60 protein-coding genes and 2 pseudogenes (2 of these 62 running past the window's edge) are annotated in these 54401 nt (G+C 71.8%); 37 read left to right on the top strand and 25 right to left on the bottom strand.

What is annotated here, in order from left to right:
* Positions 1-360 carry the final stretch of a glutamine--fructose-6-phosphate transaminase (isomerizing) gene (glmS, locus tag ACFXAE_RS02475; RefSeq protein ID WP_384706836.1) on the top strand. The gene continues 1488 nt to the left of window position 1, outside the view, so the window shows 360 of its 1848 coding nt (coding positions 1489-1848); the start codon falls outside the window, past its left edge; it ends in the stop codon at positions 358-360.
* Here glmS and ACFXAE_RS02470 read toward each other — a convergent pair.
* Both ACFXAE_RS02470 and ACFXAE_RS02465 read right to left on the bottom strand, forming a co-directional pair.
* Entirely contained in the window at positions 321-530 is a 210-nt protein-coding gene (locus ACFXAE_RS02470; protein WP_384706891.1) for a DUF397 domain-containing protein, read from the bottom strand. The genes glmS and ACFXAE_RS02470 overlap by 40 nt on opposite strands.
* Positions 531-538: 8 nt before the next feature.
* Positions 539-1375: a helix-turn-helix domain-containing protein gene (locus ACFXAE_RS02465; RefSeq protein WP_384706834.1), complete on the bottom strand. Its 837-nt coding sequence runs from the start codon at positions 1373-1375 to the stop codon at positions 539-541.
* A gap of 207 nt (positions 1376-1582) precedes the next feature.
* On the opposite strand from ACFXAE_RS02465, the gene ACFXAE_RS02460 reads away from it, so the two are divergent.
* The 4 genes from ACFXAE_RS02460 to ACFXAE_RS02445 all read left to right on the top strand — a co-directional run bounded on the left by ACFXAE_RS02460 (position 1583) and on the right by ACFXAE_RS02445 (position 3672).
* Positions 1583-1996 carry an ATP-binding protein gene (locus ACFXAE_RS02460; RefSeq protein WP_384706832.1) on the top strand — a complete coding sequence of 138 codons (414 nt, stop codon included), beginning with the start codon at positions 1583-1585 and terminating at the stop codon, positions 1994-1996.
* Positions 1997-2210: 214 nt separating this feature from the next.
* Positions 2211-2582, top strand: a complete 372-nt coding sequence (locus ACFXAE_RS02455; protein WP_384706830.1) for a holo-ACP synthase — start codon at positions 2211-2213, stop codon at positions 2580-2582.
* Positions 2583-2587: 5 nt separating this feature from the next.
* Positions 2588-2728 carry a hypothetical protein gene (locus tag ACFXAE_RS02450; protein ID WP_384706828.1) on the top strand — a complete coding sequence of 47 codons (141 nt, stop codon included), beginning with the start codon at positions 2588-2590 and terminating at the stop codon, positions 2726-2728.
* Between the two features lie 107 nt (positions 2729-2835).
* Positions 2836-3672 carry an RNA polymerase sigma factor SigF gene (locus tag ACFXAE_RS02445; RefSeq protein ID WP_384706889.1) on the top strand — a complete coding sequence of 279 codons (837 nt, stop codon included), beginning with the start codon at positions 2836-2838 and terminating at the stop codon, positions 3670-3672.
* A gap of 56 nt (positions 3673-3728) precedes the next feature.
* Here ACFXAE_RS02445 and ACFXAE_RS02440 read toward each other — a convergent pair whose 3' ends face one another.
* Entirely contained in the window at positions 3729-4913 is a 1185-nt protein-coding gene (locus ACFXAE_RS02440; protein ID WP_384706826.1) for a hypothetical protein, read from the bottom strand.
* Positions 4914-5061: 148 nt separating this feature from the next.
* Here ACFXAE_RS02440 and ACFXAE_RS02435 point away from each other — a divergent pair, with 148 nt between their 5' ends.
* From ACFXAE_RS02435 to tsaE, 4 genes are all read left to right on the top strand, one after another.
* The gene (locus ACFXAE_RS02435) at positions 5062-6495 is read left to right on the top strand and encodes an NAD(P)H-hydrate dehydratase (protein ID WP_384706824.1); all 1434 of its coding nucleotides are present in this window, start codon (positions 5062-5064) and stop codon (positions 6493-6495) included.
* Between the two features lie 160 nt (positions 6496-6655).
* On the top strand, positions 6656-7864 hold the full coding sequence (alr, locus tag ACFXAE_RS02430) for an alanine racemase (protein ID WP_384706822.1): 1209 nt from the start codon (positions 6656-6658) through the stop codon (positions 7862-7864).
* The gene (locus ACFXAE_RS02425; RefSeq protein ID WP_384706820.1) at positions 7861-9078 is read left to right on the top strand and encodes an alpha/beta fold hydrolase; all 1218 of its coding nucleotides are present in this window, start codon (positions 7861-7863) and stop codon (positions 9076-9078) included. The genes alr and ACFXAE_RS02425 overlap by 4 nt, the downstream gene beginning before the upstream one ends.
* A gap of 88 nt (positions 9079-9166) precedes the next feature.
* A complete protein-coding gene (gene tsaE / locus ACFXAE_RS02420) occupies positions 9167-9646 on the top strand; it encodes a tRNA (adenosine(37)-N6)-threonylcarbamoyltransferase complex ATPase subunit type 1 TsaE (RefSeq protein WP_384706818.1) in 480 nt (159 codons plus the stop codon).
* A gap of 18 nt (positions 9647-9664) precedes the next feature.
* On the opposite strand, the gene ACFXAE_RS02415 is transcribed toward tsaE, so the two are convergent.
* Positions 9665-9844 carry a hypothetical protein gene (locus ACFXAE_RS02415; protein ID WP_384706816.1) on the bottom strand — a complete coding sequence of 60 codons (180 nt, stop codon included), beginning with the start codon at positions 9842-9844 and terminating at the stop codon, positions 9665-9667.
* Positions 9845-10008: 164 nt separating this feature from the next.
* Positions 10009-10557, bottom strand: coding sequence for a hypothetical protein (locus ACFXAE_RS02410; RefSeq protein ID WP_384706814.1), 549 nt, complete (start codon positions 10555-10557; stop codon positions 10009-10011).
* Positions 10558-10676: 119 nt separating this feature from the next.
* Between ACFXAE_RS02410 and tsaB the strand changes: the two genes are divergently transcribed.
* Genes tsaB through ACFXAE_RS02390 form a run of 4 tightly spaced genes read left to right on the top strand, consistent with a single transcriptional unit; the run spans position 10677 to position 13246 of the window.
* The gene (tsaB, locus tag ACFXAE_RS02405) at positions 10677-11330 is read left to right on the top strand and encodes a tRNA (adenosine(37)-N6)-threonylcarbamoyltransferase complex dimerization subunit type 1 TsaB (protein WP_384706812.1); all 654 of its coding nucleotides are present in this window, start codon (positions 10677-10679) and stop codon (positions 11328-11330) included.
* Positions 11327-11908 (top strand): ribosomal protein S18-alanine N-acetyltransferase, encoded by a 582-nt coding sequence (rimI, locus tag ACFXAE_RS02400; RefSeq protein ID WP_384706810.1) that lies wholly within the window; start codon positions 11327-11329, stop codon positions 11906-11908. Before tsaB ends, rimI begins: the two co-directional genes overlap by 4 nt.
* Positions 11901-12986, top strand: coding sequence for a tRNA (adenosine(37)-N6)-threonylcarbamoyltransferase complex transferase subunit TsaD (gene tsaD / locus ACFXAE_RS02395; protein ID WP_384706808.1), 1086 nt, complete (start codon positions 11901-11903; stop codon positions 12984-12986). Before rimI ends, tsaD begins: the two co-directional genes overlap by 8 nt.
* Positions 12983-13246 (top strand): hypothetical protein, encoded by a 264-nt coding sequence (locus tag ACFXAE_RS02390; RefSeq protein WP_384706806.1) that lies wholly within the window; start codon positions 12983-12985, stop codon positions 13244-13246. The genes tsaD and ACFXAE_RS02390 overlap by 4 nt, the downstream gene beginning before the upstream one ends.
* A gap of 20 nt (positions 13247-13266) precedes the next feature.
* Here the strand turns inward: ACFXAE_RS02390 and ACFXAE_RS02385 are convergent, their stop codons facing one another.
* Positions 13267-13800 carry a hypothetical protein gene (locus ACFXAE_RS02385; RefSeq protein ID WP_384706804.1) on the bottom strand — a complete coding sequence of 178 codons (534 nt, stop codon included), beginning with the start codon at positions 13798-13800 and terminating at the stop codon, positions 13267-13269.
* Between the two features lie 362 nt (positions 13801-14162).
* On the opposite strand from ACFXAE_RS02385, the gene ACFXAE_RS02380 reads away from it, so the two are divergent.
* From ACFXAE_RS02380 to ACFXAE_RS02365, 4 genes are all read left to right on the top strand, one after another.
* On the top strand, positions 14163-15215 hold the full coding sequence (locus ACFXAE_RS02380; protein WP_384706802.1) for a LacI family DNA-binding transcriptional regulator: 1053 nt from the start codon (positions 14163-14165) through the stop codon (positions 15213-15215).
* 99 nt (positions 15216-15314) lie between these two features.
* Positions 15315-16427 (top strand): LCP family protein, encoded by a 1113-nt coding sequence (locus ACFXAE_RS02375; protein WP_384706800.1) that lies wholly within the window; start codon positions 15315-15317, stop codon positions 16425-16427.
* Between the two features lie 112 nt (positions 16428-16539).
* Positions 16540-16896, top strand: a complete 357-nt coding sequence (locus ACFXAE_RS02370; protein ID WP_384706798.1) for a YciI family protein — start codon at positions 16540-16542, stop codon at positions 16894-16896.
* 65 nt (positions 16897-16961) lie between these two features.
* Entirely contained in the window at positions 16962-18248 is a 1287-nt protein-coding gene (locus ACFXAE_RS02365; RefSeq protein ID WP_384706796.1) for an RNA polymerase sigma factor, read from the top strand.
* On the opposite strand, the gene ACFXAE_RS02360 is transcribed toward ACFXAE_RS02365, so the two are convergent.
* Positions 18249-19544 carry a methyltransferase domain-containing protein gene (locus ACFXAE_RS02360; RefSeq protein ID WP_384706794.1) on the bottom strand — a complete coding sequence of 432 codons (1296 nt, stop codon included), beginning with the start codon at positions 19542-19544 and terminating at the stop codon, positions 18249-18251.
* Between the two features lie 27 nt (positions 19545-19571).
* Between ACFXAE_RS02360 and ACFXAE_RS02355 the strand changes: the two genes are divergently transcribed.
* From ACFXAE_RS02355 to groL, 4 genes are all read left to right on the top strand, one after another.
* The gene (locus ACFXAE_RS02355) at positions 19572-20456 is read left to right on the top strand and encodes a polysaccharide deacetylase family protein (RefSeq protein ID WP_384706792.1); all 885 of its coding nucleotides are present in this window, start codon (positions 19572-19574) and stop codon (positions 20454-20456) included.
* The gene (locus ACFXAE_RS02350) at positions 20453-21283 is read left to right on the top strand and encodes a polysaccharide deacetylase family protein (protein ID WP_384706790.1); all 831 of its coding nucleotides are present in this window, start codon (positions 20453-20455) and stop codon (positions 21281-21283) included. Before ACFXAE_RS02355 ends, ACFXAE_RS02350 begins: the two co-directional genes overlap by 4 nt.
* A gap of 300 nt (positions 21284-21583) precedes the next feature.
* Positions 21584-21892 (top strand): co-chaperone GroES, encoded by a 309-nt coding sequence (gene groES, locus ACFXAE_RS02345; RefSeq protein ID WP_073932713.1) that lies wholly within the window; start codon positions 21584-21586, stop codon positions 21890-21892.
* A 148-nt stretch (positions 21893-22040) separates the two neighbouring features.
* Positions 22041-23666: a chaperonin GroEL gene (groL, locus tag ACFXAE_RS02340; RefSeq protein WP_384706788.1), complete on the top strand. Its 1626-nt coding sequence runs from the start codon at positions 22041-22043 to the stop codon at positions 23664-23666.
* Positions 23667-23738: 72 nt separating this feature from the next.
* On the opposite strand, the gene ACFXAE_RS02335 is transcribed toward groL, so the two are convergent.
* Positions 23739-24467, bottom strand: coding sequence for a pectate lyase (locus ACFXAE_RS02335; RefSeq protein ID WP_384706887.1), 729 nt, complete (start codon positions 24465-24467; stop codon positions 23739-23741).
* A gap of 147 nt (positions 24468-24614) precedes the next feature.
* Positions 24615-24989, bottom strand: a pseudogene (locus ACFXAE_RS02330) (RICIN domain-containing protein); the annotation flags it as partial.
* A 297-nt stretch (positions 24990-25286) separates the two neighbouring features.
* Between ACFXAE_RS02330 and ACFXAE_RS02325 the strand changes: the two are divergent.
* Entirely contained in the window at positions 25287-26327 is a 1041-nt protein-coding gene (locus ACFXAE_RS02325) for a hypothetical protein (protein ID WP_384706786.1), read from the top strand.
* A 20-nt stretch (positions 26328-26347) separates the two neighbouring features.
* Here the strand turns inward: ACFXAE_RS02325 and ACFXAE_RS02320 are convergent, their stop codons facing one another.
* Positions 26348-26764: a DUF1761 domain-containing protein gene (locus tag ACFXAE_RS02320; RefSeq protein ID WP_384706784.1), complete on the bottom strand. Its 417-nt coding sequence runs from the start codon at positions 26762-26764 to the stop codon at positions 26348-26350.
* Between the two features lie 190 nt (positions 26765-26954).
* Between ACFXAE_RS02320 and ACFXAE_RS02315 the strand changes: the two genes are divergently transcribed.
* Both ACFXAE_RS02315 and ACFXAE_RS02310 read left to right on the top strand, forming a co-directional pair.
* The gene (locus ACFXAE_RS02315) at positions 26955-27233 is read left to right on the top strand and encodes a type II toxin-antitoxin system Phd/YefM family antitoxin (protein WP_384706782.1); all 279 of its coding nucleotides are present in this window, start codon (positions 26955-26957) and stop codon (positions 27231-27233) included.
* Positions 27230-27487 carry a Txe/YoeB family addiction module toxin gene (locus ACFXAE_RS02310; RefSeq protein ID WP_384706780.1) on the top strand — a complete coding sequence of 86 codons (258 nt, stop codon included), beginning with the start codon at positions 27230-27232 and terminating at the stop codon, positions 27485-27487. The genes ACFXAE_RS02315 and ACFXAE_RS02310 overlap by 4 nt, the downstream gene beginning before the upstream one ends.
* Here the strand turns inward: ACFXAE_RS02310 and ACFXAE_RS02305 are convergent.
* The 5 genes from ACFXAE_RS02305 to ACFXAE_RS02285 all read right to left on the bottom strand — a co-directional run bounded on the left by ACFXAE_RS02305 (position 27481) and on the right by ACFXAE_RS02285 (position 30091).
* Positions 27481-27951, bottom strand: coding sequence for an ATP-binding protein (locus ACFXAE_RS02305; RefSeq protein WP_384706778.1), 471 nt, complete (start codon positions 27949-27951; stop codon positions 27481-27483). The two genes, ACFXAE_RS02310 and ACFXAE_RS02305, sit on opposite strands and share 7 nt — an antisense overlap.
* 137 nt (positions 27952-28088) lie before the next feature.
* Positions 28089-28370 (bottom strand): type II toxin-antitoxin system RelE/ParE family toxin, encoded by a 282-nt coding sequence (locus ACFXAE_RS02300; RefSeq protein ID WP_384706776.1) that lies wholly within the window; start codon positions 28368-28370, stop codon positions 28089-28091.
* A 5-nt stretch (positions 28371-28375) separates the two neighbouring features.
* Positions 28376-28633, bottom strand: coding sequence for a type II toxin-antitoxin system Phd/YefM family antitoxin (locus ACFXAE_RS02295; protein ID WP_384706774.1), 258 nt, complete (start codon positions 28631-28633; stop codon positions 28376-28378).
* Between the two features lie 84 nt (positions 28634-28717).
* Positions 28718-29185: a hypothetical protein gene (locus ACFXAE_RS02290; protein WP_384706772.1), complete on the bottom strand. Its 468-nt coding sequence runs from the start codon at positions 29183-29185 to the stop codon at positions 28718-28720.
* 180 nt (positions 29186-29365) lie between these two features.
* Positions 29366-30091, bottom strand: coding sequence for a dienelactone hydrolase family protein (locus tag ACFXAE_RS02285; protein ID WP_384706770.1), 726 nt, complete (start codon positions 30089-30091; stop codon positions 29366-29368).
* A 561-nt stretch (positions 30092-30652) separates the two neighbouring features.
* Between ACFXAE_RS02285 and ACFXAE_RS02280 the strand changes: the two genes are divergently transcribed.
* The 4 genes from ACFXAE_RS02280 (at position 30653) to ACFXAE_RS02265 (ending at position 33469) form a co-directional block, all read left to right on the top strand.
* Entirely contained in the window at positions 30653-31720 is a 1068-nt protein-coding gene (locus ACFXAE_RS02280) for a hypothetical protein (protein WP_384706768.1), read from the top strand.
* A gap of 64 nt (positions 31721-31784) precedes the next feature.
* Positions 31785-32861, top strand: coding sequence for a hypothetical protein (locus ACFXAE_RS02275; protein WP_384706766.1), 1077 nt, complete (start codon positions 31785-31787; stop codon positions 32859-32861).
* Positions 32862-32894: 33 nt separating this feature from the next.
* Entirely contained in the window at positions 32895-33056 is a 162-nt protein-coding gene (locus ACFXAE_RS02270; protein ID WP_384706764.1) for a hypothetical protein, read from the top strand.
* A 143-nt stretch (positions 33057-33199) separates the two neighbouring features.
* The gene (locus ACFXAE_RS02265) at positions 33200-33469 is read left to right on the top strand and encodes a DUF397 domain-containing protein (protein ID WP_384706762.1); all 270 of its coding nucleotides are present in this window, start codon (positions 33200-33202) and stop codon (positions 33467-33469) included.
* 267 nt (positions 33470-33736) lie between these two features.
* Here the strand turns inward: ACFXAE_RS02265 and ACFXAE_RS02260 are convergent, their stop codons facing one another.
* From ACFXAE_RS02260 to ACFXAE_RS02245, 4 genes are all read right to left on the bottom strand, one after another.
* Entirely contained in the window at positions 33737-34006 is a 270-nt protein-coding gene (locus ACFXAE_RS02260; RefSeq protein ID WP_384706760.1) for a hypothetical protein, read from the bottom strand.
* Between the two features lie 208 nt (positions 34007-34214).
* Positions 34215-35075: a helix-turn-helix domain-containing protein gene (locus ACFXAE_RS02255; RefSeq protein WP_384706758.1), complete on the bottom strand. Its 861-nt coding sequence runs from the start codon at positions 35073-35075 to the stop codon at positions 34215-34217.
* A gap of 257 nt (positions 35076-35332) precedes the next feature.
* Positions 35333-35767, bottom strand: a complete 435-nt coding sequence (locus tag ACFXAE_RS02250; RefSeq protein WP_384706756.1) for a hypothetical protein — start codon at positions 35765-35767, stop codon at positions 35333-35335.
* 15 nt (positions 35768-35782) lie between these two features.
* The gene (locus tag ACFXAE_RS02245; protein WP_384706754.1) at positions 35783-36133 is read right to left on the bottom strand and encodes a helix-turn-helix transcriptional regulator; all 351 of its coding nucleotides are present in this window, start codon (positions 36131-36133) and stop codon (positions 35783-35785) included.
* 153 nt (positions 36134-36286) lie between these two features.
* Here ACFXAE_RS02245 and ACFXAE_RS02240 point away from each other — a divergent pair, with 153 nt between their 5' ends.
* On the top strand, positions 36287-36508 hold the full coding sequence (locus tag ACFXAE_RS02240; RefSeq protein WP_384706752.1) for a hypothetical protein: 222 nt from the start codon (positions 36287-36289) through the stop codon (positions 36506-36508).
* A 210-nt stretch (positions 36509-36718) separates the two neighbouring features.
* Here ACFXAE_RS02240 and ACFXAE_RS02235 read toward each other — a convergent pair whose 3' ends face one another.
* The 3 genes from ACFXAE_RS02235 to ACFXAE_RS02225 form a co-directional block, all read right to left on the bottom strand.
* Positions 36719-37426, bottom strand: a complete 708-nt coding sequence (locus tag ACFXAE_RS02235; protein ID WP_384706750.1) for an ester cyclase — start codon at positions 37424-37426, stop codon at positions 36719-36721.
* Between the two features lie 172 nt (positions 37427-37598).
* On the bottom strand, positions 37599-38372 hold the full coding sequence (locus tag ACFXAE_RS02230; RefSeq protein WP_384706748.1) for an SDR family NAD(P)-dependent oxidoreductase: 774 nt from the start codon (positions 38370-38372) through the stop codon (positions 37599-37601).
* A 61-nt stretch (positions 38373-38433) separates the two neighbouring features.
* On the bottom strand, positions 38434-39114 hold the full coding sequence (locus ACFXAE_RS02225) for an MOSC domain-containing protein (protein WP_384706746.1): 681 nt from the start codon (positions 39112-39114) through the stop codon (positions 38434-38436).
* An 80-nt stretch (positions 39115-39194) separates the two neighbouring features.
* Here ACFXAE_RS02225 and ACFXAE_RS02220 point away from each other — a divergent pair, with 80 nt between their 5' ends.
* Positions 39195-40091, top strand: coding sequence for a LysR family transcriptional regulator (locus ACFXAE_RS02220; RefSeq protein ID WP_384706744.1), 897 nt, complete (start codon positions 39195-39197; stop codon positions 40089-40091).
* Positions 40092-40195: 104 nt separating this feature from the next.
* Here the strand turns inward: ACFXAE_RS02220 and ACFXAE_RS02215 are convergent, their stop codons facing one another.
* The gene (locus tag ACFXAE_RS02215; RefSeq protein WP_384706742.1) at positions 40196-40525 is read right to left on the bottom strand and encodes a WhiB family transcriptional regulator; all 330 of its coding nucleotides are present in this window, start codon (positions 40523-40525) and stop codon (positions 40196-40198) included.
* Between the two features lie 380 nt (positions 40526-40905).
* On the opposite strand from ACFXAE_RS02215, the gene ACFXAE_RS02210 reads away from it, so the two are divergent.
* The 4 genes from ACFXAE_RS02210 (at position 40906) to ACFXAE_RS02195 (ending at position 45908) form a co-directional block, all read left to right on the top strand.
* Positions 40906-41517, top strand: coding sequence for a response regulator transcription factor (locus ACFXAE_RS02210; RefSeq protein WP_003948568.1), 612 nt, complete (start codon positions 40906-40908; stop codon positions 41515-41517).
* Between the two features lie 907 nt (positions 41518-42424).
* On the top strand, positions 42425-43012 hold the full coding sequence (locus tag ACFXAE_RS02205; protein ID WP_006130726.1) for a sigma-70 family RNA polymerase sigma factor: 588 nt from the start codon (positions 42425-42427) through the stop codon (positions 43010-43012).
* A gap of 160 nt (positions 43013-43172) precedes the next feature.
* Positions 43173-44678 carry an IMP dehydrogenase gene (gene guaB / locus ACFXAE_RS02200; RefSeq protein WP_384706740.1) on the top strand — a complete coding sequence of 502 codons (1506 nt, stop codon included), beginning with the start codon at positions 43173-43175 and terminating at the stop codon, positions 44676-44678.
* A 105-nt stretch (positions 44679-44783) separates the two neighbouring features.
* Positions 44784-45908 (top strand): GuaB3 family IMP dehydrogenase-related protein, encoded by a 1125-nt coding sequence (locus tag ACFXAE_RS02195; RefSeq protein WP_384706738.1) that lies wholly within the window; start codon positions 44784-44786, stop codon positions 45906-45908.
* Between the two features lie 558 nt (positions 45909-46466).
* On the opposite strand, the gene ACFXAE_RS02190 is transcribed toward ACFXAE_RS02195, so the two are convergent.
* Positions 46467-47675: a nucleotide sugar dehydrogenase gene (locus tag ACFXAE_RS02190; protein ID WP_384706736.1), complete on the bottom strand. Its 1209-nt coding sequence runs from the start codon at positions 47673-47675 to the stop codon at positions 46467-46469.
* Positions 47676-47948: 273 nt separating this feature from the next.
* On the opposite strand from ACFXAE_RS02190, the gene ACFXAE_RS02185 reads away from it, so the two are divergent.
* A complete protein-coding gene (locus ACFXAE_RS02185; RefSeq protein WP_384706734.1) occupies positions 47949-49655 on the top strand; it encodes a glycerol-3-phosphate dehydrogenase/oxidase in 1707 nt (568 codons plus the stop codon).
* A 79-nt stretch (positions 49656-49734) separates the two neighbouring features.
* Here the strand turns inward: ACFXAE_RS02185 and ACFXAE_RS02180 are convergent.
* Positions 49735-50778, bottom strand: a pseudogene (locus ACFXAE_RS02180) (serine hydrolase domain-containing protein).
* Between the two features lie 172 nt (positions 50779-50950).
* Here ACFXAE_RS02180 and ACFXAE_RS02175 point away from each other — a divergent pair.
* Positions 50951-53008: a serine/threonine-protein kinase gene (locus tag ACFXAE_RS02175; RefSeq protein WP_384706885.1), complete on the top strand. Its 2058-nt coding sequence runs from the start codon at positions 50951-50953 to the stop codon at positions 53006-53008.
* 153 nt (positions 53009-53161) lie between these two features.
* On the top strand, positions 53162-54401 hold the 5' end (the start) of the coding sequence (locus tag ACFXAE_RS02170) for a protein kinase (RefSeq protein ID WP_384706732.1). 1310 nt of this gene lie beyond the right edge of the window; 1240 of the gene's 2550 nt are visible here — the first part of the coding sequence; the start codon lies at positions 53162-53164; its stop codon lies beyond the right edge, outside the window.

Genomic DNA, 54401 nt, shown 5'->3' with positions numbered 1-54401 from the left:
GCGGAGGGCTTCGCGGCGGGCGAGCTGAAGCACGGGCCGATCGCGCTGATCGAGGACGACGTGCCGGTGGTCGTGGTCGTCCCCTCGCCGCGCGGTCGCTCCGTCCTCCACGACAAGATCGTCTCCAACATCCAGGAGATCCGGGCGCGGGGTGCGCGGACGATCGTCATCGCGGAGGAGGGGGACGAGGCGGTCGCGCCGTACGCCGACCACCTGATCCGGATTCCGGCCACGCCGACGCTGCTCCAGCCGCTGGTGGCGACGGTGCCGTTGCAGGTCTTCGCCTGCGAGCTGGCGACGGCGCGGGGGAACGAGGTGGATCAGCCTCGGAACCTGGCGAAGTCGGTGACGGTGGAGTAGGTCTTCAGACCGTCCAGGAAGGTGGCGAAGGCTTCGGTGGGGAAGGTGAGGGTTGCCCTGGTGGGGGCTTTTGAGTCGCGGACGCCCACGTGGGTGGGAGTGTTCGCGATCTCGACGCAGTCGTTGCCGTCATCGGGGCCTGAGTAGGAAGACTTGCGCCAGTTGTCCATCGAGTGCCTCACAGCTCTTTGATCAGACGGTTGATGAAGTCACGCGAGCGTTCCGGTTCCAGTGACGCGGCTTCAATTTTACGGAAACGCATTCGATAGGCACCGAGCTGTGCCTCGGCGTCGACAAAGGCCGAGCCGTGGGGTGCGTCGCGTACGACTGTGTCCAGTCTGGCAACGGGACCGCCCACGTAGGTCATGGTGCCTGCGGCCAGGCCAAAGTCATCCAAGTCGAAGGGGATGATGCGCACGGTGATGTCGTCCGCTTCGGACGAGTTCAGGAGCGTGGTGAGCTGAGCACGGGACGTCGCGCGGTTGCCGACCCTGATGCGTAGGGCCGCTTCGTGGATCACCAGTTTGTACGGGAAGTCGGTCCGCTTGCGTGCCATCCGGTGTCGTACGCGCATTTCCAGCTCGTCAGCGGTCAGTTCGGGCACTCTGGCGGAGAAGACGGCTCGAGCGTAGTCCTCGGTCTGCAGTGGGCCCGGCACGTACAGGATCGCGACCTCGTGGCGGAACGTGGCGTGGTGGTCCAGTTCGGCGAGGTCGAGGAACGAGGTGGGCAGCCGCCACCGGTACTCTTCCCACCAGCCGCGCGTCCGGTCGGTGGCCATCGCCACCAGCGCGTCGATGAACTCCCGGTCCGTGCAGGCGTAATGGGATGCGAGTCGGCGCAGGCGCTCCTCGCTCACTCCTGCGATGCCCGACTCGATCTGGCTGATCTGCACGGAGTTCACGCTGAGCAGTGCCGCTGCCTCGCGTGCGCTGAATCCCGCCGCCTCGCGGAGTCTGCGCAGTTCGGCCCCCAGTCGCCTTTGTCGTGCCGTTGGCTCGCGCCTGGTTCCCATCGGTTGCCCCTCGGTTCAACGCGCCTGTTGCAGCGACTCTTTCAGGTTCAGATTACGGGAACGGCTTGCTAGGTCTTAAAATCAAGGTCTACCGTAAGTGACGTGATGTAAGCGCAGCGGAAGCGCACCGCCTCGTCCTGCCATGACGGCTGCGGCACTGCCACCGCCCGCGGACCGACTCCCCCTCCCGCTGAACGGAGTTCACGCATGCCCGAGAACGAGTTCTGGGAGTACTCCCTCTCCATCCCCAACGACCCCCGTGCGGTCACGGTGAGCCGCCGCACCCTCCGTCTCATCCTCACGGTGCACGGGCTGATCGGGCTGGTCGACGTCGCCGAGTTGCTCGCGGCGGAGCTGGTCGCCAACGCCGTACGGCACACCAAGGGGCCCGCGGCCCTGCGGGTGCGCTGGGGGGCCGGCGTGCTGCGGATCGGGGCCTGGGACACCGACCCCGCGCCCCCTGATGCGCCGCTGCCCTTCGAACGGTCCGCCGACCTCGGTCTGGAGGACGGGCGCGGACTGGCGCTGGTACGGGCGTGTTCCGACCTGTGGGGGTGGCAGCCGCTGTCCCGGGACGGCAGTCGGGGGAAGCTGGTGTGGTGCGAGCTGGGCGCGGCCTGACGGGGTTTACCAGTGGCCCGACGGCCACGTGGAAGTGGACGTCCACCGTACCTACCCCCGCGTGTCCCCGACCGGCGGCAGTCCGTGAGCTTGCCCGGTTCGTTTCCCCGGGGCGCGGAAGCACGACACCGGCGAGGAAGCGGGCGGCCCGACGGTCGCCTCTCGACCGGCGCTCACGACACCCACCCCCGCCCCACCGCAATAAAGTTCCCGCATGAGCATCATCGGAGTCGGGATCGACGTGGCCGAGATCGAGAGGTTCGCGGAGTCGTTGGAGCGTACGCCCTCGCTGGGCCGGCGGCTCTTCCTGGAGAGCGAGCTGCTGCTGCCCAGCGGTGAGCGGCGCGGTGTCGCCTCGCTCGCCGCGCGGTTCGCCGCCAAGGAGGCCCTCGCCAAGGCGCTCGGCGCGCCCGCGGGGCTGTACTGGACCGACGCCGAGGTGTGGTGCGAGGACAACGGGCAGCCCCGGCTGCGGGTGAAGGGGACGGTGGCGGCGCGCGCCGCCGAGCTGGGCGTGCGGTCCTGGCACGTGTCGCTCAGCCATGACGCCGGGGTGGCCTCGGCGGTCGTGATCGCGGAAGGGTGAGGGCGGTGCCTGTGCTCGCCCTTCCCCTCGCCTTCCCCGGGGCCGGGGTCGACCTGCCGGTCTGGGGCGACGTGTTCCTCGTCGTCGCCGCCGTGCTCACCGTCGTCTTCGCCCTCGTGCGGCTGCTGCGCCGCCGCCGTCGATGAATGTGTGAAAAGAGAGTGCGTGTATCGCGTGGACCGGGGTAGACGCGGTTGAGCCGGTGCCGGAAGTGGGGCCGATCGAACAGGGAGGGCGAACAGTGACGTCGACGATGGCGCGGACCGACCGAGCTCAGACAGTGACCGAACTGCCGGAGGTCGCCGATCCCGGTCAGGTCGCGCCGAAGGACGCCCGGGAGCTGTCCAAGCAGTTCTTCCGCCGGCTGACGGAGCTGGAGGAGGGCACGCACGAGTACCAGTACGCGCGCAACACCCTCATCGAGATGAACATGTCCCTGGTCCGCTTCGCGGCCGGCCGGTTCCGCAGTCGCGGGCCGGAGGAGATGGAGGACATCGTCCAGGTCGGCATGATCGGGCTGATCAAGGCGATCGACCGGTTCGAGCTGTCCCGCGAGGTGGAGTTCACCTCCTTCGCGATCCCCTACATCGTCGGCGAGATCAAGCGGTTCTTCCGGGACACGTCGTGGTCCGTGCACGTGCCGCGCCGCCTCCAGGAGGCCCGGGTGCAGCTCGCCCGCGCCACCGAGGAACTGCGCAGCCGGCTCGGCCGTACGCCCACGACCGCCGAACTCGCGCAGCTGATGAGCCTGACCGAGGACGAGGTCAACGAGGCCCGGATCGCCTCCAACGGCTACAACTCCGCCTCCCTGGACGCCGCCATCGGCAGCGAGCCGGACGGCGAGAGCGTGCTCGCGGACTTCATCGGGGCCGAGGACGCCGCGCTGGAACTGGTCGAGGACTTCCACGCGCTCGCCCCGATGATCGCCGAGCTCGACGAGCGCGAGCGCAAGATCGTGCACTGGCGGTTCGTGGAGGAGTTGACGCAGGCGGAGATCGGTGAGCGGCTCGGCTGCTCCCAGATGCATGTCTCCCGGCTGCTGTCCCGCACGCTGAAGCGGCTGCGGGCGGGGATGCTCACCACGGACTGAGGCGGAGGACGGACGTACGGGGTGCGGCTCACCACGCCGCACCCCGCACGCGTGCGTCAGCAGATCGACTGGCTGCTGTTCACCAGCCGGTTGTTGCGGAACGTCGTGTTCTCGCCGCAGGGGCTCTCGCGGATCGACGAGTTGGTCACCGTGAGGTTCTGGACGGTGATGTCCCGGTTGTTCGCGAACTCCGAGCGCGCCGCCAGCCGGATCTCGCCGCCGCCGGTGACCGTGCCGCTCTGGGCGGCGAGGTTCACGTTGTAGCAGTTCTCGATGAGGATCGCGTTGTTGCCCGTGTTCGAGAGCGTGATCCTGTCGATGGTCGCGCCGCCGCTCTCCGAGACGCAGAACACGCCCCGTCCGCCGCCGCGGGCGACCACCTCGCCGACGCGGATGTTGGTGGAGTAGGAGCTGCCGATGCGGCCGTTGCGGTTGGCCATGCGGAAGGCCGCGTACCCGGTGCCGGTGCCCGCGTTCTCCGCGTCCACCTTGGAGACCGTGGCGTTGACGGTCTGGTTCAGCAGCAGCCCCGACTCGCCGACGTTGCGGGCGGTCACCGTGCCGACGGTGAGGCCGTCGACGCCGTAGGTCTCCACGGCGTGGCTGGACGCGCCGGAGACGTACACGTTGTCGATGCGCACGTTGCGGGTCCACTGGCTGGTGTCGCCGCGGTTGTCGATGCGGACGCCGAGGCCGCGGGAGAGGCGCATGTCGATCTGGCCGAGGACGACGTTCTGCACGTTGCGCAGGAAGATGCCGTACAGCGGGGCGCCGGTGACGTTGAGGTGCTGCACCTCGATGTCGCGGGTGCCGCGGGAGTAGACCGGGGCCTGGTCGCCGGAGCCGCTGCCGGTGACGTCGATGGTGCCGCAGACGTCGAGGGTCGTGTAGCTCGGCAGGGAGATGCGGGAACCGGCGGAGAGGGAGCCCGAGCCGCGGACCACGACCCGTTCCTTGCTGGTGCGGCCGGAGGACAGGCTGCTGATCGCCGCCTGCACGGCCGCGCGCATGTCGGTGCCGGTGTAGACGGTGCTGCTGCCGCGCCGGGCGGTCCAGGTGCTGCCGCTCAGCACGGCCTCGGCCTGGTAGGAGCCGTCGCCGCAGGCGGCGGCGCGGGCGGGGGCCGGGGCCGCGGTGGTCGTGGGGGAGGTGGCGGCGGTGGCCGGGGCCGTCATGGTGCCGGCGGCGGTGAGGAGTGCGGTGGCGCCGGCTGCTGCGAGAAGTGCGGCTCTGCGTCCCATGGGTCCTCTGCTTCTGTCGTCGAACCGATTCGACTGAATCGATTCATCCTGTGGGGGGCGGAGAGTTTGGCAAGGGCATGGCAAGGAGTCAAGCGGTCCGCTTCCCCGTTACGGGAGTTGACGGACCGTCTGGGGGAGACTCGGACGCATGCGTACTGCGTACAGCGTGGAGACGGTCAGGACGGCGGAACGGGAACTGATGGCACGGCTGCCGGACGGGGCACTGATGCAGCGCGCCGCCGCCGGGCTCGCCGCGGCCTGCGCGGATGTGCTGGGGCGGGTGTACGGCAGCAGGGTCGTGCTGCTGGTCGGCAGCGGGGACAACGGTGGTGACGCCCTGTACGCCGGCGCCCGGCTCGCCCGGCGCGGCGCGGGCGTGAGCGCGGTGCTGCTCGCGCCGGAGCGCGCCCACGGCGGAGGACTCGCGGCGTTGCGCCGCGCGGGCGGGCGAACCACGGGCACGGACGGTGCCGAAGGGCTGATCGCACGGGCCGATCTCGTCGTCGACGGCATCGTCGGGATCGGCGGCAAGGGCGGGCTGCGCCCGGAAGCGGTGCCGCTCGCCGACGCGGCCGGGCGGGCGCGGGCGGCCGTGGTCGCCGTCGATCTGCCGAGCGGGGTCGACGCCGACACCGGGGAGGTGCGGGGCGTGGCGGTCCGCGCCGACCTCACGGTGACCTTCGGGACGCACAAACCGGGGCTGCTGATCGATCCGGCGCGGGAGTACGCGGGGTCGGTGCGGCTGGTCGACATCGGGTTGTCGCTCCCGGCCGAGGCGGAACTTGAGGCGTTGCAGCACGCGGACGTGGCCCGGCTGCTGCCGGTGCCGGCCGCGGAGAGCGACAAGTACCGGCGGGGCGTCGTCGGGATCGCGGCCGGCTCCGCCCGCTATCCCGGGGCCGCGGTGCTCGCGGTGGCGGGGGCGCTGCGGGGCGGCGCGGGGGCCGTACGGTACGTCGGTCCCGCCGGGCAGGCCGTGATCGCCCGCTTCCCCGAGACGCTGGTGTCGGACGGGGGGCCGAAGCACGCGGGGCGGGTGCAGGCGTGGGTGGTCGGACCGGGGGCCGGGGACGACGCGGCGACGGTCGCGGAGGTGCTGGCGGCGGACGTACCGGTGCTGATCGACGCGGACGGGCTGCGGCTCGCGGAGGCGTCGGCGGTACGGGCCCGGCGCGCGCCGACCCTGATGACCCCGCACGCCGGGGAGGCCGCCGCGCTGCTCGGTGTCGAGCGGGGGGAGGTCGAGAACGGACGGCTGGCGGCGGTGCGGGAGCTGGCGGGGCGGTACGCGGCGACGGTGCTGTTGAAGGGGTCCACGACCCTGATCGCGTCCTCGGGCGGGGATGTGGTGCGGGTGAATCCGACGGGGACGTCGTGGCTGGCCACGGCCGGTAGCGGTGATGTGCTGTCGGGGCTGGCGGGGTCGCTTCTGGCGGCGGGTCTGTCGGCGGTGGACGCGGCGAGTGCGGGGGCGTATCTGCACGGGCTGGCGGGCCGCTTCGCGGCGGACGGGGCGCCGATGGGGGCGCACGACGTGGCGGAGGGGATCGCGGGGGCGTGGCGGAGTGTGGTGCGGGGGTGAGGGGCGGTGCGGGTGGGTTCCGGAGGGTGTTTCGCCCCCGCCGCCCCTTCCCGTCCCGACCCGGGGCTCCGCCCCGGACCCCGCTCCTCAAACGCCGGAGGGGCTGATTCGGCCGACGGGACGGGAAGGGGCAACGGAGGGCTCTGAGAGACTGGGCGGGATGAACGAGACAGTTGCCCCGGGGGGTGCGGAGCTGCGGGCCCGTGCCGAGATCGACCTCGCCGCCGTGCGGGCCAATGTGCGGTCCCTGCGCGAGCGCGCGCCCGGTGCTGCCTTCATGGCCGTGGTCAAGGCCGACGGGTACGGGCACGGCGCCGTCGCGTGCGCGCGGGCGGCTGTCGAGGCCGGGGCGACCTGGCTGGGCACCGCCACCCCGCAGGAGGCGCTCGCGCTGCGTGCGCCCGGTGCCGGGGTGCCGGACGGCGTACGGATCATGTGCTGGCTGTGGACGCCCGGCGGGCCCTGGCGGGAGGCGGTCGAGGCCGGCCTCGACGTGTCCCTGAGCGGCATGTGGGCGTTGGACGAGGTCACCCGGGCGGCCCGGCTCGCGGGGCGGCCCGCGCGGGTGCAGCTCAAGGCCGACACCGGGCTCGGCCGGGGCGGCTGTCAGCCCGGTGACGACTGGGCGGAGCTGGTCGCGGGGGCGTTGCGCGCCGAGGCCGAGGGGCTGCTGCGGGTCACCGGCCTGTGGTCGCACTTCGCCTGCGCCGACGAGCCGGGCCATCCCTCCATCGCCGCCCAGCTCACCCGGTTCCGGGAGATGGTCGCGTACGCCGAGGGCCAGGGCATCGACCCCGAGGTGCGGCACATCGCCAACTCGCCCGCCACCCTCACCCTCCCCGAGAGCCACTTCGACCTCGTGCGCCCCGGCATCGCGATGTACGGCGTCTCGCCGAGCCCCGAGGTCGGCACCCCCGCCGACCTCGGACTGCGCCCGGCGATGACCCTGTCCGCCTCGATGGCCCTGGTGAAGCACGTCCCCGGCGGCCACGGCGTCAGCTACGGCCACCACTACGTCACCCCGGGCGCCACCACCCTCGGCCTCGTCCCGCTCGGCTACGCGGACGGCATCCCGCGCCACGCCTCCTCCACCGGTCCGGTGCTGGTCGAGGGCAAGTGGCGCACGGTCGCGGGCCGGGTCGCGATGGACCAGTTCGTCGTCGACCTGGGCGGGGACGAGCCGGGGCCGGGCGCCGAGGCCGTCCTCTTCGGGCCGGGTGACCGCGGTGAGCCCACCGCCGAGGACTGGGCGCAGGCCGCCGGGACCATCGCGTACGAGATCGTCACCCGGATCGGAACCCGCGTCCCGCGCGTCTACGTCAACGACGGAAACGACGGAAACGACGGAAACAACGGGAGCGGTACGTGAGCGAGGGCATCGCGGAGGCCGCCGCCTCCGCAGCCGGCGCGTCCGGCGGGGGCTGGCGCCGGGTCACCGGTGTCGCGGGTGTCGCGATAGGCGTGCTCGCCACCGGGGCCGCCGCGGGCGTCGCGATAGAGCGGATGACGGTCGGCCGGGGCATGCGGCAGAAGGCCCGGCTCGCCCTCGACTCCGCGGGGCCGTACGGCGCGCTGCGCGGCACGCCCGGCAGGGCGTACGCCGACGACGGCACCGAGCTGTACTACGAGACCGACGACGTCGACCCCGATCCGGCGGCGGCCCCGGGCCGCAGGCGCCGGCTGTTCGGCCGCAAGGCCCCCGCCCCGGTCACCGTGGTCTTCAGCCACGGCTACTGCCTCAGCCAGGACTCCTGGCACTTCCAGCGGGCCGCGCTGCGGGGCGTCGTACGGACCGTGCACTGGGACCAGCGCAGCCACGGCCGCTCGGCGCGGGGCGCGGCGCAGGTGGAGCGGGGCGAGCCGGTCACCATCGAGCAGCTGGGACGGGACCTGAAGGCCGTCATCGACGCGGCGGCGCCCGAGGGGCCGCTGGTGCTGGTCGGTCACTCCATGGGCGGGATGACGGTGATGGCCCTCGCCGACCAGTACCCGGAGCTGGTCCGGGAGCGGGTGGTGGGCGTCGCCCTGGTCGGTACGTCGTCGGGGCGGCTGGGCGAGGTCAACTTCGGGCTGCCGGTGGCCGGCGTCAACGCGGTGCGGCGGGTGCTGCCGGGGGTGCTGAAGGCGCTGGGGCAGCGGGCGGAGCTGGTGGAGCGGGGGCGCCGGGCCACCGCGGACCTGTTCGCCGGGGTGATCAAGCGGTACTCGTTCGCGTCCCGTGACGTGGACCCTGCGGTCGCCCGGTTCGCCGAGCGGATGATCGAGGCCACGCCGATCGACGTGGTCGCCGAGTACTACCCGGCGTTCAGCGACCACGACAAGACCGAGGCCCTCGCCCACTTCGCCGGCCTGCCGGTGCTGGTGCTGGCCGGGGTGGGGGACCTGGTGACGCCGAGCGAGCACAGCGAGGCGATCGCCGGCCTCCTGCCGGGCGCCGAATTGGTACTCGTGCCGGACGCCGGGCACCTGGTGATGCTGGAGCACCCGGCAGCGGTCACCGATCGCCTCGCCGATCTGCTCGCCCGTACAGGGGCGGTGCCCGTCACGACTACCGTTGAGGGCTGTGACTCCGCCTCCTCCTGACGGGGGTGGCTTCCAGCCTTCGGCTGTGGTCCAGCCCGGACCAACCCCTCGCGGGGCGTGACAACCGTACTACTGCAAGTGAGCGGCGATGGAAGAGATCACCATCAACTCCCCTGAACAGATGCGGGAGCTCGGCCGGCGTGTCGCCAAGCTGCTGCGCGCCGGCGACCTGGTCCTGCTCTCGGGCGAGCTCGGCGCGGGCAAGACGACGCTGACCCGGGGGCTCGGCGAAGGGCTCGGCGTGCGGGGCGCGGTCACCTCGCCGACGTTCGTGATCGCCCGGGTGCACCCGTCGCTGGGGGACGGTCCGCCGCTGGTCCACGTCGACGCGTACCGGCTCTCCGGCGGTCTGGACGAGATGGAGGACCTCGATCTGGACGTCTCGCTGCCGGAGTCGGTGATCGTCGTGGAGTGGGGCGAGGGCAAGGTGGAGGAGCTGACCGAAGACCGTCTCCAGGTCGTCATCCACCGGGCGGTCGGCGACACCACCGACGAGGTGCGCCGGGTGACCGTGACCGGCCTGGGCGGGCGCTGGGCGGCGGCCGACCTGACCGTGCTGTCGGCCTGAGCGGTTCCGTACGTACGTCTACGCGGCCTCGCGGTGGTCCTTCGCCGGTTCGCAGGGCCGGGGTTCCGGCGCGCGGGGCGGGGTGGAGACCGCGGCGGCCGCGGCGCAGGCCGCCAGCAGGTCGCGCATCGGTATTCCGGAGGCGGGCTGGGGCCGCGACTGCGCCGCGGTCCGGCGGGCGCTCTGGTGGGCCGGCATGGACGCCTCCTGAAGGGCGGGGGCGGGCGTGGTTAGGTAGACCTAACCACGGGCTGGATACCATGTGACCACGCCCGGGAGGCCGAACGCAACATCTTGCCGACGTCTTGTCGGAACGCACGGGCCCGCTTCACATGATCCCGCCGGAACGCGCACACCGGGACTCACCGAACGACGACGACCTTCCGTCCGATCGTCGCGAACCCCCACATCGCCGCGCCGTCCGCGCGGGTCTCGCGGATGCCGCCCGTCCGCTCCTGCGGGTCGAGTCGCGGCGCCGAGCCGTCGACCGCTGCGCTGAACCCGATCGCCGTGCCGTCGACGGAGGCGAACCGCACCACGTGCTCGATCGGAACGCCGTCCGACCCGGTGACCGCGGCGGACCGGGAGGTGACCCGGTAGGTGCCCGGCTCCGGGTCCACCGTGCTGGGGCTGACCCCGAAGGTGCGCCGTACTTCGCCGCCCTCCCCGACCAGCCACACCCGGTCGCCGCCCAGCGCGTACACGACCCGCTCGCCCGTCCCCGACCGTGCGGGCAGGGCGGCGGGGTGGTTCCTGTCCCGGAGGGCCTCGTGGACGGCGGCCGCGGTGCCGGGCGCCGGAGGGCGCAGCCCGTCCGGGACGGTCACCGCCGCCCGGTGGCCGAGGTAGCCGATCGTCGCGAGGGCCGCCGCGGTCAGCCCCGCCACGATCGCCGAGCTGGTACCTGCCACCGTCGTCACCTCTGTCACACTCTGACCCATTATGTACGTACGTCGACGCGACCGTAGCAGTACGTGACCGGCCGCCCCGTGCGGCCGTGGCGGGGGCGCGGGAGCCGTAGGCTGTTTGCGTGCTCTTGCTCGCTCTGGATACCGCCACCCCCGCCGTCACCGTCGCGCTGCACGACGGCCGCGACGTCATCGCCTCGTCGAGCCAGGTGGACGCCCGCCGCCACGGCGAGCTGCTGCTCCCGGCGATCGACCGGGTGCTCGCCGAGGCAGGTCTGCGGCTGGACGCCGTCACCGGGATCGTCGTCGGCATCGGCCCCGGCCCGTACACCGGGCTGCGCGTCGGCCTGATGACCGCGGACACCTTCGGGCTCGCGCTGGGCGTTCCCGTGCACGGTGTGTGCACGCTGGACGGCCTGGCCTTCGCCGCCGACCTTCAGGGCCCCTTCGTCGTGGCGACCGACGCCCGGCGCAAGGAGGTCTACTGGGCGCGCTACGCCGACTCCCGCACCCGCCTCACCGAGCCCGCCGTGGACCGGCCCGCCGACATCGCCGAGGAGGTCGCGGGCCTGCCCGCGGTCGGGGCCGGCGCGCTGCTGTACCCGGACACCTTCCCCAAGGCGCACGAGCCCGAGCACGTGTCGGCCGCCGCCCTGGCCCGGCTGGCCGCCGAGCGGCTCGCGGCGGGCGGGGAGCTGCCCGCGCCCCGGCCGCTGTACCTGCGCCGGCCCGATGCCCAGGTCCCCAAGAACTACAAGGTGGTCACCCCCAAGTGACCGGATCCGAGACTGCCGTGCTGCGCGAGATGCGCTGGTGGGACATCGACTCCGTACTGGAGCTGGAGCGGGACCTGTTCCCCGAGGACGCCTGGTCGCGCGGGATGTTCTGGTCCGAGCTGGCCCATGCGCGCGGGCCCGGGGCGACCCGGCGCTACGTCGTCGCCGAGGAGGGCGGCCGGATCGTCGGCTACGCGGGCCTCACCACCTCCGGTGCGGAGTCCGACGGCGACGGCGGCCAGGGCGGCGACAGCGTCCCGGCGGCCGACGTGCAGACCATCGCCGTCACCCGGGACCACTGGGGCACCGGCCTCGGCTCGCGGCTGCTGACCGAGCTGCTGCGGGCGGCGACCGCCTTCGAGTGTGCCGAGGTGCTGCTGGAATGCCGGGTGGACAACGTCCGGGCCCAGAAGCTCTACGAGCGCTTCGGCTTCGAGACCATCGGCGTGAGGCGCGGCTACTACCAGCCGGGGAACGTGGACGCCCTGGTGATGCGACTGACCGATCCGTCCACCTCTGTGAACCCGGCGAGCCCCGTCGACGGGAACGGCGTACAAGGAACCGAGATCAATGGCTGACGAACCGCTGGTACTGGGGATCGAGACCTCCTGCGACGAGACCGGCGTCGGCGTCGTGCGCGGGACCACCCTGCTGGCGGACGCCGTCGCCTCCAGCGTCGACGAGCACGCCCGCTTCGGCGGTGTCGTCCCGGAGGTGGCGAGCCGCGCCCACCTGGAGGCGATGGTCCCCACCATCGAGCGCGCGCTGAAGGAGGCGGGCGTCGGCGCCCGTGACCTCGACGGCATCGCCGTCACCGCCGGGCCCGGACTCGCGGGCGCGCTGCTGGTCGGCGTCTCGGCGGCCAAGGCGTACGCCTACGCCCTCGGCAAGCCGCTCTACGGCGTCAACCACCTGGCCTCGCACATCTGCGTCGACCAGCTGGAGCACGGGCCGCTGCCCGAGCCGACGATGGCGCTGCTGGTCTCCGGCGGCCACTCCTCCCTCCTGCTCTCCACGGACATCACCTCCGACGTCCGCCCCCTCGGCGCGACCATCGACGACGCGGCCGGCGAGGCCTTCGACAAGATCGCCCGCGTACTGAACCTGGGCTTCCCCGGCGGCCCGGTCATCGACCGTTACGCGCGCGAGGGCGACCCGGGGGCGATCGCGTTCCCGCGCGGGCTGACCGGTCCGCGCGACCCGGCGTACGACTTCTCCTTCTCCGGGCTGAAGACGGCCGTGGCCCGCTGGATCGAGGCGAAGCGGGCGGCGGGCGAGGAGGTGCCGGTGCGCGACGTGTCGGCGTCCTTCCAGGAGGCGGTCGTGGACGTCCTCACCCGCAAGGCCGTACGGGCCTGCAAGGACGAGGGCGTCGACCACCTGATGATCGGCGGCGGGGTGGCCGCCAACTCCCGGCTGCGGGCGCTGGCCCGGGAGCGCTGCGAGGCGGCCGGCATCCGGCTGCGCGTGCCGCGCCCCAAGCTGTGCACGGACAACGGCGCGATGGTGGCGGCGCTGGGCGCGGAGATGGTCGCCCGGAACCGTCCGGTCTCCGGCTGGGACCTGTCGGCCGACTCCTCGCTGCCGGTGACGGACCCGCACGTGCCCGGACACGACCACGTTCATGAGGTCGGCGGGGAGAACCTGTACGCATGACCGTCGCGCTGATGTGGGAGGCCCGCGCGGTCCCCGGCCGGGGCGCCGAACTGCTGGCCTGGGCGCAGGAGCGGGCGCGTGAGCTGCCCGGGCGGCCCCTGCGCCGGGAGACCCTCCGCGCCCCGCAGGACCGCGTCCTGGTCATCACCTGGTGGGACGCCCCGTACGACGCGGAGCTCCCCGAACTCCCGGAGCCGGACGGCGAACTGGTCACCCGCGCGGTGCACCGGTGGCGGTTCGAGTCGCTGGGGGGCGTCTGATCCCCGGCCGCCGGCCGGGGTCAGGCGGGCAGTTCCCCGGTGCCGGCGGGAGCCGGTGAGCGGCGGCTGACCGAGAGCTCCCACGGCCGGGCTGTGGCGTGGCCCCGCCACAGCACCAGCCCGTGCCGGCGCTCCCAGCGGATGATCAGCGCGGCCTTGCCCAGCCAGCTCATGGCCGACCACAGCGGGATGAAGAGCACTACCCCCTCCCAGAACAGCGCGATGGGCAGGATGGGCATGAGGTAGGCGACGAAGAACCCGGGGCTGAACCAGTCGCCGCGCAGGGAGCGGCCGGCGGGCGGCACCACGCAGATGTCCTCGACGGGGACCGCCCGGTCGAAGTCCCGTACCTCGCTCACCCACTTGAACCTGGTCGCGCCGAGGAGGGTCGACGCCGCGGCGCCCGCGAGCAGGGCGAGGGACAGCAGCATCGGGTCCCCGGCGTCCGACGGCGCCGCGAACCCGTGGACCAGGCCCAGCGCCGCCCCGCAGACGACGGTCACGGCGAGCGCCGCGAAGACGGCCCGCAGCTCGTGGTACAGCAATCTGTCCATCGCGTCCCCCGTCGTCCCGTGCGGAGGACACCCCCTGAGGCGCCTCCGCCGCACACCCCGGGGGCCGGGACCGGGCTCCCACGGCGGACCGGTGGGGGCGAGCCGGACGGTGTGCCGGGCATCCGCGCCGGATGCCGCCCACCGTAGTTCCGGCACGCCCGGCTCGACCACCCGCCGACCTGAACGGCCGGTGAACGGGGACCGCCGATTCCTCGGCCGGGCGGGGGTGGAGCCGGTCCCGCCCGGTACGCGTCTGCCGGACCGGCGCGGCGAAGGTTTCGCTCAGTTTTCCGAATGTTGTGATGGTGTCGTCGGGCTCAGGGGGGTCCCGTCGGCGGTGACGCGGGGATACGATCGCCGACATGACTTCCGCCGAAACCGCAAAGAACTCGACGGCAGGGCGGACCGCGCAGACCGCCACGCTTGCCGAGATCGCCCGTGAGGCCGGCGTGTCCGCGCCGACTGTTTCGAAGGTGCTGAACGGCCGTGCCGATGTCGCTCCCGCCACCCGGAGCCGGGTCGAGGGGCTGCTGCGCGCCCACGGCTACCGGCGCCGGCGCGCCGAGTCCACCCGCTCGCCCCTGATCGACCTGGTCTTCCACGAACTGGAGAGCGCCTGGGCGATGGAGGTCATCCGGGGTGTGGAGAACGTGGCCCGGGACGCGGGTCTGAGCGTCGTCCTCTCCGAGAGCGCGGGCCGGCTCACGCCCGGACGCACCTGGGCCGACCAGGTCGCCGCGCGCCGCCCGCACGGTGTCATCCTCGTGCTGTCCGGCCTCGACGAGTCCGGGCGGGCCCTGCTGACCAGCCGTTCCATCCCGTTCGTGGTGATGGACCCGGCCGGCGACCCGGGCACCGACGTGCCCTCCATCGGCGCGACCAACTGGCAGGGCGGGCTCGCCGCCACCCGGCACCTGGTCGAACTGGGCCACACCCGGATCGGCGCGATCAGCGGACCGACCCGGATGATGTGCAGCCGCGCCCGCGTCGACGGCTACCGGGCCGCGCTGGAGACCGCCGGGCTGCCGGTCGACCCCGGGCTGATCATGACCGGGGACTTCCACCACGAGGCCGGCTACCGGCAGGGCCTCGCCCTGCTGCGCCGCGAGGACCGGCCCACCGCGGTCTTCGCCGGCAACGACCTCCAGGCCCTCGGACTGTACGAGGCCGCGCGCGAGCTGGGGCTGCGGATCCCGGAGGACCTGAGCGTGGTCGGGTTCGACGACCTGCCGGTGGCCCGCTGGGTGGGGCCGCCGCTGACGACCGTACGGCAGCCGCTGACGGAGATGGCGGAGGCGGCGGCCAAGCTGGTCCTCGATCTGGGCAGGGACGAGGACTCGGCGGCGGCGACCCGGGTGGAGCTGGCGACGAGCCTGGTGGTGCGGAGCAGTACGGCGGCGCCGGCGGGGGAGTGAGTCGCCCCGAAAGTTTCGAAGCGGTGGGCGTGGTGCCGGAAGTCTGAGAATTTCACGAGAAAACTGTCCGGGGGTCGCCGCTTGTCATAATTCGGACTTATGTTCCTGCTCGTGAGGGGACATGAGAAGAGCGGCGGAACCGGGGGCAGCGGGACCGGGGACGACGGGGACGAGGCCGGGGGCGCGGGCATACGGACGGGCCGGCGGGCGAAGGCGCTGAAGATCACGGGGCTGACGCTGGCGGGCCTGCTGGTCCTGGGCGCCGGAGCCGCCGGCTGGGTGTACTGGCAGCTCAACGACAACATCAACAGCGTCGACATCGACAACGCCCTGGGCGACGACCGCCCCGCCAAGGCCGCGGTCACCCCGTCCCCGGGCGCGTCCGCCACGGCCCCGCCCCTGCCGACCGGGTCCCTGAACATCCTGGTGCTCGGCTCCGACTCGCGCAGCGGCGAGGAGAACCAGGCGCTCGGCGGCGGCGACAGCGGCGGCGCCCGCTCCGACACCGCCATGGTCGTCCACCTCGACGCAGGCCGGACCGCCGCGACGGTGGTCAGCATCCCGCGCGACACCCTCGTCGACCGGCCCTCCTGCCCCCTGGAGGACGGGGAGTCGACCCGTCCGGCCTCCGGTGTGATGTTCAACAGCGCGTACGAGGTGGGCGGGCCGGTGTGCGCCGTGAAGACCGTCGAGTCGCTCACGGACGTCCGCATGGACCACTACATCGAGATCGACTTCTCCGGCTTCGCCCGCCTGGTCGACGCGCTCGGCGGGGTCACCGTCACCACCGAGGAGGACATCGACGACGACCGCAGCCACCTCACCCTGGAGGCCGGCACCCACCACCTCGACGGCACGGACGCCCTCGCCCTGGCCCGCACCCGGTACGGCATCGGCGACGGCGGCGACCTCGGCCGCATAGGGCTCCAGCACCGGTTGGTGAAGGCGCTGCTGGAGCAGATCGCGGACGAGGACCTGCTGGCTAGCCCCACCCGGCTGTACCGGGTCGCCGACACCGTCACCGGCAGCCTCACCACCGACACCGGCCTGGACTCACTGGGCGAACTGACGCGCCTCGCCCAGAGCCTGCGGGACCTCCCGTCCGACAGCGTCACGACCCTCACCATGCCGGTCGTCCCGGCCCCCTGGGACCGCAACCGCGTGGTGGCGGACGAGCCGGAGGCGGGGGAGTTGTGGTCCTCTCTGAAGTGAGGCGGAGGCGAGGCGAAAAAACTCCGGCGCCGGTGTCGAATCCGGTGTCCCCCGTTCGACGCAGGGGTGAGAGGCCGGGAAGGACCCGGTCCGCACGACCCGAGGAGTCACCGTGCCGCGCTTTCTCTCCCTGATCCGGATCGACGAGAACAACGCCCCCGAAGGCGGACCCAGCCCCGAGCTGATGCAGCGGATGGGTGAGCTGATCGAGGAGATGACGAAGGCCGGGGTCCTGCTGGACACCGCCGGGCTGGTCCCGACCGCCCAGGGCGCCCGGGTGCACTACGAGGGCGGCCGGCTGTCCGTGACGGACGGGCCGTTCACCGAGACCAAGGAGGTCATCGGTGGCTACGCGATGCTGCAGGCCAAGGACAGGGCCGAGGCGATCGAGTGGACCAAGCGGTTCCTGAAGGTGCACGAGCCGCACTGGACGGTGACCTGCGAGGTGCGGGAGGTCGTGGAGGGCTGACGGCTCCCGCGCATCCGGGGATCCTTCCTTGGCTCCGCCACCGTACGGGTGTCTGATGGTGGGCCGTGACACCACAACCCACCACAGACCCCCGTGACGCGGACGCGGACACGGCACGGACCGTCGAGACCGTGTTCCGCATGGAGTCGCCCAGGGTGATCGCCGGCGTGACCCGTGTCGTCCGGGACGTCGGCATCGCCGAGGAACTCGCGCAGGACGCCCTCGTCGCCGCACTGGAACAGTGGCCGCGGGACGGGGTGCCCGACAATCCGGGCGCCTGGCTCATGGCCACCGCCCGCAACCGTGCCGTCGACCTGATCCGCCGGCGGGAGACCTACGCCCGCAAGCTGGCCGAGATCGGCCGGGACCGGTCGGCCGCGGTGGCCCCGCCGGAGGATCCCGCCGACCCGGACGGCATCGACGACGACCTGCTCCGTCTCGTCTTCACCGCCTGCCACCCGGTGCTGTCCGCCGAGGCCAGGACCGCCCTCACCCTGCGGCTGCTCGGCGGCCTGACCACGGCCGAGATCGCCCGCGCCTTCCTCGTGCCGGAACCGACGGTGGCCCAGCGGATCGTCCGCGCGAAACGCACCCTGGCGACGAGGAACGTCGCCTTCGAGGTGCCCCGCGGCCCCGACCGCGAGGCCCGCCTCGGCTCGGTCCTCGACGTCATCTACCTGATCTTCAACGAGGGGTACGCCGCCACGGCCGGCGACGACTGGCTGCGCCCGGCGCTGTGCGAGGACGCGCTGCGGCTGGCCCGCGTGCTGTCCGGGCTGATGCCCAAGGAGCCCGAGGTGCACGGGCTCACCGCGCTGCTGGAGTTCCAGTCCTCGCGCGTCGCCGCCCGTACCGGCCCGGACGGCGCACCGGTCCTCCTCGAGGACCAGAACCGCGCCCGCTGGAACCGCATGCTCATCGCCCGCGGTGTCACCGCCCTCACCCGCGCCGACGCCGTCGCCGCCGGCGCCCCGGGCCCGTACGTCCTCCAGGCGGCCATCGCCGCCTGCCACGCGTCCGCGTACCGCTACGAGGAGACCGACTGGTCCCGCATCGCCACCCTGTACACCCTGCTCGCCGCCCGCGCACCCTCCCCGGTCGTCGAACTCAACCGCGCGGTGGCCGTCTCCAGGGCCGAGGGTCCCGCCGCCGCGCTGCCCCTGGTCGACGCCCTGACCGACGTACCGGTGCTCCGGGACTACCACCTGCTGCCCAGCGTCCGCGGCGACCTGCTGGCCCGCCTGGGCCGTACGGAGGAGGCCCGGACGGAGTTCCGGCGCGCGGCGTCGCTGACCCGCAACGCGCGCGAACGGGCGCTGCTGCTGCGCCGTGCGGCGGAGACCGGCGCGTGATCACCGCACCGGGTGCCCCAGCAGCATCGTCGGGGCGCCGGCGACGCGGGTCAGGAAGACCGTGACGGACTCGGTGCCGTGCGGCTTGGGCAGGACCTTGCGGCGCAGCTCCTCCGGCTCGACGGCCGAGCCGCGCTTCTTCACGGTCAGCGTGCCGACCCGGCGCTCGCGCAGCAGCGCCTTCAGCTTCTTGACGTTGAAGGGGAGCCGGTCGGTGATCTCGTAGGCGGTGGCGTACGGCGTCGGGCGGTGCTCGTCGGCGGTGACGTAGGCGATGGTCGCGTCGATCAGTCCCCCCTGCACTTCCTCGGCCGCCTCGGCGACCAGGTGCGCGCGGATGACGGCGCCGTCCGGCTCGTACAGGTACCGCCCCACCGGCCGGACCTCGGGGTCCGGAAGCATGGTCCCGGGTGTCACGCGGATGCCGGCTCCGGCGGGCAGCAGCATCGCCCGCCGTGCCCCCGGCGTCACGTCCGGGCCGAACCACAGCATGGCCTCCTTGACGTCCCCGCCGTCCGAGACCCACTCGGCCGTCGCTTCCGCGGGGATCGTCTCGTGCGGGATGCCGGGCGCGATCTTCAGCAGGCCGAGCGGCGCTTCGAGCGCGGCGGACACGGCCCAGGACAGGGGAGGGGAGTAGGCCTCCGGGTCGAAGATCCGGCCGCGCTTGGAGGAACGCCGGGCGGGGTCGACGAACACGGCGTCGTATCCGGCCGCGTCCACCTCCGTCACGTCGGCCTCGCGGACCTCGATCAGGTCGGCGAGACCGAGCGCGTCGGCGTTGGCGCGGGCCACCTCACAGGTCAGCGGGTCCCGGTCGACGGCCAGCACCCGGATCCCGGCGCGGGCGAACGCGATCGCGTCCCCGCCGATCCCGCAGCACAGGTCGGCCACGGAGGTCACGCCGAGTTCCTTGAACCGCCCCGCCCGGTACGCCGCCACACTCGCCCGCGTCGACTGCTCCACCCCGTGGGGTGTGAAGAACATCCGCGCGGCGTCCCGCTCCCCGAACTTGGCCGCCGCCCGCTGCCGCAGCCGCGCCTGGCCGAGCGCCGCCGACACCAGTTCGGCGGGGTGCTCGCGGCGCAGCCGGGTCGCGACGGCGAGTTCGTGCGCCGGATCGGTGTCGCGGACCTCGTCGAGGAGGGCGCGGCCTTCGGGGGTGAGGAGGGGGGCGAGGTCGTTCACCGGGTCATTGTGGGCCAGTCGGTGGACGGTGCGCCTCCGGCCGCGGTGTCGGGCCGGGCCCGGACCTTCCGGCTGCGAGGATCCGGCCCCATGCGAGCAGTAGGACAAAACGATAAAAGGTGGCCGATCGGTGGTGTGCGGATCGGCCTCGCGGTACTCGCTCTCGCCTCCATCGCCTCGGGCTGCGGACCTGGCGGCGGCGGTGGCGCCCAGGTCGAACCGGCGGGCGGCCAGCAGCCCCTGAAGGCGCCCCCGGCCCGCGCGCTCGACGCCTACGCCACCAGACTGCGCGCGGCGCACACGGCGAGGGTCGCCGCCGCGAAACGCTGGGGGCTGAAGCGGGTGCCCCTGACCGCCCCGCCGCCCCCGGCGAAGAAGCCGAGGATCACCACCCGGGACGGCTTCGAGGTCGACGGCCACCACCGCCTGGAACTCCCCCCGGTCTTCACCACCGTCCCCACCGACGAGAAGATCCTCTTCCTCACCATCGACGACGGCGCCGAGAAGGACCCGGCGTTCCTGCGGATGATGAGCGAGCTGAAGATCCCGTACAGCGCCTTCCTCAGCGACTACCTGGTCAAGGAGGACTACGGCTACTTCAAGGAGATGCAGGACCGGGGCGTCGCCCTGCACAACCACACCCTCCGCCACCCCTACCTGCCGGACCTGTCCTACGCCCGCCAGAAGCGCGAGATCTGCGGCATGCAGCGCGTCATCGAGGAGCGCTACGGCGAGCGCCCCGTCCTCTTCCGCCCGCCCTTCGGCAACTACGACCGGGCCACCCTGCGCGCCGCGAAGGCATGCGGGATCACCCACGTCCCCCTCTGGAACGAGGAGGTCTTCGCCGACCACTGGGAGTACCGCGAGTGGGACCGCGACCTGCACCCCGGCGACATCGTCCTCAGCCACTTCCGGGGCCGCGAGGACTGGAAGGGCACGATGCCGGACATGATCCGCCGCTTCCTGGACAAGGCCACGGCGGAGGGGTACGCGGTGGCCCGTCTGGAGGACTACCTGTGAGGGCCGCTCTCCTGGCGGGTGCCGTCGCCCTGCTGGCCGTGATCGCCGGATGCGGTCCGCCGGGCGGTCCGTCGGGCGGTCCGTCGGGCGGTCCGCCGGGCGGGACGGGGGACGGTGCGGGCCGGTCGCCCGGCGCCGGTCCGGTGCCGGAGACCGGCGCCCTCCCGCCCGTCGTCGACCACGTCCCGACCCGGGACAAGGTCGTCTTCCTCACCTACGACGACGGCGCCGAACGCGACCCCCGTTTCATCGACCTGGTGCGCGAGCACCGGCTCCCCGTCAGCCTGTTCCTCACGGACACGGTGGCCGGCCCCGGATACGCGCACTTCGCCCGCCTGCGCTCGGTCGGCGCGAGCCTGCAGAACCACACCCTCGACCATCCCGCCCTGCGCGGCCTGCCGTACGCCGGCCAGCGTGCCGAGATCTGCGGCCAGCAGCGCAAGCTCACGTCCCGCTTCGGCGTCCGCCCCCGCCTCTTCCGCCCGCCCTACGGCACGTACGACACCACCACCCTGCGGGCCGCCGCCGACTGCGGCATCGCGGCGGTGGTGCTGTGGCGGGTGGCCCTGGAGCCCGACGGCCACCTCACCTACAGCCACGGCCCCCACCACCTGGAACCCGGCGACATCATCTCCGTACCGTCGGGCGAGGCGCCGACGCTGTCACTGGCGGAACGGACGACACGGGTGCTGGGGAAGTTGGGGGAGCGGGGACTGAAGGTGGGAAAGCTGGAGGACTACGTCGGCCGAATCAGCCCGTCGGCGGTCCCTGGCGAGCACCGCTCACCTGTCAGCCCGTCCGGGGGTATCCCCTCTGGGGGAGTTTGAGGACGAGGCCGTTCAGGCCGAAGCGGGGGCCTGGGGGCGGCAGCCCCCAGTGGACGGTCACTGCAACACCGCCGGCTGCACGCAAGGGTGATTGCAACGCTCCCGCCCCGCGACGCGCCGCAGGCAATTGGCACTCCGCTTGACCGAGTGCTAATCGCAGTCATAGTCTCAGGTCTGGCACTCCCCCCTGGAGAGTGCCAAACACGCGACGGGCAGGTCCGGCACCCGCGACGACGGATCCACCTGGTCGCCACCTCAGACAGTTAACCCCGTGAGATCTCCGAAGGGGGAGGTCGGATCGTGACGACCGCCAGCTCCAAGGTTGCCATCAAGCCGCTCGAGGACCGCATCGTGGTCCAGCCGCTCGACGCCGAGCAGACCACGGCTTCGGGCCTGGTCATTCCGGACACTGCCAAGGAGAAGCCCCAGGAGGGCGTCGTCCTGGCCATCGGTCCGGGCCGCATCGAGGACGGCAAGCGCGTCGAACTCGACGTGAAGGTCGGCGACGTCGTTCTGTACAGCAAGTACGGCGGCACCGAGGTCAAGTACAACGGCGAGGAGTACCTCGTCCTCTCGGCCCGCGACGTCCTCGCGATCGTCGAGAAGTAAGGGACATCCGGGGGTCACCCCGGACAACCCGACCTCGTAGCAAGCACTTTTGCTCGAACCACTGCGCCCCTGGCCCCAGCATCCGACAAGGACCGGGCGCCCGGGGCGCAGTGATTTCACCCAGAATTCCGAGAGGGCTCCCGCTGCCATGGCGAAGATCCTGAAGTTCGACGAGGACGCCCGTCGCGCCCTCGAGCGCGGCGTCAACAAGCTTGCCGACACGGTGAAGGTGACGATCGGCCCCAAGGGCCGCAACGTCGTCATCGACAAGAAGTTCGGCGCCCCCACCATCACCAACGACGGTGTCACGATCGCCCGTGAGGTCGAGATCGAGGACCCGTACGAGAACCTCGGCGCGCAGCTGGTGAAGGAGGTGGCGACCAAGACCAACGACATCGCTGGTGACGGCACCACCACCGCCACCGTGCTGGCCCAGGCGCTGGTCCGCGAGGGCCTGAAGAACGTCGCAGCCGGCGCCTCCCCGGCGCTGCTGAAGAAGGGCATCGACGCGGCCGTCGCCGCGGTCTCCGAGGACCTGCTCGCCTCGGCCCGCCCGATCGACGAGAAGTCCGACATCGCCGCCGTCGCCGCGCTGTCCGCCCAGGACCAGCAGGTCGGCGAGCTCATCGCCGAGGCGATGGACAAGGTCGGCAAGGACGGTGTCATCACCGTCGAGGAGTCCAACACCTTCGGCCTGGAGCTGGACTTCACCGAGGGCATGGCCTTCGACAAGGGCTACCTGTCGCCGTACTTCGTGACGGACCAGGAGCGCATGGAGGCCGTCCTCGACGACCCCTACATCCTCATCACCCAGGGCAAGATCGCCTCCATCGCGGAGCTGCTGCCGCTGCTGGAGAAGGTCATCCAGGCCAACGCCTCCAAGCCGCTGCTGATCATCGCCGAGGACGTCGAGGGCGAGGCCCTGTCGACCCTGGTCGTCAACAAGATCCGCGGCACCTTCAACGCGGTCGCCGTCAAGGCCCCCGGCTTCGGTGACCGCCGCAAGGCGATGCTGCAGGACATGGCCGTCCTCACCGGCGCCACGGTCGTCTCCGAGGAGGTCGGCCTCAAGCTCGACCAGGTCGGCCTGGACGTGCTCGGCTCCGCCCGCCGCGTCACCGTCACCAAGGACGACACCACGATCGTCGACGGCGGCGGCAACAAGGAGGACGTGACCGGTCGCGTCGGCCAGATCAAGGCCGAGATCGAGACGACCGACTCCGACTGGGACCGCGAGAAGCTCCAGGAGCGCCTCGCGAAGCTGGCCGGCGGCGTGTGCGTCATCAAGGTCGGCGCCGCCACCGAGGTGGAGCTGAAGGAGAAGAAGCACCGCCTGGAGGACGCCATCTCCGCGACCCGCGCCGCGGTCGAGGAGGGCATCGTCTCCGGTGGTGGCTCCGCGCTGGTCCACGCCGTCAAGGTCCTCGAGGGCAACCTCGGCAAGACCGGCGACGAGGCCACCGGTGTCGCGGTCGTCCGCAAGGCCGCCGTCGAGCCGCTGCGCTGGATCGCCGAGAACGCCGGCCTCGAGGGTTACGTCATCACCTCCAAGGTCGCCGAGCTCGACAAGGGCCAGGGCTTCAACGCCGCGACCGGCGAGTACGGCGACCTGGTCAAGGCCGGCGTCATCGACCCGGTCAAGGTGACCCGCTCCGCCCTGGAGAACGCCGCCTCCATCGCCTCCCTGCTCCTCACGACCGAGACCCTGGTCGTCGAGAAGAAGGAAGAGGAGGAGCCGGCCGCCGGTGGACACGGCCACGGCCACTCCCACTGAGCGACCCGCTCACAGCGTCACGAGGGCCCGGTACCGCCGCTGTTCGGCGGTACCGGGCCCTCGCCCTGTGCCCTACTCGTACGTGACCTCGGAGGTCTCGTAGACGCAGGCCTTGCCGTCGGGACCGCTGCCGAGTGCGGTCGGCTCGTCGCCGCTGTCGTTGCCCTCGAAGCGCTCGCAGACGATGATCTTCTTCTTGCTGTCACCGACGATCGTCACGTCCGAGAGGGTCGCGGTGTCACCGTAGTTGGCGTTCACCCCGGTGATGACCTTGCCGGGGCTCGCGACCAGGACGTTGTCGATCACGACGTGGCGCTGGTACTGGGTCCCGCAGTTGCCGCACGAACGGTAGAGCTTGCCGAAGTCGGACACCTGGAAGTTCTTGACGGTCAGGGTGCCGGCGCCGTTGTGCTGGAAGACCTTGTCGTCGGCCTTGCGGGCACCGCCGCCGTCGACGACGTAGGCCGCCGAGGCGGACTTGCCCTTGAAGCTGGCGGCGTCCTCGCCGACGTCCTCCCACCACACGTTGACCAGGGTGCAGCTGCCCGAGCAGTGCACTCCGTCGGCGGCGGGCGAACCCAGGATCACGTTCTTCAGCGTCGCGCCGTCGGCGAGCTTGAACATCGGGTCCTGGCCCTCGTCCTGGCCGCTGCCGCCGAGGTCGCCCGAGCCGTGGAAGCGCTTCAGGGAACCGTCGTACACGCCCTTCACCTCGATGGTCGAGGAGACGGGCTGCTCGTCGGTGGCGGTGGGCCAGGAGGCGAACGCGGTGTCACCGGCCGGCTCGTCGTCCGCGGGCACGGTGGCACTGGCGGACGGGGCGGGAGAGGCGGGGGCGCTCGCCGTGGGGGTTGCGGTGGGGGCTGTGGTGGGGGTCGTCGCCGGGGGCGTCGAGCCGTTCACCTCCTGCAAGGTCCAGGTCTTGCCGGCGGCCTTGTCGCAGGAGTTCTGCTGGAGCAGACCGTCCTTGGGGTTCAGGCACTTCTCGCTGTGCGCGTTGACCAGGTGGTAGGCGTCACCGACGGCACTCACCTTCCAGACCTGGGAGGAGCCCTCGTCGCAGGTCTGCTGCTGCACGGCCTTCCCGGCGGAGACCGAGTCGCCCTTGACGCCCGCGCACAGGCCGGTGGCGGACGACGTCACGGTGAAACCGTCGCCGGAGCCGGCCAGTTCCCAGCTCTGGGCCGCGCCCCCGTCGCAGTCCGCCAGGGCCAGCCGCACCCCGTCGCCCGCGCTTCCCGACGGAACCTCCAGACAGGTGTCGCCCGCCGCGTTCACCAGACGGTAGGTACCCGCGCCCGGTTCCGCGGCGGACGCCGACATCAGCACGCCGCCGACCACGGCGCCACCCACGAGCGACGTGGTGAGAGCGCCGATCAGGACGGTGCGGCGGCGGCCGTTCCTTCTCCGGTGCCCCGCGCTCGGGGCGGTGTTACCAGTACTGCGCATGTCACGGCTTTCGTTCGATGTGCGATGGCCCTCGTTGTCCACCGCCCTGAAGTCGCCGCCGCGCGGCGATGGGTTGCCGCGAGGACGCGACGTTTTTCGACGAGGGCCTGGTGTGTGAGGCTGGGGACCGCAGTGCCGGCCGGGAAGCCGGGAAGCAGGAGGGGGGATGTGATGAGCCAGGTGCTCTACGGGGAACGGTCCCGGAACCCGTTGGCGCGGACCGTGGAACTCACCGAGGGCGGGCTGCGCAGGGGCGGCAGGAGGACCCCGGTGGCCGAGCTGAACCTCGGCGCCATGGCCGAGGCGTACCTGCGGGGGTACTGGCTCGGCGGCGCCGGCGCGGAACGCTCCCTGGCCTCGCTGCCGCAGGGCACCGGCACCGTCCCGGTCACCCGCGTGACCGGCACGACCACACCCCTGAAGGTGCGCCGGGCCGCCGACTTCGCCCGCGCCCTGGGCGAGTCGGCGGTCCGCGGGTGCGGCGGGGCGGACCAGGTGGCCGCGCTCGCCGCGCGGGCGCACGCGGAGGGCGTACCGCTGTGGATCGCGCGGCGGTACGCGCCCGGCCCCGCCGGACCGGTCGCCGTCACCGTGGACCGGCGCCTGGTCCGCGTGGACGTCTGGGGCCCGCACGCCCCCGCCGTACGGCTCAGGGCACCGTACGGCTTCCGCGGCGACTCCACCGCCCCGGACCGCGGCCTGCACCTGACCGTCGGAGACGTCACCGCGCACCTCGAACTCCACCGGAGGTTCCGCAGGTCCAGGAGCAGCGTGGAGATACGACTGCCCGACCGGCACTGGACGCTGCGGCGCGAGGACGCGGAGAGCTCGTGGCTGCTGCGCGACGACCGGCGCGTCGCGCTGCTGACCCGTCCGTCGCGTTGGCCGGGCCCTCCGCCCGGCACCGTGCTGCTGCCGCTGGCCACCGTGCACCACGAGAGCCCCGACCCCCTGGACGCCGTGATGGCCCACGCGGTCGCCGTCTCCTTCGGCCTCGGGGACACGACGGGCCTGGCCAGGTTCCGCTCCCGTGCGGAGGCGGGAGGCGACACCTGGGACCTCCACTGGTTCAGCAACCTCGGCACCGGCCGCGACGACAACGAACGCGGCGGCGGCGACGGCTGGGGCAGCGACGGCGGGGAGGGCGGCGACGGGGGCGGCAGCGGCGACGGCGGCGGTGACGGGGGAGGCGGCGGCGGAGGCGGCGACTGACCGGCCGGCCGGTCGGTCGGCTAGCGCATCGCGACCAGGACGACGCTGCTGAGCACACTCGTGAGCACGAAGAACGGCGCGTTGAGGACGCCGTAGTACAGCGGGCGCGGGAAGTTGGGGTTGACGGCGATCTGGAAGGTCATCGCGCCGAGATAGCCGACGCCGACGAGGAGCCCGAAGACCACGGCGTCCCCCATGCCCGTGATGTCGAGCGCCTCGACGAGTACGGCGCTGGTCAGGACGGTGACGAGGAGACACACCGGTGGACCCGCCAGGGTGACCGCCGTCTGCGCGGGTGCCGGCGCGCCCTCACGGCCGAGGGCCACGGCGTACGGTTTGGCGATCACGGCCGCGAACCACACACCGGCGAGCAGGACCGAGGCGACGGCCGCGATCGCGACGGCCGGCCAGTTGATGTCGGCGAGAACGGAGAACACGCGCAGACTCCTTGCGGAACGAGCGGTCCTTGCGACCGCCGAGGGCAAGAGTCTCGGGGACGTAGGGGACAGGGTGTGTCCGCTTCCCCTCGGGAGTCGTTCCTGCCGACCGAGCCATGCGACTCGTACCGTATCCCTGTACCATTTGATAGGTACGGCTTTCCTGTACCAGTTCCGTGGAGGAGGGGTTGTGTCCATCACCGCCAGCGAGGCCCGAGCCCGGCTTTTCCCGCTGATCCAGCAGGTCAACGACGACCATGAGCCCGTGGAGATCACCTCCAGGGGCGGCAACGCCATACTGATGTCGGCCGACGACTTCCGTTCCTGGCAGGAGACCGTCTACCTGCTGCGTTCGCCGGTCAACGCCGCCCACCTCATGGCGGCCGTCGCCGCGGACAAGGCCGCCGACACCCCGGTGATCACCAGGAGCATGGCGGAGCTGGAGGCCCTGGCGGAGGACGGCGAGTGAGGGACGTGCGGTTCCGTCCCACCGGGTGGGAGGACCTCCTGTACTGGCAGGCCGCCGACAAGACGCTGTTCCGCAAGCTCGTCCGCCTGATCGGTGAGATCCAGCGCAACCCCTTCACCGGCATCGGCAAACCGGAACCGCTGAAGGGCGAGCTGTCGGGCTACTGGTCACGCCGCATCGACGACGAGCACCGCCTCGTCTACCGGGCCACCGAGAAGGAAGTGGTGATCATCAAGGCCCGGTACCACTACTGACGGACCGACGCGGTGGCCACCACGGCCCAGACGGTCTTGCCGGGGGCGCCGGGCCCCGGGGCGGTCCCCCACTCCTTGGCCAGGGCGGCGACGAGGAGGAGTCCCCGCCCGCCGTCCTCCCCGCTTCCGGCGTCCCGCGCCTCGGGCAGCCGCTCGCCGCTCGCGTCGCTCATCTCGATGCGTACGTGCCCGCCGCCCTCCCTGCTGAGCCGCAGCTCGGCGTCCCGTCCGGGCACCCGGCCGTGGGTGACGGCGTTGGCGGCCAGTTCGCCCACGATCAGCTCGACGGAGTCGTGCGCCGGGGTGCCGTAGCGCCAGCCCCAGGCGTCCATCTGGCAGGAGGCGAGCCGACGGGCGAGCCGGGCACCGCGCGGGGACGGGGTGAAGCGGAACAGGAACACCGTCTGATCAGCGAGCGGGAGTGGCAGCGCGGACCGTCGCTTCTGGTGGGGGGAAGTGGTCATGCCCCGAAGATCCCGCGCCCGTACCCCCGCCCACCAGGTACGACGCCCCCACGGCGGTGGTTTGTCGGGGCGGTGGGCGACAGTGTCGGGGGTGACCTTCGTGCAGCCCGGTGCGGACCGTGCGAATCGCTGACGCCTCAGGGAACCTGACGGTAGATCTCGCGGCGGTTGCCCATGGTCAGGACCCATACGACGAGCCGGCCGTCCTCGACGGTGTGGACGACCCGGTAGTCGCCGACCCTGAGCCGCCACCGGGCGTTGTGCCCTCGGAGGGCCTTCACGTCGAACGCCGCGGTGTCTCCCGCGTCCATCGCCTTTTGGAGTTCGGTCAGGCGGTACAGGATGCGCAGGGCGTCGGGGCGCGGGATCTCGAGCATGTCCCGCTGGGCGTGCGGGGTGAAGCGCGTGACGTACCCCATGCGCGTCAGTGCTGCTGGTCGCGGAGCGTGGCGGCCATCTCTTCGAGGGAGACCGACCCGTCAGTGCCTTCGGACTCGGCCTCGTCGGCCAGCCGGTTGAGCCATGCTTCTTCGGCATCCTCGGCGAGTTGGCGCAGCCGCTGGTACTCCTGGATGTCGATCACGACGGCTTCCTGCTTGCCGCGCCGGGTGATGATCGTCGGTGTCTCCTCGCGGCGGGCGCGGTCGATGACATCGGCGAGGTGGCTACGTACCTCGGCCATGGATTCCACTACCGGCTCACCCATGTAATGAATGCAGCAGATGTACATCAAGAGGGTGGTGGTTGTTGGGGGCTGACTGTTTCCTCACGCGCCGGCGGACCAGAACCGGATGAGGTAGCGCTCCACCCCGTGACCGGTGCCCTCGCCCTCCGACAGGGCGGCGGCCTCGGCCCGGCCCGCGCAACTGACCCGCACGCGCCACGCCCCGCCGGAGTCCCCCAGCACGATGACGTCGTCCTCCCGGCCCGTGTGCCCGGACCACACGGCGACCTGACCACTCGTCGACTCGAAGCCGGCCTCGGCCTGCTCGTCCCGGTCCGCCGGGTCCTCCTGCGGCGGCGGCCCGTCCCACACCTCGACGGTGACCGTGGCGGTGTGGGTGTGCCCGCCGCTGGTGATGTCCAGACGGCCGGGGTGGGTGCTGAGGAAGGCGCTGTGGTCGAAGTCGTCGGGGAACGGGACCGGCAGGTCCGCGTCGTCCGACTCCTGCAAACCGAATGCGTGGTACCCCACGTACGCGTCCACGCGCTGCTGCCGGACAAGTTGTGCCACGAGCACCCCTTCGGGATTCCGATGCCGGTTTCCTTGCCGGAAGGGTAGGCCGGTGCGGCGGGTACCTTGGGCGGCACTACTCGTTTGCCTGGCTGTCGCCGTGGCCGTCGGCCCGAGCCGGCTCCAGCTGGTCGCCCGCCGCGACCACCACGAGCGCGTCACCGGCCCGCGGCTCCTTCGTCACTCCGTCACGGGCAGGCACTCGGCGAGCAGGCCGACGACGTCGCGCCAGGCTCGCTGAGCGTGCCGCGGGTGGTGGCCGACGCCGGGAAGCACACGCTGGTCGACCGGAGGGTGGTGGAAGGCGTGCAGGGCGCCGCCGTAGACGACGAGGCGCCAGTCGACGCCCGCGGCCTGCATCTCGGCGGTGAACGCCTCCCGTTGTGCGGGCGGCATGATCGGGTCCTCCGACCCGACGCCGGCCCACACCGGGCAGCGAATGCGCGCCGCCTCGCCCGGCCGGCCCGTGATCAGCCCGTTGACTGTGCCGATCGCGCGCAGGTCGACGCCGTCGCGCCCGAGTTCCAGCCCGACGGCGCCCCCGGTGCCGTAACCCACGGCGGCGATCCGGTCGGGGTCGGTGCGCGGTTCGGCGCGTAACACGTCGAGCGCCGCGTGGCCGATGTCCCGCATCCGGTCGGGGTCGGCGAGCAGTGGCATGCAGCGGGCCAGCATCTCCTCGGGGTCGCTCAGATAGCGCCCGCCGTGGAGGTCGAAGGCCAGCGCCACGTATCCCAGCCCGGCGAGCGCGTCGGCCCGGCGGCGCTCGACGTCGCCGAGTCCCGGGCCCTCCGGCCCGAGCAGCACCGCGGGCCGTCGGCCGGTACCGGCCGGGAGGGCGAGGTGACCGGTCATCGTCAGGCCGTCGGCCGGGTACTCGACCGTGCGTGTGGTGATCGTCTCCATGGAACCGGACCGTAGCGCTCGTCGGGCCCGGCCGGGCCGGTGTTCTGCCGTCGGCAGAGCAGCGTGGGTGTGCCTCCGGAACGCGGCGGTGGCTCACATGCCCGTCACGATCCCCGCCGGGACGGACCCTGCGCCGACGTGATCGCGGGGGCGGGGCCACCGTCGAGGCCGGAGGTCACCACGTCGTGCCCGCCGGAGACCGCGGCAGCGTGCGGGAAGCCGCTCGGGGAGGACGACCGGGAAGAAGCGCCGCGGATCGGGTCGCCCCGACGGCGTGGTGACGTCATCCTGACACGGCGGCCTCGGGGAGGACCGCAGCGGACGGCAGGCTGTCGTCCCCGGAAACGACCGGACCCGGCGGTCGTCGATGTCGCGCGGTCATGGCTGACGGAACACGACCGTGACCCGTCACGGCTGTCCGGGGCTGTCCGGGACAGCCCCGGACAGCGTGAAGTGCTTGCCGTGGCGGTGCGGATCCGAGCAGTGTTCCTGTCGCACGAGCGGTGGGAACGGACTTCCCGCCCGTGCCGCACATGACCATCGAAGAGGAGGGGAACATCCATGCACAAGCACCTGCGCATCGGTCTGCCGTGTCTGGCGGCGGCCATGGTGATCGTGGTTCCGAGCGGGCCGGGAGCGCTGGCCGCTCCGGCCGCCGGGGGCGAGGACGTCACCGTCTACGTGGGCTCCGGCGGAACGTCGTTCGCCGGACTCTCGGGGAAGTCGCTCCTGCGGGCGGCGGGGAAGGCCGGCCTCACCGCGCAGAGTCCGGTCGGGTCCCTGCGTGACGCCCAGGCCGTGCTCGAGGCCAGGAACACCAGGAACGCGACGATCATGCTCCGCGGCGGCACCTACACCGATGCCGGGGTGGAGTGGGGGCCGGGCCTCGCCGGCGGTACGGTCACGGTCAAGGCCCAGCCGGGGACGGGCCCCGTCACGTTCGACGGGCGGGCGGCCAAGGCCGGTTACTGGACGAAAGTGGGCCCGAAGTCACCCAAGCTGAACTTCCAGGGGCCGTACACCGTGAAGCGCTACGGCGACGGCGGGATCAAGGCCACAGGGACCAAGAAGGACGGCCCGGTCAAGGGGCTCGTGGTCAACCGGATCACCTTCAAGCAGATCGGCAATGCCTGGGTCAAGGGCGGCAAGGGCTACGCGGGCGTGCACCTGAACTACGTCTCGAAGGCCAAGATCACCAACAACTCGTTCGTCAACCTCGAGAACAAGACGGCCCGGGGGAACACCCACGGCGTCTACCTCGCCTTCAACCAGACGCAGAAGACCCCTGGGAGCAACGGGAACCTGGTGAAGGGGAACACCTTCCAGGTCATCTCCGGCGACGCGGTCCGCGCCAGCGACGGCAGCAGCGGCAACAAGGTCCAGAAGAACGTCTTCAAGAAGGGCCGCGACCACAAGGGGAAGACCCGGGGGAACGGCAACTACGGGATGTTCACCTACTGGGCGTTCCCGAGGGCCGACACCTGCGGAAAGGGCGGCAACACGTTCTCGGGCAACACCTACACCGTGAACTACTACAACACGAAGGCGCCGGCCGTTCGGTCGGATTCCGACACCGGCCGCACCTGCAGGTCCGTCAAGGACACGGGCGGCAACACCTACAAGCGCTAGGCGGGCGCCGCCGGCGGCGCGAAGGGCGATCCGCGGTGTCAGTGGGGCCCGTTACCGTCAGGCCATGTCGATCACCGCACAACTGCGCGACTCGGTGAGACTGCCGGGTGGAGGCGCACTGGTCAACGGCTTCGCACTGGAGAACCGTGGGGACGGTTCGTGCCGCGCCCTCCTCCGCAACGGGCACGAACTGGAGGTCTACGACCTCCGGGAGTTGTTCGCGGGGGAGCGCGCGCCGACGGCCGCCTTCCCTCTTCCCTGGCCCAGGTGGGACCACGGCGTTCACTCGGTGAGCCCGGACGGCACGTTCGCGGTGTTCTCGGGGCAGCGCGCGGTACGGGCCATGGGCAGGGACGGAAAGACGCTGTGGGAGTACCGGCACAACTGCTGGGGCCCCGAGCTCGGTCACCCGCACACGGGGGACGAGCAGGAGGTGTGCCGGGGCCTGGAACATGGCTCCTGCCGGATCTCGGACGACGGCCGGCTCGTGTGGGCGCACGTCGTGGCAGAACCGGAGCCGGGCGGCTGGGAGGAGCGCTGGGTGGTCCTGGACGCGCGCAACGGAAGGGAGTTGGCGTGGCTGCCGCTGGAGAGCGCGGCGGCCGGTTCGAACCACCTCTCCCACCCGGACGGTGTCCACATGGGGCTGAGCATCGGCATGGGCCAGGACGGCATCCTGCTGCACTGGGCGCGCTGGGACGGCGAGAAGCTGTCCGGCTGGGATCTGAACGAGGGCCTGGACCGCATCCTCATGGACGTCCACCCGGGATGCCCCGGCTTCCTCACGGTCGAGCACTACGGGGCGGACCTGCGACTGCATGCCCTGGACGGTGCGGTGACCGCCGAGCGGGAGCCCGAGCCGGCCGGCGGCGAGGACGATTCCTGTTGGGACTACGGCTGCGGCTTCGTCGACGCCGACACCGTCATCGCCTCGACGGTCGACTCCGACGAGGACCCGGAGGAGGCCCGCCACTGGCTGCTCGACGCGACCACCCTGCGGATACGCGGGGTGGTCGCGTACCCGACGGGTCCCGTCGACAGCTACGTACGCCCGCTCGGCGACGGGACCTGGCTCACGTACGACGACAAGAGCGAGACGCTCCACCGCTGGGCGCAGGCGGTGACGCCCGGGGCGAGGTGACCGGCCCGGCGGCCACAAGACGCACGTCCACCGGTGAGGGGCGTCATCGTGGTCGCCGTCGTCACCCTGGCCGCCTCGGCCCACCGGAACGCCCGGGGACGCGCAGGCACCCCACCACCGTCGGCCGCCGCGCCGGCCGTCGGCGACGGCATCGTGGGTCCGGAGACACGGTCGGCGCTCATCGGCCTCGCGTGAGCACCGGCGTACTCCGAATGGGCCGGTTCTCGTATGGCACCCGAGGTGAGCCGGCCCTAACCTGAATTCCAGGTAGCTCTTCGTGGCCGGCCGGGTACCAATGGCGAAGGTGAAGCCAGGGATTTCGGTACTTGCCTGCGGTTGTGGCCAGTCGGCCACTACGCTTGACGGGCACCATTTCGGGCAGCTTGGGGGATCGGGGGGAGACCGCGGTGGTTCATGAGGGGCGACCCTTATGGCGTAGAAGCAGTGCCTGCGGCAACGAGTCGGAGTGTGTGGAAGTGGCCGTGCTCGCGAGGCATGTCCTTACGCGTGACTCGAAGCGACCTGCCGCGACCGTGCTGCGCTTCACCGCCCTCGCCTGGACGGGCTTCCTCAGTGCTGTCGCACGCGGAGAACCAAGGGACGCATGACATCCTTTCGGGCGGACGGCAGAAAGTGTGGGGCTGTTATGGACATCGGGAAGTCTGCAACGCGGAGGCTCGGGGGCGAAGGCCGATCCCGCTCCGTCGGCGTCGCGCCCCCCGCGCTCTTCCTGCTCGCCGTCGGGGCGGTCGCCACGAGTACCGCGGCCGCCGCGTCCCTCATGGTGGAGAGCCTGCCGGCGAAGCGAGTGCTGTGGGTGGCCGTGCTGCTCGCCGTCTCGGTGAGTGCGGGCCTGTGGTGCGGACGTTACTCCGTCACGGCTTCCCCACCGAGTTCTGATCGTCTTCCGTACGTTCCGCGGGCGGGTTCGCCCCGATAGGGCCCTTTCTCCGGCGCTGCCAGGCCTTCCCGACCCGCCAGGCGAGCGCAGCGGCGAGTATGGCGATCGCCAGGCTGACCACGAGCCAGGCGACGGTCTTCCGCGAGGCGTCCCAAGAGCCGTTGACCATGGTGAGCGCGACGATCGTCGCGCTCGATACGAAGAGCACGGCGAGCGCGGCGAAGCAACCGACGATCCGCTCCACGGACCCCGACGGAACGGGGGCGGGGTGCGCGGGGCCGGGTTCCCCCGTCAGGCCGGGTGTCCCTTCGGCTTCTTCCGCGGACTCGTCGGCCGAGCCCGTACGGTCTTGCCCTCTTCCGGAAACGAGCAGCTCCCGCAGGCGCCGCCATGCTGCTCTCGTCACCTCGATCCTCCCCCTGCTCATGTCGGTTCCGCGGAGCCGGGCCCGGCTAGGCTCTGTCCAGGTCCTGCTTGACGCGGCCGATCAGACCGAGTGACTCCGACGCATCGAGGGCCAGGTGCGAGATCTGCTCCAGGCACTCCTGGTAGCGCTCCAGCAGCTCGGGGTTCTCACCCCCGGTCATGCTGCCGGTGGCGTACTCCAGGTACAGCAGGTCCTCGTCGTCGGTGAAGCCGAGCAGGACGAAGCTGCCGAGGGTGCTGTAGTGGGCGCCCGCCTCGAAGGGCAGGACGCGCAGGGTGACGTCGGGCCGGTCCGCGAAGTCCAGCAGCTGCTGGAGCTGCTCGGCCATCACCGCGTCGCCGCCGACCCGGCGCCGGACGGCGGCCTCGTCGAGGAAGAACAGCGTCTCCCGGGGGCCGTCGCCCCCGAACATCCGCTCCTGGCGCTTCATCCTGAGGCTCACCACGCGCTCGAGCCGTTCGGGGGCGAGGGCGCGAGGGCGCAGCAGCGCCTCCGCGTAGCCGCGGGTCTGCAGATGGCCCGGCACCACGATCGGGTGGTACGTGGTCAGGCTGACGGCTGCGGTCTCGTAGCCCAGGTACTGGGCGAACTGCGGATTGACGACATCATGGAAGCTGGACCACCAGCTGGGCCCCTTGCTTCCGCGGGCCGCGGTCTCCAGTTCCTCGACCAGCGCGGGGTCGGTGATGCCGTAGACCTGGGCCAGGGCGCGCAGGTCGGTCACGGAGATGCTCACCGCGCCGTTCTCCACCCGGACCAATTTGGACAGGGACCACTCCACGTGCTCCGCGGCCTCGCGCTGGGTGAGGCCGGCGTCCTCCCGGGCCCTGCGCAGCGCGATACGCAGCTTTCGCCTGTTGAGGCTGGGATCAACAAGGGGTGTCATCGCCGCTCCTTCCGTCGTGCGCGTACCCGGTACCTTCTCCGCTATGCACGGAACGCCTATGCCGATCTGCTTTTGCCATTATGCCCATGTCCATCAGCCAATAGCTGAATGACATGGACATGATGCTCCGAATCCGTGCTGTTCCGGGTCCGTGCTGTTCCGGGTCCGTGCTGTTCCGAGTCCGTGCGGCAACGCGAAGGGCCCCCACGACCGTGGGGGCCCGGTGGGCCGCTCTCTCCTCGCGCTGCCGTCCGGTCTCAGTCGACCTGTCGCTTGGGGTCCGCCCATGCTTCCCAGCGCATCATGCACGCTCCCGCGAAACTGATCAGGTAGTAGAACCGGGGCAGGCGTCCGCCTTGCTTCCGTAGCTCGTTGCGGTGATTCATCGTCTCCTCGAGCCGCCATTTCTCGCTGGCGGGGAGGAGAGCGCCGATGAAGCGCAGCCTGACGCCCACCCGGGTGTCCCTGGGGACGGCCGCGGTCCGCCCCTCGTGCTGCCTTCCTTCGGGGCTCGTCCGCCACAGGGACACGAGTCGCCTGCCCACCCGGCCCAGGAACGCGTCAAGCGGTTCGGGCAGCAGTTTGATCGCTTGTGCTGTCGACTTCCTGCCGCGCACTGCTATCAGCAGGGCGAGGGCCAGGAGCAGGGCCGCCGAGACGAACAGGACGGCGGTGGCGAGAGCGGTGACCATCGATGTGCAGTCCGATCAGTCCGTGGCGGGAGTGGGGGCGGCCGTGCCGGGCTTCACCGGCCTGCTTCTGCTGGTGCGGGCCAGGGCCAGGGCCAGGGCCACGCGCGCCTGCTCCGCGCCGTCCGTGGTGAACCGGTAGTAACGGCGTCGGGGCCGGGGTGGAGTGCTTGCGACGTGCTCGTCGGGGTCCTCCCAGAAGCTCTCCAGTATCCCCGCTCGTTCGAGCCTGGCCAGGATGGGCTGGATGGTCCCGCTCTGCAGTTCCACCGCCTGACCGATTGCCAGCCCGTACTGGGCCCGCGTCGGGTTCCGGAGCAGCTCCCTGAGGACCAGCTCGGTCTGCTTGGTCATTCGGAATCCACTCATATCTCTAACTCTACCTACCTTGTCCATGACTTATGTTGCCTCCGGCGAAATGGTCGAGCGCCTCATGTCCTCCTGCAACTCTACCTAGCTTGTGTATGACCTAGGTAGAGTTATAGGGTCCGGGTGGGACACGATGAGAGGACGGTGTGGGACATGGCCACGAAGAAGCGGGACGCAGACGGCACCGACGGGTGCGCGACCTGCGACGGCCCTGTGCGGGAGACGCCCGCCTGGGACTTCCGGCTCGACCGATCGGGGCTGAACGTCAAGGCGGGCCGCTACCTGGAGCTCCGGATCTCCCTGGTGCTGCTGCTGTGGCTGATCGCCGCCGTGAGCGGCTGGGGCTACGTCGAGTGGCAGCCGCCGCTGTCCTAGCGCGACGGCATCGCCGCCCTCCCACGCCGCACCACGAGGCCCTCACCGCCGGTGAGGGCCTCTGGCATGGAACGCCCCTCGGCGGGGCGGCGTCCCGGCGGTGGTGGCGAAAGGCCATGACCTGGAGGCGGACACACCGCACACCGAGTCCCTGGTGCACGCACCATCGCCGCCCGGGCCGGCCGACCGGGCTCCCAAGCGCTGAGCGGCTCAGAGGTCCGTCGGCTCCAGCGCCCCCAGCCGCACCATCAGCCCCAGCCGGTCGTACTGCCACCAGCCCTCGACGATCTTCCCGTTGCCGCCGAAGCGGAAGATGGTCGTCCCCGTCATGGCGATCTTCTTCCCCGTGGCCGGGATGCCGAGGAAGTCGCCCTTGTGGGTGCCCTCCCAGCTCCACCGGGTGCACACCCGGTCCCCCTGCGCGAGCTGGTCCTCGATCCGGATCGAGAAGTCGAAGCCGCCGCGCCACACGTCCATCTCGCGCCGGAAGTGGTCGAGGCCGATGACGTCCTGCTCGTTGGCCGGATCGTGGTCGTGGTAGTGCTCCTCGACCAGGCCCGTCATCGGGGACAGGTCGTCCCCGGTGGCGACCACCTCGAAGAAGCGCCGCGCGGAGTCCGTGTTCAGCCGCGCGTCGCGCACCACGTCCAGGTCCGTGAACGTCGGCATGCCGTCACACAGGGCCACCATCTCCCGGAAGATCCGGTCGGTCTCCGGCAGCCTGGAGTTCCGCATCGCCTCCTCGTACGACGGGAACTCCACGATCCCGACGACGTGCGACGTGTCCGCGCGGTCCTTGCCGACCACGGCGTGCGTCGCCGTCCGCTTCCCCCCGGTCTGCTCGGCCCACTGGACCATGAGCCGGTCCATCTCCTCGAACCGACTGGTCCGGCAGTCGATGAGCTGTACCAAGGTCATGACGCCCGCCTCCGGTCCCCCTGGGTCCGGTTGGTCTGTCAGCACCTATTTTCTCCCGGGGAGCGGGATCCGTCCCGTCGTGCCCGCGTGCCCGTCGTGACCGTGTGCCCGTCGTGACCGTGTGCCCGTCGTGACCGTGTGCCCGCGTGCCCGCGTGCCCGCCGGGCGGCCGCTACCGGGGTCCGTACTTCCGTCCCGTCCGCGACGAGATCCCGCCCAGCAGCCCGCGCGGGACCAGCTTCGCCGCCCCCATCAGCGCCTTGTAGCGCGGATCGGGGATCGACAGCGACTTGCCCCGGGCCAGGTCCGCGAGCGCTGCCGCGGCGACCTTGTCCGCGTCCAGCCACATCCAGTTCGGGATGTTGTCCGTGCCCATCCCGGCCCGTTCGTGGAACTCGGTACGCACGAAGCCGGGGCACAGCGCCATCAGGCGTACGCCGTGACCCGCCAGATCCTGCGCCGCGCCCTGGGTGAACTGCACGACCCACGCCTTGGACGCCCCGTACGTCCCGCGCGGCACGAACGCGGCGGTCGAGGCGACGTTCACGACACCCCCGCGCCCGCGCTCGCGCATCGTCTCCACCGCCGCCGACGTCAGCCGGAGCACCGCCTCGCAGTGCACCTTGAGCATCCTCAGCTCGTCGGCCATGGGGACATCGAGGTAGCGGCCCCTGTGGCCGAAGCCGGCGTTGTTGACCAGCAGGTCGACGGGGTTCTTGCGGTCGCCGAGGCGGTCGGCCACCGCCTCGATGCCCTTGTCCTGAGCCAGGTCGGCGGTCAGCACCTCCGCCTCGATGCCGTGGCGGTCGTGCAGCTCGGTCGCCTGTTCGCGCAGCCGGCCGGTGTCGCGGGCGACCAGCACCAGATCATGTCCGTCGGCCGCCAGCCGCCGCGCGAACGCGGCACCGATCCCAGCCGTCGATCCCGTAATCAGAGCCGTTGTCATGGCGCAAGAGTAGTTACCCGGAGTGGAGCCGTCCGCTTCGTGTCATCCCATGGACATACGGTCAGGCCGTCGACTCCGTCCCGTACTTCTCCACGTACGTCCGCGCCGTCGCCAGCGCCTCCGGATGCAGCGCCCCGCCGGCCGCCAGCAGCCGGGGCAGCAGCGCCCGTTCGGTCGTCACCGCGCGGAACTGCAGTGCGACCGTCACGTCGTGCTCCGGCCGGTGCACGATCCGTACGGCGTCACCCGCGCGTATCTCGCCGGGCCTGATCACCCGGAAGTACGCACCCGGCGCGCCCCGCTCCGTGAACCGCTTCACCCAGCCCTTCTCACCCAGATGGCCCTGGAAGGTGCGGCAGGGGATGCGCCCGGAGGTGACCTCCAGCACCACCTCAGGACCGACGGCCCAGCGCTCACCGATCAGGGCGCCGGACACGTCGATGCCCTCGGTGGTGAGGTTCTCGCCGAACATCCCGTTCGTCAGCGGGCGCCCCAGCGTGCGCTCCCATGCGTCGAGGTCCTCGCGGGCCACGGCGTACACCGCCTGGTCGTCCCCGCCGTGATGCCGCGTCTCGCACACGGCGTCCCCGGCCAGACCGCTCGCGCCGATTCCCTTCGGCCCCGGCGCGGCCACCCGCACCGGCCCGTCCACGGGCTGCTTGTCGATACCGGTCACGCCTTCGCGGTGGTCCGTGTACGGCACGGCCCTGGGGCGCCCCAGGTTCACAGACAGAAGCTTCATGAGTCGCACGGTAAGCGATGGGCATCAAAGCGTCGACGCATTATCCGACGCCGTGTCAAAGGTCGGCTTATCCTTGAGGTGTGATCGAAGCCCGTCATCTCCGCGTGCTGCGCGCCGTGGCCACCACCGGTTCCTTCTCCGCGGCGGCCCGCGAGCTGGGCTGCACCCAGCCCGCCGTCAGTCAGCAGATGAAGGCCCTGGAGGCGTCCGTCGGCACACCCCTGCTCATACGCAGCGGCCGCGAGATGCGCCTGACGCAGGCCGGAGAGGCGCTGGTGCGGCACGCGGCCGGGATCATCGCCGGACTGACCGCCGCCGAGGAGGAGGTCGCCGCCATCGCCGGGCTCCGCGCGGGCCGGGTCCGGCTCGTCTCCTTCCCCAGCGGCAGCTCCACGCTCGTCCCCACGGCCCTCGCCGCCCTGCGTGCCGCCCACCCCGGCACCAGGGTCTCCCTGGAGGAGGCCGAACCGCCCCGCTCCGTGGAGATGCTGCGCGAGGGCGACTGCGACGTGGCCCTCGCCTTCCGGTACGAGGGGGCGGCGGGCGCCGAGGAGTGGGACGACCTCGTCGTACGGCCGCTGCTGTCGGACCGGCTGGTGGGGCTCGTGCCCGAACGGCACCGGCTCGCCCGCGCGGGGTCGGTCGCCATAGGCGAACTCGCCGACGAGCCGTGGATCGCCGGCTGCCCGCGCTGCCGGAGCCAGTTGGTCGAGGTGTGCGAGACGGCCGGCTTCACCCCGCGCATCGACTTCGCGACCGACGACTATCCGGCCGTCGCCGGACTGGTCGGCGCCGGGCTCGGGGTGGCGGTGCTGCCCCAGCTGGCCATCGAGTCGGTACGGCCCCGGGGCGTGCGCACCGTGGCGCTGGAGCCCGCCGTGCGCCGGGAGATCGTCGCGCTCACCCTTCCGGACCTCGCCCAGGTGCCGGCGGTCACCGCGACGCTGGAGAAGCTGGCCGGAGCGGCTGCCCGGTAAAGGGGCTCCGGGCGCAAGGGCGCCGCGCGAGAAGCGGTTGATCACCTCCAGGGACAAAAACAAGGGCACGCATGCGTGCCCCGTGCTTCTGGAGAAACGTTCCCTCAGTTGTTCGGAGCGGCGTGCCCGCCGACGGTCGACGCCGACACCAGCCGGTTGCGTGCCCGCCCCATCAGCTCTTCGCGCTCGTCCTCGGTCAGTCCGCCCCACACGCCGTACGGCTCGCGTACCGCCAGCGCGTGGGCGGCGCACTCGGCGCGCACCGGGCACCTCATGCAGACCTCTTTGGCCGAGTTCTCGCGAGCGCTTCGAGCCGCACCGCGCTCGCCCTCCGGGTGGAAGAAGAGCGAGCTGTCCACTCCGCGGCAGGCGGCCAGGAGCTGCCAGTCCCACAGGTCCGCGTTCGGTCCGGGAAGGCGGGAGAAATCTGCCATTGCGTGACCCCTTGTAGCCGTTCTGGGCGGATCCGGTGTCCACGACCGTACAACTACGATCCAAGGAGATGAAAATATGACTCATTGCGAATCTAGTACCGGACACCATCAAAGGGGAAGAAAATGGGCTGAATGGGGCACGGGTTGTGGTGAAAGTTCGGGGGTCCGTCGCGCATACCTCCGCTGTGTCCGTCTCCTCACGTAGAGTGCCGAAGGTGGCAGACGGCCCCGTAACTCTTTCGAGTGACCGTCGTTGAGAGTGCGAGGCGGTTGAAGGAACAAGCGCTCGGACGGACGTCCGAGACGGTCGACCGCACAGGTGACGATTTCGTACCAGCCTGGAGGCTCAAGGTGACGCGCATCAGCTGCGGAGGGCGGCCATGACTTCCGTCCTCGTCTGCGACGACTCCCCGCTTGCCCGAGAGGCGCTCCGCCGCGCGGTTGCGACCGTGCCCGGCGTCGAGCGCGTGACGACGGCTGCCAACGGCGAGGAAGTCCTCCGCCGCTGGGGAGCCGACCGTTCGGACCTGATTCTGATGGACGTACGCATGCCCGGTCTGGGCGGCGTCGAGACGGTCCGGCGGCTGCTGTCCGCCGACCCCGGAGCGCGCATCATCATGCTCACGGTCGCCGAGGACCTCGACGGGGTGGCGCTCGCGGTGGCCGCCGGTGCGCGGGGCTATCTGCACAAGGACGCCTCCCGCGCGGAGCTGCGGGCGACGGTCACGCAGGCGCTCGCCGACCCGACCTGGCGGCTCGCCCCGCGCCGACTGCGCTCCGCCGAGATGGGTGCGGCGCCCACGCTCACCGCGCGGGAGATCCAGGTCCTCGAAGGCATGAGCCACGGCCGCTCCAACGCCGAGATCGGCCGCGAGCTGTTCCTCTCCGAGGACACCGTCAAGACGCACGCGCGGCGGCTCTTCAAGAAGCTCGGCGCGTCGGACCGGGCCCACGCGGTGGCGCTCGGCTTCCGGTGGGGCCTGGTGCGCTAGGTGTTCTGTCCCGGAAGGTTGTGGACGGGTGAGCCAGGTCTCGGCTGAGGGATCTTGAACAGGTGAGGGCCTTCCGGTTCGGTGTGGATTGCGACGTCTACACCTGACCGAAAGACCCTCGTGCCCCACCGTAATGCACCCTGGCCGAGACCGGACGGCTGCGCCTGGCACGCTGCGTGGTCGAGGACGGCTGGCCCCTGCGCCGGGCCCGAGCGGAGCTCGCCGACCGAGGGTGCGGGGCTCACCGACCACGGGGTTCCGCGACCCGGTGGGGCGTGGTTCAAGCGGGCGTGGAGCTCGCTGCTCCGCGAGGTGTGCTTCCGACGGGTGCGCGGGTTGTGGCTCCGCGGGGTGTGCCCCCGGTGGGCCCGAGGTTCGTGGCCTCGCATGGTGTGCTGTCGGCGCCCGGAAAGTCCGTGGCTCCGGTGGGCGTGCCGCCGGTGGGCGTGAAACCCGTGGCTCCGTACGACGTACCACCGGCCCCACGGACCCGGAGACCCGGACCGAGCCGCAGGGCAGGCTCCGGAGCCGGCGAGTGGGCCCCGGAGCACGCCGACAAGCCGACCCCGGAGCACGCCTGGCCGGCGCAGTCGGCGGATCCGCCGTGCCCGGGGTGCGGGCAATCCCGTCGTCCGCCGCGTCCGGGGCACGGAAGCCTTGGTCGTCCGCCACGCCCAAGGTACGGAAAACCCCGTCCACCAGCGCATCGGCGGCAGCCGTCGGACGCACGCTGCTCGTTTCGCCGCGGATGCCGCATCCTTGAGGTGTGGAGTTCCTCGGGGACGAGTCGGTCGAGCGGAAGAGGAGGGCGCAAGGGATGAGTTCCGGCGCACCTGCTCATAACGCTTCGGTGCACAACCAGGGACACGGTGCCGCGGACCGGACGTCCGCAGGGCACCATGGACCGATGCGCGACGACGAGGCGGGCACTGCCCAAGGGGCGATCGGTGCGCTCGTCCATCGCGCGGTCGACGGGGACGAGCAGGCCACGCACGATCTGCTCGCCCATGTCCACCCCCTGGCGCTGCGCTACTGCCGCACCCGTCTGTCGCGGCTGCCCGGCGATGCCCGGCACTTCGTCGAGGACCTCGCCCAGGAGGTCTGCGTCGCGGTGCTGCTCGCGCTGCCCCGCTACAAGGACACCGGCCGGCCCTTCGAGGCGTTCATCTTCGCCATCGCCTCCCACAAGGTCGCCGACCTCCAGCGCGCGGCGATGCGCCACCCCGGCTCGACCGCCGTGCCCTCCGACGAGATGCCCGAGCGCCCCGACGACTCCCTCGGCCCGGAGGAGCGCGCCCTGCTCAGCAGCGACGCCGAATGGGCCAAGAAGCTGCTGGCCAGTCTGCCCGAGAACCAGCGCGAGCTGATCCTGCTGCGCATCGCCGTGGGGCTCACTGCGGAGGAGACCGGACAGATGTTGGGAATGTCACCCGGCGCCGTCCGGGTGGCCCAGCACCGCGCGCTGAGCCGGCTGCGTGCCCTGGCGGAGCAGTAACCGCCGCCGCCGCGCAGCCCCTTTGGCGCGTGAACGGACGATCAGCCGTTCCCGTGCGAACGTACGAAGCCGGGAGTCCTGCGAAACCGTGGAATGTGACACCCCCGCTTCCCGTTAGCATGGACATCCGCACCGAGCAAGGCCATTTGGGGAAGGTGTCATGACTGCCAACGTCGACGGAGTGCCCGGTAAATTCGCGACACTCGGGCTGACCTACGACGACGTGCTGCTGCTGCCGGGCGCGTCGGACATGGCGCCCGACGCGATCGACACCGCCTCGTACGTCTCCAAGAACGTGCGGGTCAACATCCCGCTGCTGTCCGCCGCCATGGACAAGGTCACCGAGTCGCGCATGGCGATCGCGATGGCCCGCCAGGGCGGCGTCGGCGTCCTGCACCGCAACCTGTCCATCGAGGACCAGGCCAACCAGGTCGACCTGGTCAAGCGCTCGGAGTCGGGCATGGTGGCCGACCCGATCACCATCCACCCGGACGCCACCCTCGGCGAGGCCGACGCGCTGTGCGCCAAGTTCCGCATCAGCGGCGTCCCGGTCACCGACGGCAACAAGAAGCTGCTCGGTATCGTCACCAACCGCGACATGGCCTTCGAGACCGACCGCTCCCGGCAGGTGCGCGAGGTCATGACGCCGATGCCGCTGGTCACCGGCAAGGTCGGCATCTCCGGCGCGGAGGCCATGGAGCTGCTGCGCCGCCACAAGATCGAGAAGCTTCCGCTGGTCGACGACCACGGCGTCCTCAAGGGCCTGATCACGGTCAAGGACTTCGTCAAGGCCGAGAAGTACCCCAACGCCGCCAAGGACGCCGAGGGCCGGCTGCTGGTCGGCGCCGCGGTGGGCGTCGCCGGCGACGCCTTCGAGCGCGCCCAGGCGCTGATCGAGGCGGGCGTCGACTTCATCGTCGTCGACACCGCGCACGGCCACTCCCGCCTGGTCGGCGACATGGTCGCCAAGATCAAGTCGAACTCCTCCGGCGTCGACGTCATCGGCGGCAACATCGCCACCCGCGACGGCGCCCAGGCCCTCATCGACGCCGGCGTGGACGGCATCAAGGTCGGTGTCGGCCCCGGCTCCATCTGCACCACCCGCGTCGTCGCCGGCATCGGCGTCCCGCAGGTCACGGCCATCTACGAGGCGTCGCTCGCCGCCAAGGAGGCCGGCATCCCGGTCATCGGCGACGGCGGTCTGCAGTACTCCGGCGACATCGCCAAGGCCCTCGTCGCGGGCGCCGACACGGTGATGCTGGGATCGCTGCTCGCGGGCTGCGAGGAGTCCCCGGGCGAGCTGCTGTTCATCAACGGTAAGCAGTTCAAGTCGTACCGCGGCATGGGCTCGCTCGGTGCCATGCAGACCCGCGGCGACCGCAAGTCGTTCTCCAAGGACCGTTACTTCCAGGAGGGCGTCGCCTCCGACGAGCAGCTGGTCCCCGAGGGCATCGAGGGCCAGGTGCCCTACCGCGGTCCGCTCTCCTCCGTCGTCCACCAGCTGGTCGGCGGCCTGCGCCAGTCGATGTTCTACGTCGGCGGCCGCACCGTGCCCGAGCTGCAGGACAACGGCCGGTTCGTGCGGATCACCTCCGCGGGCCTCAAGGAGAGCCACCCGCACGACATCCAGATGACGGTCGAGGCGCCGAACTACAGCCGCAAGTAGTCAGAGGGCCTTCCTGGGCGGTCCCGGACACCTCCGGGACCGCCCTCGGCGTGTCCGTCGGGGATACTGGAAGGCGCTGCAACGCATCAGGGAAAGGCCACAGACGTGACTGAGATCGAGATCGGGCGCGGCAAGCGCGGCCGCCGGGCGTACGCCTTCGACGACATCGCCGTCGTCCCCAGCCGCCGTACGCGGGACCCGAAGGAGGTCTCGATCGCCTGGCAGATCGACGCCTACCGCTTCGAGCTGCCGTTCCTGGCCGCTCCCATGGACTCGGTCGTCTCCCCGGCCACCGCGATCCGCATCGGAGAGCTCGGCGGCCTCGGCGTGCTGAACCTCGAGGGCCTGTGGACGCGCCACGAGGACCCGCAGCCGCTGCTGGACGAGATCGTCGGCCTGCCCGCAGAGGCGGCCACCCGCCGCCTCCAGGAGATCTACGCCGCTCCCATCAAGGAGGAGCTGATCGGGCAGCGCATCAAGGAGGTGCGCGACTCGGGCGTGGTCACCGCCGCCGCGCTCTCCCCGCAGCGCACCGTCCAGTTCTCCAAGGCCGTCGTCGACGCGGGCGTGGACATCTTCGTCATCCGTGGTACGACGGTCTCGGCGGAGCACGTGTCCGGCGCGCACGAGCCGCTGAACCTGAAGCAGTTCATCTACGAGCTCGACGTCCCGGTGATCGTCGGCGGCTGCGCCACCTACACGGCCGCCCTGCACCTCATGCGCACCGGTGCGGCCGGTGTGCTGGTCGGCTTCGGTGGCGGCGCCGCGCACACCACGCGCAACGTGCTGGGCATCCAGGTGCCCATGGCCACCGCGGTCGCCGACGTGGCCGCCGCCCGCCGCGACTACATGGACGAGTCCGGCGGACGGTACGTGCACGTGATCGCGGACGGCGGTGTCGGCTGGTCCGGCGACCTGGCCAAGGCGATCGCCTGCGGCGCGGACTCCGTGATGATGGGCTCCCCGCTGGCCCGCGCGACCGACGGTCCGGGCCGGGGCAACCACTGGGGCATGGAGGCCGTCAACGAGGAGCTGCCGCGCGGCCAGAAGGTCGACCTCGGCACGGTGGGCACGCTGGAGGAGATCCTCACCGGCCCCTCCCACACCCCCGACGGCTCGATGAACCTCTTCGGCGCCCTGCGCCGCGCCATGGCCACGACCGGCTACAGCGAGCTGAAGGAGTTCCAGCGCGTCGAGGTGACGGTGGCGGACTCGCAGCACCGGCGGTAGGGCCGGCGCGGGCTTTGATACGGCACTGAGGGGCTGGTCACCTGGTGAGGTGACCAGCCCCTTTCGCATGTCCGAGTGGGGCGCGCGTGGCGCTCAGGGGTGCGCGGTTGTCTTCGGGACGAATCCTTGTCGGCGGGGCGAATCCGGTCGGTACTGTCTGTGCCCGGCGACCCAGTTCTCTGGGGCGTCCCCTTCCAAGGAGATCGTTTCCGGACCCCGGACCCCGGCCCTCGGGGCCCGGCCCGAATTCCGGACGGACCGCCTACCGGGCTGATGGCGGCATCGTGGAAGGGGGCGCGCCATGGGCCGTCACCGCAAGCCCACCGCCTGGGACCGGATCCGTCTGCGGATGGTGAAGTTCCGGAGGAGGTGCATCTTGTGGATTCACGGATGGTGAGCGGCCACCCCTACGAGAATTAGGGGTGGACACTCGGTTCACCATTCAGGAGCCTGCCGCAGTGCCCTCTGCGGTGGGCTCCACCTGTTTTCTACCGTACCCGTGCGGCATCCCGCCCACCACCAACCCCCGTGGCACGGCGGCTCTCCGCGCGCCCCCTCTCACAACCGGTGCGCCGCCCCCGTAGGAGTGGCCCCCCGCGTGTCCAGCATCAGCTGGGCCTTCACCGACAGGCCCTGGAGGTCGTACGTGCGGTGCTGCTGGAGCAGGATCGTCAGGTCGGCGTCGGCGGCGGCCTCGTAGAGGGAGTCCGCGCGGGGGACGGGCCGGTCGAGGACGTTCCAGGACGGTACGTGCGGGTCGTGGTAGCTGATGGAGGCGCCCAGTTCCATCAGCCGGACCGCGATCTCCTGGGCCGGGGAGCCCTGCCGGTCGGCGAGGTCGGGCTTGTAGGTGACGCCGAGGAGCAGCACGCGCGCGCCGCGCGCGGACTTGCCGTGCTCGTTGAGGAGGGCGGCGGCGCGCTGCACGACGTAGCGCGGCATGCGGCCGTTGACCTCCTGGGCGAGTTCCGCCATGCGCAGGGTGCGGCCCGCGTGGGCGGTCAGGTCCTGGGGGGCGGCGTGGCCGCCCACGCCGGGGCCGGGGCGGAACGCCTGGAAGCCGAAGGGTTTGGTCTCCGCGCAGCGCAGGACGTCCCACAGGTCGATGCCCAGGTCGTGACAGAGGGTGGCCATCTCGTTGACGAGGGCGATGTTGACGTGCCGGAAGTTGGTCTCCAGGAGCTGCACGGTCTCCGCCTCGCGCAGGCCGCGTGCGCGTACGACCTTGTCGGTGATGCGTCCGTAGAAGGCGGCGGCCGACTCGGTGCAGGCGGGGGTGAGGCCGCCGATGACCTTCGGGGTGTTGGCGGGGGTGTGGTCGCGGTTGCCGGGGTCGACCCGGCTGGGGGAGTAGGCGAGGTGGAAGTCGTGTCCCGCGCGCAGACCCGACACCGACTCGAGCAGGCGCAGCAGGGGCCCCTCCGTCGTCCCCGGGGGCACGGGGGACTCGAGGATCACCGTGGTGTGGGGGCGCAGCCGCGCGGCGAGGGTGCGGGCGGCCGTCTCCACCTGGCCCAGGTCCAGCCCGCCGTCCGCGCCGCGCGGTGTCGGCGCGCAGATGACCGCGGTGCGCACCCGGCCGAGTTCGGCGGCGTTGGTGGTCGTTCGGAAACCCTGCGCGAGCATGCGGCGCTGTTCGGCGGCGCTGAGGGAGCCCTCCTCGGGACCGGTCCGGTAGCCGATGGCGGGGATGCCGGCGGCGACGGCGGCCTGGGCCAGGGGCAGGCCGTACGGGCCGAGTCCGATGACGGCGAGATCTGCGGGCATGGCGTGGGCCGTCCTTCCCAATAACCGGAGTGCGACAGGTGCGCAAGCCCTGTGAACCGGGCAGGCGAGCGCAATGTCAGACTAGGAGTAAATATGACCGATATGCGGGATTGGTCGGCTGAGTTTCGGTGAGTCGTTCCGCGGGGTTGTCCACAGGCTGGAGGCCCGTGGTGGCTGAAGTCGGGCAAGCCGGTCAGAATTTGGGCATGAGGGTGGGGAACCGGGCTTCGCCCGACGGGTGCGGCCGATGCGACCGATGAGCGGGAGGCAGCGGTGAGGACAGCGACACTGGGGCCGGCGCAGCGCGCCGAGTCACTCGCGTCCATGGCCGAGCACGAACTGGACGTGCTGGTGGTGGGCGGTGGCGTGGTCGGTGCGGGTACGGCGCTCGACGCCGCGACGCGCGGTCTGTCCACGGGCCTGGTCGAGGCGCGTGACTGGGCGTCGGGTACGTCCAGCCGGTCCAGCAAGCTGATCCACGGTGGCCTGCGCTATCTGGAGATGCTCGACTTCGTGCTCGTACGGGAGGCGCTGAAGGAGCGCGGTCTCCTGCTGGAAAGGCTCGCTCCGCATCTGGTGCGCCCGGTGCCGTTCCTGTACCCGCTGCAGCACAAGGGCTGGGAGCGGCTCTACGCCGGAGCGGGCGTCGCGCTGTACGACACCATGGCGATGGCCCGGGGACACGGGCGCGGCCTGCCCGCGCACCGTCACCTGACCCGCCGTCACGCACTGCGCGTGGCCCCCTGCTTGAAGAAGGACGCCCTGGTCGGAGCCCTGCAGTACTACGACGCCCAGATGGACGACGCCCGGTTCGTGGCGACGCTGGTGCGCACGGCCGCGGCGTACGGTGCGAAGACCGCCAACCGTGCGCGGGTCACGGGGTTCCTGCGCGAGGGCGAGCGCGTCGTGGGCGCCCGGGTGCAGGACGTCGAGGGCGGTGATGAGTACGAGGTGCGCGCCAAGCAGGTCGTCAACGCCACCGGGGTGTGGACCGACGACACGCAGGCGATGGTCGGCGAACGCGGCCAGTTCCACGTGCGGGCCTCGAAGGGCATCCACCTGGTCGTCCCCAAGGACCGCATCCACTCCACGTCCGGGCTCATCCTGCGCACCGAGAAGTCCGTGCTGTTCGTCATACCCTGGGGACGGCACTGGATCGTGGGCACCACGGACACCGACTGGGACCTCGACAAGGCGCATCCGGCCGCGTCCAGCGCGGACATCGACTACCTGCTGGAACACGTGAACTCGGTGCTCGCGGTACCGCTGACGCGGGACGACGTGGAGGGCGTGTACGCCGGTCTGCGGCCGTTGCTCGCGGGCGAGTCGGACGCCACGAGCAAGCTGTCCCGCGAGCACACCGTGGCGCATCCCGTGCCCGGCCTCGTCGTGGTGGCGGGCGGCAAGTACACGACGTACCGGGTCATGGCCAAGGACGCGGTGGACGCGGCGGTGCACGGACTCGACGTCCGCGTCGCCGACTGCGTCACCGAGGACACGCCGCTGGTCGGCGCCGAGGGCTACCACGCGCTGTGGAACGCGCGTGCGCGCACAGCCGCGCGCACCGGACTGCACACGGCGCGGGTGGAGCACCTGCTGCACCGGTACGGCGCGTTGGCGGAGGAGGTCCTGGACCTCATCGCCTCGGACCCCTCGCTGGGCGAGCCGCTCCAGGCGGCCGACGACTATCTGCGTGCCGAGATCACCTATGCCGCCTCGCACGAGGGCGCACGGCATCTGGACGACGTGCTGACCCGGCGCACCCGCATCTCGATCGAGACGTTCGACCGGGGGACGCGCAGTGCCCGTGAGGCGGCCGAGCTGTTGGCACCGGTGCTGGGCTGGGACAAGGACCAGATCGAGCGCGAGGTGCGGCACTACGAGAAGCGGGTGGAGGCCGAACGGGAGTCGCAGCGGCAGCCCGACGACCTGACGGCGGACGCGGCACGGCTGGGGGCACCGGACATCGTGCCGTTGTAGTCGCGCCGCGGGCCGGACCTGGAGCAAATCACTCGAACGGGTGACTGGAACCGGGATCTTCGTTCGGAACCCGGCCGTTTTAGGAGGTGCGAGGGCAGAAATCGGCCGCGAGCACCGCGGGTTCGGGACCGCTGTCCGCCATCGCGTCCGTGTTCACCCGGAAGGTGAGGACATGCCGGCCGTCGGCGGTGGCCGCGGTGCGCACGTAGCTGCCGGAGATGCGCCCGTTGTGCCCCCACACCGTGGTGCCGCACGGAAGCCTCACCGGACACAGGCCCATGCCGTACGAGCCGTGTGCGGTGCGGGTGCCGAGCATCTCGCGCAGCCGGCGCGGGGGCAGCAGTCCACCGCCGAGCAGGGCCTCGTGGAAGCGGTCCAGGCCGGCGAGTGTGGTCACCGACTCGCCCGCGGCGCCGGCCACCCGCGGGTCGAGCCGGGTGACGTCGGTGCCGTCGGCCGCGTAGGAGCGGCCGTGCGGTGAGGGCGGAGAAGTCCGGGAGCCGGGGAAGGAGGTGCCCGTCAGGGGGCAGCGGAGCGATGATGCGGCGCTCGGCCTCGGTGGCGTACGAGCGGCCGGTGACCTGTTCGACGACCAGGCCGAGCAGGACGTAGTTGGTGTTCGAGCAGGAGAAGCGGCCGGGGTCGGCCGGGGGGTGGGTGAGCGCGATGCGTACGGCCTGAGGAGGGGGACCGGCACGGTGCCTCGCGTGTCCGCGGAGAAGTCGTGGAGGCCGCTGGTGTGGGTGAGCAGGGAGCGCAGGGTCGGCGCGCGGCCGTCGTTGCCCGCTCTCCGCACCAGACCGGGCGGATGCTCCTCCACGGTGTCGGACAGGGACAGCCGGCCTTCGTCGGCCAGTTGCAGGGCGACCGTGGCGACCAACGTCTTCGTGATGCTGCCGGCGCGGAAGTGGTCGGCACGCTCGATACCCGGGCCGGCGTCGGCATGGCGAGGGCCCGTCTCCTCCGGTGCCAGCAGGGCCGCGGCGGGGGCGCCACCCCGTGTGACCAGCAGCGGAAGGAGTGAGTCCGTAGGCGGGACGGCCGGGGCGGAGGAGGCGGTCGGGGCCAGGGCGAGCAGGGCCAGGGACACCGGAACGGCCAGTGGTGTCCGAAGCGGCGGCATCCCGGCTCCTCCCGTGGCGGAGGCCCGTCATGCAGGTCGGGGGGAGGGTGTCCGTCACCCGGGTGCCGTGCGCGCCGGGCCCGGTGTGCGGCCAGAGGCACCCTGGGCGTCGACCACTTGTCGGGTGAGGGACAATGAAGGCTCTGTCAGGGCGGGTTGCATGAGGGGACGCATGTCGGAGGCGGAGCGGGCGGGGACATCCCGTCAGGACAAGAGCGCACGTCTCCTCGCCGGGCGGTACCGGCTGGGAGATGTGCTCGGCCGCGGCGGCATGGGCACCGTGTGGCGGGCCCAGGACGAGACCCTGGGGCGGACCGTCGCCGTCAAGGAGCTCCGCTTCCCGACGAACATCGACGAGGAGGAGAAGCGGCGGCTGATCACCCGGACCCTGCGCGAGGCCAAGGCGATCGCCCGGATCCGCAACAACAGCGCCGTGACCGTCTTCGACGTGGTCGAGGAGGACGACCGGCCCTGGATCGTGATGGAACTCGTCGAGGGCAAGTCGCTCGCCGAGGCCATCCGGGAGGACGGCCTGCTGGAGCCGCAGCGCGCGGCGGAGGTCGGCCTCGCCATCCTGGACGTCCTGCGCTCCGCGCACCGCGAGGGCATCCTGCACCGTGACGTGAAGCCGTCGAACGTGCTGATCGCCGAGGACGGCCGGGTCGTGCTCACGGACTTCGGCATCGCCCAGGTCGAGGGCGACCCGTCCATCACCTCGACCGGCATGCTGGTCGGCGCCCCCTCCTACATCTCCCCGGAGCGGGCCCGCGGGCACAAGCCGGGGCCGGCGGCCGACCTGTGGTCGCTCGGCGGGCTGCTGTACGCGGCGGTGGAGGGCACTCCGCCGTACGACAAGGGGTCCGCGATCGCGACGCTCACGGCGGTGATGACCGAGCCGCTCGAGGAGCCGAAGAACGCGGGACCGCTCAAGGACGTCATCTACGGGCTGCTCACCAAGGACCCCGCCCAGCGACTCGACGACCGCGGCGCCCGGGCCATGCTGAACGCGGTCATCAACGCGCCCGCGCCCAAGGAGGCCGGGGAACCGGCGGACGCGACGAAGGTCGTGCCGCTGCCCGAGCAGCCGGGCGCCGGAGGCAAGCGCGGCGAGGAAGCCGGGGAGAAGCTGCGGGGCGCGTTGCGTTCCGTGCGGAAGGCGGCGGTGGCGGCCGGCTCGGCCGGTGCCGCCGCGGCGGCCCGCGCCAAGACCGGCAGTGGCGGAGCCGCTTCGGCCGCCGAACCGGCCGCGGGGACCAGGAGCACGCCGGCGGGTACCTCCGGGACGCGGCCCGGCGCGGCATCGCCCTCCGCCCCGGCCGCGAAGCCCGCCGCGAAGCCGGCCCAGGCGTCCGGTGCGGGTGCGCGGGGGATCGCGCAGCAGAGGCCGGCCGCCGGTGGCCGTAGTTCGGGCTGGCCGGTGATGACGCCGCCGGACCTGCCGGCGAGGACCGTGCCGCGGGCGCCGCTCACCGACGTGGTGCCGCGACGGACGCTGATCATCATCGCGGTGGTCGTGGTGCTCGCCGTGCTCGGCACCGTGCTGGCCCTCACGCTCGGCGACGGTGAGGGCGACAAGGGGGCCAACGGCAGCGGCGGCGGGACCGTCGCCAGCGGGACCCCGAGTGCCGACACCAAGGGCGACGAAGGCGACGGCACCCGCACGGACGGCACGGCGACCGAATCGGCGGGCCCGGGAGCGGGTTCGGCGACCGCCACCGCGGGCACCGGCGCCGGCGGATCGGCCGAGGACGAGGCCGAGAACGAGAAAGAGGAAGAGAAAGAGGACGGCGGCGGTACGTCGGCGGCGCAGACGTACAACGGGAACCAGGGGTACTCGATCGGGCTGCCCGAGGGATGGAAGTTCCGGTCCACGGGTGCCGCCGGGGACCGGTTCACCGGCCCCGACGGGCAGAAGCTGCTCATCGGCTGGACGACCACGCCGAAGGACGACCCGGTCGCGGACTGGAAGAACCAGGAACGCGCCATGGTGCGTTCCCAGTACCAGCGGATCAGCATCAAGTCGGTGGACTACCGAGGCTGGAACACGGCCGACTGGGAGTTCACCTACGTGGAGAGCGGGACGAAGTACCGGTCCATCGACCGGGGGGCCGTCGTCAACGACCGGCTCGGGTACGGGCTGATGTACACGGCCGAGGCCGCCGACTGGGGCAGCGATCAGCGCAAGGACACCTGGCGGACGCTGACGAAGACGTTCCGGCCGAAGTCCTGAGCATGACCGGCCCGCGGAATGGGGAGTCAGATGTGGCATCCCCTCTCTGCGGGTTGCCTCCGGCACGTATCGTGAATCCCTGCGGACCGTACGCAGCCGGAACGGCCCGCCGGGCGAACGGAACCGACCGACCATAGTGCCGGGGGAGGCAACGTGGACGACTACGCGGGACGGGTTCTCGCCGACCGCTACCGCCTGCCGCTGCCGCCCTCCGACGAGTACGAACTGACCGAGACCCGCGCCTTCGACACCTACAGCGGGCAGGAGGTCCTGGTCAGGCAGGTTCCGTTGCCGGAGGTCGTCGAGGCCGAGGTGCTGGACGCGGAAGGACTGCCCGACGGTTTCACCGCCCGCGACGGGGGTGCGCGGCGTGGCGGTCCCGGTTCCGCGCGCGGGAGCACGCGGCGGCCCGCCGACCCGGTCGTGCGGCGTGCGGTCGAGGCCGCGCAGGCGGCGGCCGCCATCCCCGACCACCCGCGCCTGGACCAGGTCTTCGACGTGTTCGCGGAGGGCGGTTCGCTGTGGATCGTCAGCGAACTCGTGTCCGCGCGTCCGCTCGCCGCCCTGCTCGCCGAGAAACCGCTGTCCCCGTACCGGGCGGCGGAGGTCGCCTCCGACGTCCTGACCGCACTGCGGGTACTGCACTCCCACGGCTGGGTGCACCGCAACATCACCGCGCGCACGGTGCTCGTCTGCGACGACGGCCGGGTGATGCTCACCGGTCTCGCGGTCGGCGCGGCGGAGGAAGCACTGTGCGGGTACGACCCGGTGCCCCCTTTGGACGACGAGGAGCCGGGCCCCGCGGCGGGGGCGCTGGAGGCCCTCGGCCCGGTGACACCCGCGGGAACACCGGATGCCGGGCGCGGCCCGTCCTGGCCGCCCGGATTCACCGCCGACCCCGACCCCGATGCCGCGCGCCGGGCCGCCATCGAGGCACGGGCCGGCCGGATGTCCGGCGGCGGGGCGGACACGGCGGGCGGTCTCTCGCCCGCGGCGGCCCCCAAGGCCCTCGACAGCGCGGGCGACGTGCGGGCGGCCCGCGCGGGGGCGATCGCCGCGTACCGGGCGGGCACCCGTGCCGCCGCCCGTGTGCAGGAGGCCCAGCAGAACGGCCGTGCCGCCCTGCCCGGCGCCCGGCCCGCCCCCGAGGACGGCGGCCCGGCCTCCGCCCCGCAGCACGGCGACGACCCCGCGCGGCCGCCGTATGTCTCCCGGCCGGGGAACGAGGGCGCGGGCACGGTGGCCGCCGCGGTCCCGCCGGGGCAGATAGCCGACCCCTACGGTGTGGGCGCCACCGGCCGGCACGGAGCCACGCCCCGCACGGGCAGCGGACGCATCGTCCCCGGAACACCCGAAGCCCCCAAGGCTCTCGAACCGGCGGCCGGCGCCGCCC

It is taken from the genome of Streptomyces sp. NPDC059454 (assembly GCF_042749965.1).
Classification (GTDB): Bacteria; Actinomycetota; Actinomycetes; order Streptomycetales; family Streptomycetaceae; genus Streptomyces.
Note: the sequence above shows the minus strand (reverse complement) of the source record. Positions and strands in the feature narration are given on the sequence as shown.

What these genes read in the sequence shown, in the direction of transcription:
- ACFXAE_RS02305 (WP_384706778.1), bottom strand. Translation starts at nt 27,951, where the DNA reads ATGACCACTTCCCCCCACCAGAAGCGACGGTCCGCGCTGCCACTCCCG.
- ACFXAE_RS02470 (WP_384706891.1), bottom strand. Translation starts at nt 530, where the DNA reads ATGGACAACTGGCGCAAGTCTTCCTACTCAGGCCCCGATGACGGCAAC.
- ACFXAE_RS02445 (WP_384706889.1), top strand. Translation starts at nt 2,836, where the DNA reads ATGGCGCGGACCGACCGAGCTCAGACAGTGACCGAACTGCCGGAGGTC.
- ACFXAE_RS02225 (WP_384706746.1), bottom strand. Translation starts at nt 39,114, where the DNA reads ATGAAGCTTCTGTCTGTGAACCTGGGGCGCCCCAGGGCCGTGCCGTAC.
- ACFXAE_RS02325 (WP_384706786.1), top strand. Translation starts at nt 25,287, where the DNA reads ATGAGCCAGGTGCTCTACGGGGAACGGTCCCGGAACCCGTTGGCGCGG.
- ACFXAE_RS02235 (WP_384706750.1), bottom strand. Translation starts at nt 37,426, where the DNA reads ATGACCTTGGTACAGCTCATCGACTGCCGGACCAGTCGGTTCGAGGAG.
- groL (WP_384706788.1), top strand. Translation starts at nt 22,041, where the DNA reads ATGGCGAAGATCCTGAAGTTCGACGAGGACGCCCGTCGCGCCCTCGAG.
- ACFXAE_RS02390 (WP_384706806.1), top strand. Translation starts at nt 12,983, where the DNA reads ATGACCGTCGCGCTGATGTGGGAGGCCCGCGCGGTCCCCGGCCGGGGC.
- ACFXAE_RS02465 (WP_384706834.1), bottom strand. Translation starts at nt 1,375, where the DNA reads ATGGGAACCAGGCGCGAGCCAACGGCACGACAAAGGCGACTGGGGGCC.
- ACFXAE_RS02455 (WP_384706830.1), top strand. Translation starts at nt 2,211, where the DNA reads ATGAGCATCATCGGAGTCGGGATCGACGTGGCCGAGATCGAGAGGTTC.
- ACFXAE_RS02435 (WP_384706824.1), top strand. Translation starts at nt 5,062, where the DNA reads ATGCGTACTGCGTACAGCGTGGAGACGGTCAGGACGGCGGAACGGGAA.
- tsaE (WP_384706818.1), top strand. Translation starts at nt 9,167, where the DNA reads ATGGAAGAGATCACCATCAACTCCCCTGAACAGATGCGGGAGCTCGGC.
- ACFXAE_RS02275 (WP_384706766.1), top strand. Translation starts at nt 31,785, where the DNA reads ATGTCGATCACCGCACAACTGCGCGACTCGGTGAGACTGCCGGGTGGA.
- ACFXAE_RS02250 (WP_384706756.1), bottom strand. Translation starts at nt 35,767, where the DNA reads ATGGTCACCGCTCTCGCCACCGCCGTCCTGTTCGTCTCGGCGGCCCTG.
- ACFXAE_RS02295 (WP_384706774.1), bottom strand. Translation starts at nt 28,633, where the DNA reads ATGGCCGAGGTACGTAGCCACCTCGCCGATGTCATCGACCGCGCCCGC.
- ACFXAE_RS02375 (WP_384706800.1), top strand. Translation starts at nt 15,315, where the DNA reads ATGTTCCTGCTCGTGAGGGGACATGAGAAGAGCGGCGGAACCGGGGGC.
- ACFXAE_RS02285 (WP_384706770.1), bottom strand. Translation starts at nt 30,091, where the DNA reads ATGGAGACGATCACCACACGCACGGTCGAGTACCCGGCCGACGGCCTG.
- ACFXAE_RS02385 (WP_384706804.1), bottom strand. Translation starts at nt 13,800, where the DNA reads ATGGACAGATTGCTGTACCACGAGCTGCGGGCCGTCTTCGCGGCGCTC.
- ACFXAE_RS02300 (WP_384706776.1), bottom strand. Translation starts at nt 28,370, where the DNA reads ATGGGGTACGTCACGCGCTTCACCCCGCACGCCCAGCGGGACATGCTC.
- ACFXAE_RS02205 (WP_006130726.1), top strand. Translation starts at nt 42,425, where the DNA reads ATGCGCGACGACGAGGCGGGCACTGCCCAAGGGGCGATCGGTGCGCTC.
- ACFXAE_RS02210 (WP_003948568.1), top strand. Translation starts at nt 40,906, where the DNA reads ATGACTTCCGTCCTCGTCTGCGACGACTCCCCGCTTGCCCGAGAGGCG.
- ACFXAE_RS02440 (WP_384706826.1), bottom strand. Translation starts at nt 4,913, where the DNA reads ATGGGACGCAGAGCCGCACTTCTCGCAGCAGCCGGCGCCACCGCACTC.
- ACFXAE_RS02380 (WP_384706802.1), top strand. Translation starts at nt 14,163, where the DNA reads ATGACTTCCGCCGAAACCGCAAAGAACTCGACGGCAGGGCGGACCGCG.
- ACFXAE_RS02175 (WP_384706885.1), top strand. Translation starts at nt 50,951, where the DNA reads ATGTCGGAGGCGGAGCGGGCGGGGACATCCCGTCAGGACAAGAGCGCA.
- ACFXAE_RS02240 (WP_384706752.1), top strand. Translation starts at nt 36,287, where the DNA reads ATGGCCACGAAGAAGCGGGACGCAGACGGCACCGACGGGTGCGCGACC.
- guaB (WP_384706740.1), top strand. Translation starts at nt 43,173, where the DNA reads ATGACTGCCAACGTCGACGGAGTGCCCGGTAAATTCGCGACACTCGGG.
- ACFXAE_RS02280 (WP_384706768.1), top strand. Translation starts at nt 30,653, where the DNA reads ATGCACAAGCACCTGCGCATCGGTCTGCCGTGTCTGGCGGCGGCCATG.
- tsaD (WP_384706808.1), top strand. Translation starts at nt 11,901, where the DNA reads ATGGCTGACGAACCGCTGGTACTGGGGATCGAGACCTCCTGCGACGAG.
- ACFXAE_RS02215 (WP_384706742.1), bottom strand. Translation starts at nt 40,525, where the DNA reads ATGGCAGATTTCTCCCGCCTTCCCGGACCGAACGCGGACCTGTGGGAC.
- ACFXAE_RS02245 (WP_384706754.1), bottom strand. Translation starts at nt 36,133, where the DNA reads ATGAGTGGATTCCGAATGACCAAGCAGACCGAGCTGGTCCTCAGGGAG.
- ACFXAE_RS02255 (WP_384706758.1), bottom strand. Translation starts at nt 35,075, where the DNA reads ATGACACCCCTTGTTGATCCCAGCCTCAACAGGCGAAAGCTGCGTATC.
- ACFXAE_RS02230 (WP_384706748.1), bottom strand. Translation starts at nt 38,372, where the DNA reads ATGACAACGGCTCTGATTACGGGATCGACGGCTGGGATCGGTGCCGCG.
- ACFXAE_RS02415 (WP_384706816.1), bottom strand. Translation starts at nt 9,844, where the DNA reads ATGCCGGCCCACCAGAGCGCCCGCCGGACCGCGGCGCAGTCGCGGCCC.
- ACFXAE_RS02460 (WP_384706832.1), top strand. Translation starts at nt 1,583, where the DNA reads ATGCCCGAGAACGAGTTCTGGGAGTACTCCCTCTCCATCCCCAACGAC.
- alr (WP_384706822.1), top strand. Translation starts at nt 6,656, where the DNA reads ATGAACGAGACAGTTGCCCCGGGGGGTGCGGAGCTGCGGGCCCGTGCC.
- ACFXAE_RS02190 (WP_384706736.1), bottom strand. Translation starts at nt 47,675, where the DNA reads ATGCCCGCAGATCTCGCCGTCATCGGACTCGGCCCGTACGGCCTGCCC.